The sequence below is a fragment of the Pseudocitrobacter sp. RIT415 genome, from assembly GCF_003057695.2.
GTDB lineage: Bacteria > Pseudomonadota > Gammaproteobacteria > Enterobacterales > Enterobacteriaceae > Pseudocitrobacter > Pseudocitrobacter faecalis.
In genome coordinates, this window is the sequence record NZ_QBJC02000012.1 from 57,353 (window position 1) to 114,361 (window position 57,009).

The following is a 57,009-nucleotide window of genomic DNA, read 5'->3' on the forward strand; positions in this document are numbered from 1 at the left end:
ATTTGCCGACGACCTGCAGCAACTGCTGCACTGTGGCAAAAGTTTCCGCGTTTACAGCAACCCTGATTTTATCGGTGTGCAGCTGGGCGGGGCGGTGAAAAACGTCATCGCTATTGGCGCGGGGATCTCGGACGGCATCGGTTTTGGCGCGAATGCCCGTACGGCGCTGATCACACGTGGCCTGACGGAAATGTCACGTCTGGGCGCGGCGCTGGGCGCTGATCCGGTCACCTTTATGGGAATGGCCGGGTTAGGCGATCTGGTGCTGACCTGTACCGACAACCAGTCGCGTAACCGTCGTTTCGGCATGGCGCTGGGGCAAGGTGCAGACGTTCAGGATGCGCAGGATAAAATCGGCCAGGTGGTCGAAGGTTACCGTAATACTAAGGAAGTTCGCGAATTGGCCCACCGTGTGGGTGTCGAAATGCCAATAACCGAGGAAATTTATCAGGTATTGTATTGCGGAAAAAGCGCGCGCGAGGCAGCATTGACGTTATTGGGTCGTGCTCGCAAGGACGAACGCAGCGGCAAGTAAATACAGGAAACCTTTGTCACCTCAAATGACCCGGCTGGCACAGAACTGGCCGGTCATTCATTATCGTCTGGAGTAAGCAATGTCGTGTGAAGAACTGGAGATTGTCTGGAACAACATTAAAGCCGAAGCCCGGGCACTGGCCGATTGTGAGCCGATGCTGGCCAGCTTTTATCACGCGACGCTACTCAAGCATGAAAATCTCGGCAGCGCTCTTAGCTACATGTTAGCTAACAAGCTGGCATCACCGATTATGCCTGCCATCGCCATTCGCGAAGTGGTGGAAGAAGCCTACGCGGCTGACCCGGAAATGATCGCGTCTGCAGCCTGTGACATTCAGGCGGTGCGCACGCGTGACCCGGCGGTAGATAAATACTCTACGCCGCTGCTTTACCTGAAAGGCTTTCACGCATTGCAGGCTTACCGTATCGGCCACTGGCTGTGGTTGCAGGGGCGACGTGCGCTGGCAATCTTCCTGCAAAATCAGGTCTCTGTGACGTTCCAGGTTGACATCCACCCGGCCGCGAAAATTGGCCGTGGCATCATGCTCGACCACGCCACCGGCATCGTGGTGGGTGAAACGGCGGTGATTGAGAACGACGTCTCGATTCTGCAATCGGTCACCCTGGGGGGTACCGGTAAAACCAGCGGCGATCGTCACCCGAAAATCCGCGAAGGCGTGATGATTGGCGCGGGCGCGAAAATCCTCGGTAATATTGAAGTCGGACGCGGCGCGAAAATTGGCGCAGGCTCTGTGGTTCTGCAACCCGTGCCGCCGCACACGACCGCTGCTGGCGTACCGGCACGTATTGTCGGCAAGCCAGACAGCGATAAGCCGTCGATGGATATGGATCAACACTTCAACGGCATTCACCATACGTTTGAGTATGGCGACGGGATTTAATTTAACTTCGTAAAATGGCGCCCGGATATCCCAGCTGGCGCCACGCTTCATACACCACCACCGACACCGCATTTGACAGGTTCATGCTGCGGCTGTCCGGCATCATCGGAATACGAATTTTTTGTTCCGGCGGCAGGGCATCCAGAATAGACGCTGGCAGGCCGCGCGTTTCCGGGCCAAACATCAGATAGTCGCCATCCTGGTAGCTCACCGCACTGTGCGCGGGCGTGCCTTTGGTAGTCAGAGCAAACAGTCGCTGGGGTTTCTCTGCCTCAAAAAACGCGTCGTAGTTTTGATAACGCGTGACGGCAGTAAATTCGTGATAATCCAGTCCCGCGCGGCGCAGACGCTTATCGTCCCAGGTAAACCCCATCGGTTCGATGATGTGCAGACGAAAGCCCGTGTTGGCGCAAAGGCGGATGATATTGCCAGTATTTGGCGGGATTTCTGGTTCGAATAAAACGATGTTAAGCATGCTGCCCCCTTAAATGCGGTGGGCAGGATAGCAGAAAATAACGTCACCCTCACCCTAACCCTCTCCCTGAGGGAGAGGGGACAGGTCGTGCATGGTGAGGGTTTTCTCCCTGAGGGAGAGGGGACAAATCGTGCACGGTGTGGGTTTTCTCCCTCTCCCTGTGGGAGAGGGCCGGGGTGAGGGGTAAGCCTCCTACGCCGCATTCCCCTTCGCCAGCGGGGCCAGTGCTGCTGGCAAGGTTTTACCCAGCTCCTGCACCAGTGAATCGCGGCTGATTTCACCAATCGTTTTCGCGCCGGTCAGCGTCATCGCCACCTTCATCTCTTTTTCAATCAGGCTCAGCAGATTCGCCACGCCCGCCTGACCCGCCGTTGCCAGCGCATAAAGATACGCACGTCCCAGCAGTACGGTATCTGCACCCAGCGCAATCATACGCACCACGTCCAGCCCGTTGCGAATGCCGCTATCCGCCAGAATCGCGATATCGCCTTTCACCGCATCGGCAATTGCCGGCAGCGCACGGGCAGAAGAAAGCACGCCATCCAGCTGTCGACCACCGTGGTTGGAGACCACAATGCCGTCCGCGCCAAAGCGCACCGCATCGCGCGCATCTTCCGGATCGAGGATCCCTTTGATCACCATCGGGCCATCCCAGAATTCACGGATCCACTCCAGGTCTTTCCACGAAATCGACGGATCGAAGTTGTTCGCCAGCCAGCCGATGTAATCTTCCAGTCCGGTTGGTTTGCCGAGGTAGGCGGAGATATTACCCAGATCGTGCGGACGACCGTTCAGCCCGACATCCCACGCCCATTGCGGATGCGTGACCGCCTGCCAGTAGCGACGCATCGCGGCATTCGGGCCGCTCATGCCAGAATGGGCATCACGGTAACGCGCGCCCGGTGTCGGCATATCAACCGTAAAGACCAGCGTGGAGCAACCCGCCGCTTTTGCGCGTTCCAGCGCATTACGCATAAAACCCCGGTCGCGCAGCACGTACAGCTGGAACCACATTGGGCGCTTGATGGTTGGCGCGACCTCTTCTATGGGGCAGACGGAGACGGTCGAGAGCGTAAAGGGGATACCGTGAGCATCGGCCGCCGCCGCGGCCTGCACTTCGCCGCGACGGGCATACATACCGCACAGGCCAACCGGCGCAAGGGCGACCGGCATGGAGAGCTTTTCCTTAAACAGCGTGGTTTCCAGGCTGAGGTCGGCCATGTTCTTCAGCACGCGCTGGCGCAGTGCCACCTGAGATAAATCTTCCACGTTGCGGCGCAGGGTGTATTCCGCATACGCGCCGCCATCGATGTAGTGGAACAGGAACGGCGGCAGAATGCGCTCGGCGGCGGCACGGTAGTCACTCGCGGCTGAAATAATCATGCTTTTTTCTCCCTGGAATTTTCAGCGTGGTCGTCGGGCAGGCGGGTGATGCGTGCCTGGCGAGCCAGATCTTCATCAAAACGTTTAATGGTGGTGTGGACGAAACCTAAATGGGCCATCATCGCCTGGCGCGCACCTTCGGCGTCACCGGCCACAATGGCATCGAGAATGGCCTGATGTTGTTCGGTCAGGCGGGCAAAGACCGGTGGCACCAGATACATGCGCTGGCGGCTTTGCTTCACTGAGGATTGCAGCAAATCGAAGAAACCTCGCATGGTTTGCAGCAGCACGACGTTATGTGAGGCTTCGGCAATGGCCAGATGAAAACGGACATCGGCCTGCGAGGCGAGATCCGGGTCTTCACTGAGTGTTGCTTCAAAGCAGAGGGTGATTTTCTCTTTGTCGGCCTCCGTTGCGCGCATGGCGGCGTGCCAGGCGGTGCTGCCTTCAATGGCGTGGCGCGCTTCCAGAATGTCGAAGCTGTAATCCGGGTCATCGGCCAGCAGCGTTTTCAGCGGCTGAACGATGTTTTGCTCTGACCACGCTTCATGTGGCCAGCGCACAAACGTGCCGCCGCCGCGACGGCTGAGCAGCACGCCTTCACTGACCAGCGTCGCCAGCGCTTCGCGCAGGGAATTGCGCGACACGCCAAGCTGAGCGGCTAACTGGCGTTCGGCGGGCAACTTCATGCCCGCTTCCAGCTGTTGTTCTTCAATCAGCGCCCGTACGCGAGAGGCAATCTCGTCGGACAGGCGTCTGGGCATCACTATCATGGGATCATCCAGGTTAAGACATAGGCCTGAAGCGTGGTAATTACGCCCACCATGCAGGTGAATATCAGGCTGTGTTTCACGGTAAAGCGGAACAGATCCGACTCTTTGCCCACCAGACCCACCGCCGCACAGGCGATGGCGATAGACTGCGGCGAAATCATCTTGCCGGTCACGCCGCCGGTGGTGTTGGCGGCAACCAGCAACACGTCAGAGACGCCAATCTGCTGCGCGGCGGTGGCTTGCAATGCGGCAAACAGCGCGTTTGATGAGGTGTCTGAACCGGTCAGGAATACGCCCAGCCAGCCGAGGAACGGTGAGAAGAAGGTAAACGCATGACCGGTATGCGCTAATGCCAGCGCCAGCGTCGACGACAGGCCGGAGTAGTTCGAGATAAACGCGAACGCCAGCACCATCCCGATGGAGTAAATCGGCAGCGCCAGTTCTTTCAGCGTGGTACCGAAAGTGCTGATAGCGTCCTTCGGCTTCATGCGTAGCCAGACAATAGACAGCAGCGCCGCAAACAGAATGGCGGTACCTGTGGCCGACAGCCAGTCGAACTTATAGACCGCCGCGTAGGCCGTGGCTTCGCTTACCACCGGTGGCATACGGGCAACCAGCTTGTCGAGGTACGGAACCGGAATATTAATCACGAATTCATACATTGCACCGCCCGGCGCGAAAAGCGCTTTAAACGGCGGAATACTCCACAGCGTAACGGTGGCAGTCAGGAACAGGAACGGCGACCAGGCGCGAACAATCTGCCCGGCGGTATAGTTGGTGCGCGCCAGCGTCTGGTCAACCTGGGACGCGCCCATATCGCCAAAACGGAAAATACGTACCGGCTGCCAGCGTTTCAGGAACAGCGTCAGGCAGACCAGAGAAACCAGCGAAGAGATAATGTCCGGCAGTTCCGGGCCAATAAAGTTAGAGCTGAGGTACTGAGCAATCGCAAACGAACCGCCAGCAACCATTACCGCAGGCCAGGTCTCTTTAATCCCACGCCAGCCGTCCATAATCGCCATGATCCAGAACAGCACGATAATGGTCAGGAACGGAAGCTGACGGCCTACCATCTGGCCGATTTCAAAGCTATCCAGGCCGGTGACCTGTCCGGCGACCAGAATTGGAATGCCCATCGCGCCAAAGGCTACTGGCGCCGTGTTAACGATCAGGCACAGACCCGCGGCATACAGCGGGTTAAAGCCTAAGCCAACCAGCAGCGCGGCGGTAATCGCCACCGGTGCGCCAAACCCAGCCGCGCCTTCCAGGAAGGCACCGAAGGAGAAACCGACGATCAGCATCTGCAAACGTTGGTCGGGTGTAATGGACAGTATTGATGATCGGATGATGTCGAACTGCCCGGTTTTCACCGAAATTTTGTAGACGAAAACGGCGGCGATAATAATCCATGCAATCGGCCACAGGCCATAGAAGAAGCCGTAGACCACCGACGCCAGCGCGTTATCCACCGGCATTTTGTAGAACAGCAGGGCTACGGCGAGCGCGATGGCGACGGTCCAACTGGCGGCGATATAGCCTTTCAGCTTGAGCTTAATCAGCGCGAAGAAGAAAAAGAGGATCGGTAGCGATGCTATCAGGCTCGACAACCAGATGTTATTGGCCGGGTCATAGTTTTGTTGCCAGAGGCTCATTGTGCAGGTCTCCTGGGGGCCAATACCCTGCTTTGCGGTGAGTCTGCGCTCATCTCGGCATCACAGTTTATGTAAAAGTGGCCCTTCCAATATGATGGTGTAGGGATAATGACAATGAATGGTTAACTAATTGTTATGTTCTGGCAACGATATTGTATGAATAAATAGCGAGATTGTGAACCACTGGAAGGAAATAACAGAATTGGTTGGGCCAATTGGGTGAGGAGAAAAGAATTGCCGGATGGCGCTACGCTTATCCGGCCAACGGTAATGACCTGTCAGCCAGGCACGGTAAGCGAAGCACCACCGGATATCATCTGTATCGATCAGAACGCAGTTTTGGCGTAACCGGTCATCACTTCGAGACCCATCTCGCGACCCAACGCGGTCATGGGGTGAACCACGACCAGCCCACGCACGCTTTTCTTCAGCTTGCCCATGTCGGCCTGCTCTTTTTTGGTGATGGCACGCTGGAAAGGCATCTTCATCAGTTTCTGCGCTTCTTTGCTCAGTTTCTGGCTGTGCACTTCGCGCAGACGCGCGATTTCAACTTCCAGCTTCTCTTTTTCGGTTTCCAGCTCGGCGTATTTCTCGGCGCCTTCAACCAGCGACAGTTCAGCCTGTTGATGACGGATCGCGTCCAGACGGTCGCTCAGGCGTTTGATTTCGTTTTTTTCGATTTCTTTCATTTGCGGATATCTGATAAAAAAATGACGTAATAGCGCATAGTATGCGCGACAGCGATCATAACCGATAGCGAATTATATAAAATAGTCTTATTACATCTGTACTTATTTACCAGCGTATTATTAGTAATCCCATGAATTTATTGTAATTTAAGAGAAATGGTTATGCAGATCTCTTTTTTAGCATGCCGTCACGAGAATCCGCACATTTTCCTCAAACGGATCGCCCTTAATTGTCCATTCTGAAGAGAGGAATCATGAGGAGGACGACGTTATGGGCAAACTTGGCGAAAACGTACCACTAGTCATCGACAAAGCCGTCGATTTTATGGCGTCCAGTCAGGCATTTATGGAGTATCTGAAGAAATCACCTCGCCTGAGTCACGTACCGGAAGAGATCCCGGAAGAGAAAGCGGCGATGTTTCTGGAGCGATTAGAACACTACCGCAAACTTTATCAGCCGGTCGAAAACCAGGCGAAAGAAGTTTGACGGTGTTATTTCTGAAAGGCTTTTTTCAAGCTGATTCGGGAAATCAGCTCGGTCAGAGAAAGTACCATCGTTGAGCGAACGACCTGTTGATAGCGCTGTTTTTGCATTGCCAGCAGGTCGGCATCGCTATCGTCAAAGAGCGGCGCGGGCGGCAGGGCAGAGACGCAGTGCAGCTCACCCAGCGGCCCAAGAATTTCATCATCCGTGAAGGCATATTCGCTGCCGTCATGGTTCAGCTCTTCACGCAGTGCCATCAGCAGCTCCGCATCTTCATACTCATGACGGCTAATCACGCCCAGCCCATAGATAAGCTTGAGCCGGACCGAAAGATCGCCCAGCGGGCCGCTACCGTCCAGCAGCGGTTCGACGGCGTATTTCACCGCATAATCGTCTTTGCGGAACACCTGAAGCACCAGAATATTGACCGCCTCGGTCAGTAACTCGACGGCGGCAATCAAGAAGCTTCTGACGGTTTTGCCAGCATTCAGACGCTCAAGCACACGGTTTTCAAAAGCCTGTGTTTCTTCCATTATTGCCTGCATATCTGACAATCTAGTATTCAGGCGCAGGATAGCCTGCGCCGGGTCTTGCATCATTTGCTGGCGTTATAGAGGGCGACGGCGGCTTTCACCACGTCGCTGTTTGCGTCCAGACCAGAGATCTGCGCCAGCGCGGCCTGCGGGCCTTTTTCATCAATCAGCGCGGCCAGTTCCTGCGCCTGCGGATCGTCTTCACTGCGGAAATGCATCGCTGCGGCGATACCTTTCACCAGGTTAACGTGCGGCAAACCGTACTCCAGCGTGCCCAGCAGCGGTTTAATCAGACGGTCGCCCGCGCTCAGTTTACGCAGCGGCTGACGGCCTACACGCTCAACGTCATCTTTCAGATACGGGTTTTCAAAACGACCGAGGATTTTCTGAATGTATGCGGCATGTTTTTGCGCATCAAAACCGTAGCGTTTGATCAGCACCGCGCCGCTCTCTTCCATCGCGCCTTTTACTACCGCGCGGATTTTCTCATCGAGAATCGCGTCGCGGATAGTTTGATGCCCGGTCATTTTGCCGAGGTAGGCGGTTATAGCATGACCTGTGTTCAGCGTGAAGAGTTTACGTTCGACAAATGCCATCAGGTTATCGGTTAATTCCATGCCCGGAATGTTCGGCAGCGTGCCTTTGAACTGGGTTTTATCGACGATCCACTCGCTGAAGGTTTCAACGGTCACTTCCAGCGGGTCATTGGTTGCAGAGGCAGACGGCGGCACGATACGGTCAACGGCGGAATCCACGAAACCGACGTTCGCTTCCACCCAGGCTTTTTCGTCTTCGGCAACGGCGGCCATTACGTGGCCTTTCAACTGGCTGGTGCCGCGCACCATGTTTTCACAAGCAATAATGTTCAGCGGGGTATTGACGCCCTGTGCTTTGCGTTTCGCGAGACCTTTGGCGATAGCCGGTGCAATCCGTTCAAGTACAACCGGGCCCACGGCGGTGGTCACCAGGTCCACCTGGGCAATCAGGTCGATAACGTCGTCACCAATGCTGCTGACCGCGTTAACGCCAGAAACGGTATCAACCTGCTCATTTTCACCCACAACGTGAACCTGATAGCTATGACGGGCATTCAGGGCATCCAGAACGACCTGGTTTACATCGGCGAACGTCAATGTAATGCCCGCGTCGGCCAACAGTTTGCCGATAAAGCCACGTCCAATATTACCTGCGCCAAAATGTAATGCTTTCATAGTGTTAACCTTCATTAATGTTTTTGACCCGAGAGGGCTGGGGTGAGGCTTTTCCCTCACCCTAACCCTCTCCCAATGGGAGAGGGAATAGAGCCTTACTTCTGCAACAGCGCCAGAACTTCTTCTACGCTGGTGGTGCTGGCCAGACGTTCGATGACGGATTCGTCATCCAGCGCGTTGGTCAGGCCGGTAATCACCTGGATGTGCTCGTTGTTGCGAGCGGCGATACCAATCACCAGACGGGCAATGTCATCCTCGTCTTCGCCGAAGCGCACGCCTTCCGGATACTGACAGAACACGATGCCGGTTTTCAGCACACGATCTTTGGCTTCAATAGTGCCGTGCGGTACCGCGATGGACTCGCCCAGGTAAGTTGGCGTCAGTTTTTCGCGGTCCAGCATCGCCTGCACATACTCTGGCTCAACATAGCCGCCTTTCACCAGTTGCTCACCAGCGAAGCGAATCGCGTCTTCTTTTGTGGCCGCCTTGCAGCCCAGGAAGATGTTTTCCGCGCCGAGTTTAAACAGGTTGGCGCTGGTGTCGTCAAAGCTGTCTTTCAGGCTGTCCTTCACCTTCACTTCGTTGTCAGTGTGACGCTGTGCCGCAACCAGACGTTCGGTCAGATTGGTATACAGGCCGCTGTCGAGGAAGTTAGTCAGCGAAATATGCTGCGCCTGCGGTACCTGACGCATTGCGCGTTCGGTCAGGTCGCGGTGAGTGATGACCAGGTCAACATCCGGCGGCAGGTTGTTAATCGCGCAGTTGGTCACAGAGATGTTGCTCAGGCCCGCATCCTGCACTTTCTTACGCAGCACGCCCGCCCCCATTGCGCTGGAACCCATACCGGCATCACAGGCAACGATGATTTTACGCACGTGGCTCAGGTCGTTGGTGACGTCGCCCGCCGCCAGCGGAGTACCGCCTTTGGATTCAGCTTTCATGTCATTCATACGACGGGTTGCCGCTTCGATGTCATCTTCTTCTTTCACTTTGCTGGTTTTCAGCAGGATGGCAGAAACGATGAAGGAGACCGCCATTGCCGCAACGATAGCCGCGATGTTGGCGAAGTATGCGCCTTTTGGCGTCATCGCCAGTACGGCCAGGATGGAGCCAGGGGAAGCCGGAGAAACCAGACCGCCGTTCAGGATGGTCAGGGTGAACACGCCAGTCATACCGCCCAGAATAACGGCAATAATCAGACGTGGGTTCATCAGCACATACGGGAAGTAGATTTCGTGAATACCGCCCAGGAAGTGGATGATTGCCGCGCCGCCCGCAGACTGTTTAGCACTGCCGCGACCGAAGAACATGTACGCCAGCAGAACACCCATCCCCGGGCCCGGGTTGGCTTCAATCAGGAAGAAGATCGATTTGCCGAGATCATGAGACTGCTGAATACCCAGCGGCGAGAAGATACCGTGGTTAATGGCGTTGTTCAGGAACAGGATTTTAGCCGGTTCTACAAAAACAGATGCCAGCGGCAGCATGTCGTGTACAACCATGAAGTTAACGCCAGCCGCCAGCAGCTTGGACAGCACTTCAACCGCCGGGCCGATGCCCATAAAGGCCAGAATAGCGAGGATCATACCGATGATGCCAGCGGAGAAGTTATTCACCAGCATCTCAAAACCGGATTTGATTTTACCATCTACCCAGGCGTCGAATTTCTTGATGCAGTAGCCGCCCAACGGGCCTGCAATCATGGAGCCCAGGAACATCGGCATATCTGCACCGACGATAACACCCATGGTGGTAATCGCACCGACCACGCCGCCACGTTCGCCGCCAATCAGCTTACCACCGGTATAACCGATGAGCAGCGGCAGCAGGTAGGTGATCATCGGGCCAACCAGCTTCGCCAGCGTTTCGTTCGGCAACCACCCTGTTGGAATAAATAACGCGGTGATAATACCCCACGCGATAAACGCGCCGATATTTGGCATCACCATGTTGCTGAGGAAGCGACCAAAGCTTTGCACCTTGATCTTGATATCGGATGACATAAAACACCCCTTGTTTCTGTTTGCCCGCAGGTTGAACACCTGAAGTTTATTGTTAATTGGCGGCAGAGGTAGTAGCCGAACCCTGGTTGATGATGCGAAATCTGGCACTGAATCGTTAAGCTGTCCAGATAGCGGGTCTTCATGTGACTTAGATCACACAAATATAGGATGTACCTGATGATTTTGAGTGATCACCATCACAAAACCACTGTGTAAAAAAACAACACAGCAGGAAAAAGCACCGCAGAACACATGTAAATGTGATGTTAATCACATTTTGCTCTTGATGGTTTGTTTGTTTTTTGTGATTGAGTTCACAAGATATTTTCAGGTCGCCAAAATAAGATGTGATCCGTGGCAAGTTCTGCTGCTGTGATGAGCACCCTCTGTAACTGAGTAACATCACACAAAAAAGAATAATGAATGAGGATTATGGCAGAACGATTAATTGCCGATTATGTTCAAAGTAGACACCGTCTACGCTTTAAATTGTATAGCGTGCTCACTATCGACAGCGTGAATTTGAGGTTACGGCTATGTTCCTGAATTACTTTGCGCTTGGCATTCTGATCTTTGTTTTCCTGGTTATCTTTTACGGCATTATTATTATTCACGATATTCCCTACATGATTGCGAAGGCACGCAATCATCCCCACGCCGATGCGATTCATGTCGCGGGCTGGGTGAGTCTTTTTACCTTACACGTTCTCTGGCCGTTTCTGTGGATCTGGGCGACGCTTTATCGCCCCGATCGCGGCTGGGGAATGCAACACCCTCCCGCGCATGAAGGTGAAGATGCGCTGCGACAACGCGTTGAAGAGCTTGAAAAACAACTGAAAAAAATGCAAACGCCTTCAGGGGAATAGCCATCATGGATCTGCTAATTATATTGACCTACGTCGCGCTGGCATGGGCGATTTTTAAGATATTCAGGATCCCGGTAAATAAATGGACGGTGCCTACCGCCGTATTAGGCGGGGTATTTATTGTCGGTGCGCTGATATTAGGGATGAACTATAACCACCCCTATACCTTTCAGGCGCAGAAGGCGGTTATCTCTATTCCGATTACCCCTCAGGTGACCGGCGTGGTGAGTGAGGTGACAAATAAACATAACCAGATAATTAAAAAAGGCGAGGTGCTGTTTAAAATAGACCCGACACGCTACCAGGCGCGCGTTGACCGACTTCAGGCTGATTTAGTCACGGCGGTGCACAATACGCAGGTCTTGAAAGGACAACTGGATGAAGCGCTGGCAAATACCACGCGCGTTTCGGCAGAACGCGATCGTCTGTATAAAGATTATCAGCGATATTTGCAGGGAAGTAAGGCGCGGGTAAATCCGTTTTCAGAAAGCGATATCGACAACGCCCGACAAAACTATCTGGCGCAGGATGCATTAGTTAAAGCGTCGATTGCCGATCAATCGCAAATTAAAAGTCAACTGGATAGCGTGGTGAACGGCGACCAGTCTCAGGTTGCCAGCCTGCGCGCGCAGCTTACGGAAGCCAAATTTAACCTCGATCAGACCATTATCCGCGCACCCAGCGACGGTTTTGCTACGCAGGTACTGATTCGCCCCGGCACCTATGCCGCCGCGCTACCGCTGCGCCCGGTCATGGTGTTCGTGCCGGAGCAAAAACGCCAGATTGTGGCTCAGTTCAGACAAAACTCCCTGTTGCGATTAAAACCCGGCGATGAAGCGGAAGTGGTCTTTAATGCGCTGCCGGGTCAGGTGTTTAGCGGAAAGTTGACCAGCATTCTGCCCGTTGTGCCCGGCGGTTCTTATCAGGCGCAGGGTACGCTGCAGTCGCTCAATATTGTCCCCGGCACCGATGGCGTAATGGCGCTGATCGAGCTCCAGCCTGATGGGGAGGTGGACGCGCTACCTGATGGCATTTACGCTCAGGTGGCGGTCTATTCCGATCACTTTGAGCACCTGTCGATAATGCGCAAAGTGCTGCTCAGAATGACAAGCTGGATGCACTATCTTTACCTCGATCATTGATGTTAAAAGCATCTTTTTGTCAGTGGCTGGGCCATACTTACCCTTTCGTTGGCAAAAAGGACATGGCATGAAACTCATCGGCAGCTATACCAGCCCTTTCGTACGCAAAATCTCTATCTTATTGCTGGAAAAGGGAATTTCTTTCGAATTTATCAATGAACTGCCCTATAACCTGGAAAATGGCGTGGCGCAGTACAATCCGCTGGGCAAGGTGCCGGCATTAATGACTGACGACGGTGAGTGTTGGTTTGACTCACCGATTATTGCCGAGTACATCGAACTGCTGAATGTTGAGCCGCAGATGCTGCCGTCTGACCCGCTTGCGCGCCTGAAAGTACGTCAATTAGAAGCACTCGCCGACGGCATTATGGATGCCGGGCTGGTGGCGGTGCGTGAACTGGCCCGCCCGCCAGCACAGCAGTCGGAAGCGGAGTGCCTGCGCCAGCGCGAGAAAATCAGCCGCAGCCTTGATACGCTTGAAGCCCATCTCAAAGAAGGGACGTTCAACACCGATACGTTAAATCTGGCGACGATCGCCATCGCCTGTGCGATTAGCTATCTCAACTTTCGTCGCATTGCGCCGGGCTGGTGTGTTGACCGGCCCAATCTGGTCAAACTGGTGGAAACGTTGTTCCAGCGCGAGAGTTTTGCCCGGACGGAACCGCCAAAGGCTTGATTACGCGCTATAACACTTCATGGTCGTACGCTGTACAATCCCTCCTCACTATGGACTCCCTCTCCCGTCGGGAGGGGGGAAAATCGTTAACCGTCAGGCCAACTCATGACTACCGATACTCGCTCACTTTACAGCCAGCTTCCTGCGACCGACCGCTTACTGCGCGATGCCGCCTTTGCTTCCCTTCTGGAAAACCACGGTCATTCGCAGGTGGTGGAACAACTCCGCCAGCTTCAGGATGAAGCGCGTCAGGCGATCCGCGATACCGGCGAGCTTCCGGGCTGGAGTGTCGACTGGGCCGGGGAAGTCGCGCGTCGTTTTGCCACGGATACGCAAAGCGCCATTCGCCCGGTCATTAACCTGACCGGTACGGTGCTGCACACTAACCTTGGGCGAGCCCAGCAGGCGGAAGCCGCCATTGCCGCGGTGACGCAGGTGATGCGCGACCCGGTGACGCTGGAATATGACCTCGACGGTGCCGGGCGCGGTCATCGCGATCGCGCACTGGCGGATTTGCTCTGCCGCCTGACTGGCGCAGAGGATGCCTGTATCGTTAACAATAACGCGGCTGCCGTATTGCTGATGTTGGCGGCCACGGCGAGCGGCAAAGAAGTCGTCGTCTCACGCGGCGAGCTGGTGGAAATTGGCGGCGCGTTCCGCATCCCGGACGTGATGCGTCAGGCGGGTTGCGAGCTGCATGAGGTCGGCACCACCAACCGCACGCATGCCAAAGATTATCGGCAGGCGGTGAATGAAAACACCGGATTGCTGATGAAAGTGCATACCAGCAACTACAGCATTGAAGGCTTCACTAAGACCGTAGAAGAAGCCGAGCTGGCTGAAATTGGCCGCGAGCTGGATATCCCGGTGGTGGCGGATTTAGGCAGTGGTTCGCTGGTCGATTTAAGCCAGTACGGCCTGCCGAAAGAACCGATGCCGCAGGAGATGATCGCCGCAGGCGTCAGCCTGGTGAGTTTCTCCGGCGATAAACTGCTGGGCGGCCCGCAGGCGGGGATTATCGTCGGTAAGAAAGCGATGATTGCTCAGCTACAGCAGCATCCGCTCAAGCGCGCGCTACGTGCCGATAAAATGACGCTGGCGGCGCTGGAAGCGACACTGCGCCTCTATCTGCATCCTGAACGCCTCGCCAGCGACCTGCCGACACTGCGTCTGCTTAACCGCCGCACGGATGAAATCCACGCGCAGGCCGAACGTCTGCGTGAACCGCTGACGCAGCGCTATGGCGACGAATTTTCTGTTACGGTGATGGAATGTGCCTCACAAATCGGCAGTGGCTCCTTGCCCGTCGATCGCCTGCCGAGTGCTGCCATCACCTTTACCCCTAAAGACGGGCGCGGTAGCCGCCTTGAAACACTGGCTAACCGCTGGCGCAGTCTGCCGGTGCCGGTTATCGGGCGCATTTACGACGGGCGATTATGGCTCGACCTGCGCTGTCTTGAGGATGAATCACGTTTTCTGGAGATGTTGCTGAAATGATTATTGCCACCGCCGGGCACGTTGACCACGGCAAAACCACGCTGCTGCAGGCGATTACCGGCGTTAACGCCGACCGCCTGCCGGAAGAGAAATCACGCGGGATGACCATCGACCTGGGGTACGCCTACTGGCCGCAGCCCGATGGGCGGGTGCTCGGGTTTATTGATGTGCCGGGGCACGAGAAATTTCTCTCTAACATGCTGGCGGGCGTGGGGGGTATCGATCATGCCCTGCTGGTGGTGGCTTGTGACGACGGTGTAATGGCGCAAACGCGCGAACATCTGGCGATCCTGCAACTGACCGGCAAGCCGACGCTGACGGTGGCGCTAACGAAAACCGATCGCGTCGATGCGGCGCGCGTGGTGGAAGTGCGTCACGAGATAGACTCGGTATTGCGTGAATACGGTTTTGACGATGCCACGCTGTTCGAAACCGCCGCCACCGCAGGGCTGGGCATTGATGAATTGCGCGCGCATCTGCTGCAACTACCGGAGCGTGTGAATCCGGAAAACCAGCGCTTCCGTCTGGCGATTGACCGCGCATTCACTGTGAAAGGGGCCGGACTGGTGGTCACCGGGACGGCGCTTTCCGGGGATGTAAATGTGGGTGATACGTTGTGGCTGACGGGCGTCGATAAACCGATGCGCGTGCGCGGTATCCACGCGCAAAACCAACCTACCGAACAGGCGCACGCCGGGCAGCGTATTGCGCTGAATATCGTCGGCGATGCGCAGAAAGAAGAATTGAATCGCGGCGACTGGCTGCTATCGCAGGAACCGCCCGCGCCCGTTGAGCGGGTTATTGTCGAGTTGCACAGCCATGTGCCGCTCACCCAATGGCAGCCGCTGCATATTCACCATGCCGCCAGCCATATCACCGGGCGCGTCTCGCTACTGGAGAACAATCTGGCGGAACTGGTACTGGATACGCCACTGTATCTGGCCGACAACGACCGTCTGGTGCTGCGCGATATTTCAGCGCGTCTTACCCTTGCAGGTGCGCGCGTGGTGACGCTCAATTCACCGCGTCGCGGGAAGCGTAAAGCCGAATATCTGGCGTGGATTGCTGAACTGGCGACGGCGGAAAACAGTGCTCAGGCGTTATCTGTTCATCTGCAACGCGATGCGGTGCAGCTTACTGATTTTGCCTGGGCACGGCAGTTGAGCGAACAGGGGCTACAGCAACTGATTAACCAGCCGGGCTATATTCTGGCCGGGAGCGCACTGCTGGATGCGCCGCTTGCCGCACGCTGGCAGCGTAAACTGCTGGATGCGCTGGCGACCTACCACGAACAACATAAAGATGAACCGGGGCCGGGCCGTGAGCGCCTGCGCCGCATCGCGCTGCCGATGGAAGATGAAGCGCTGGTGCTGACGCTGATTGAGCAGATGCGTGAAAGCGGCGTGGTAGCCAGCCATCACGGTTGGCTGCATCTACCGGATCACAAAGCCGGGTTTACCGATGAACAGGATGTGGTATGGCAAAAAGCAGCGCCACTGTTTGCTGATGAACCCTGGTGGGTGCGCGATTTGGCTCAGCAAACCGGAACCGATGAACAATTGATGCGCGCGGTGCTCCGGCAGGCAGCGCAGCAGGGGATGATTACGGCGATCGTCAAAGATCGTTATTACCGTAACGATCGTATCGTCACCTTCGCGAGTATGATCCGCGAACTGGATCAGGAAAAGGGTTCAACCTGCGCAGCAGATTTCCGCGATAAACTGAACGTGGGCCGTAAGTTAGCAATTCAAATACTGGAATATTTTAATCGTATCGGTTTTACCCGTCGCCGGGGAAATGACCATTTATTACGCGATGCGCTACTTTTTCCTGAAAATAAACGTAACGATTAATTTAAATATTAAATGAATTAATGCAAAAATCATATTGATTAATATCGGATGCGCAGAAAAAGCACATCCGATATTTTTTCCATTTCAAAAATAGAATATGGATCATATTTTTTGTTTAACCCTTACCTTACCCTAGCCGCCAATTTCCCATTAATTAAGGAACGATCATGGCAGCATCCACTTTTTATATTCCTTCAGTGAATGTTATTGGCGCTAATTCATTAAATGGCGCAATGGATACCATGCGCGACTACGGTTATCGCCGCGCATTAATTGTGACGGATGCCATTCTGAATAAATTGGGCATGGCGGGTGACGTGCAGAAAGGCCTGGCTGAACGTGATATTTTCAGCGTAATTTATGATGGCGTGCAGCCAAACCCGACCACAGCGAACGTTAACGCAGGCCTGGCAATCCTCAAAGAAAATAACTGCGACTGCGTCATTTCCCTGGGCGGTGGTTCTCCACACGACTGCGCAAAAGGTATTGCGCTGGTGGCGTCGAACGGCGGGCAAATTAGCGATTACGAAGGCGTTGACCGCTCGGCTAAACCGCAGTTGCCGATGATTGCGATTAATACCACCGCAGGCACCGCGTCTGAAATGACCCGTTTCTGCATCATTACCGACGAAGCGCGTCATATTAAAATGGCGATCGTCGATAAACACGTAACGCCCATTCTGTCCGTGAATGACTCTTCCCTGATGACCGGCATGCCAAAATCGCTGACCGCCGCCACCGGGATGGATGCGTTGACTCACGCTATCGAAGCCTACGTATCTATCGCGGCTACTCCAATTACTGACGCCTGCGCGCTGAAAGCGATCACCATGATTGCCGAAAACCTGAGCGTTGCCGTCGCCGATGGCGCGAATGCACAAGCCCGTGAAGCAATGGCTTACGCGCAGTTCCTGGCCGGTATGGCATTTAACAACGCCTCGCTGGGCTATGTTCACGCGATGGCGCACCAGCTTGGCGGTTTCTACGACCTGCCGCACGGTGTCTGCAACGCGGTTCTGCTGCCGCACGTCCAGGCGTTCAACAGCAAAGTGGCGGCTGCACGTTTGCGTGACTGCGCACAGGCAATGAACATCGATGTTACGGGCCTGAACGATGAGCAGGGAGCAAAAGCCTGCATCGACGCCATCTGCAAATTGGCGCGTGACGTCAACATCCCGGCGGGCCTGCGTGACCTGAACGTGAAAGAAGAAGATATCCCGGTTCTGGCGACTAACGCCCTGAAAGATGCCTGTGGCTTCACTAACCCGATTCAGGCAACTCACGACGAAATTATGGCGATTTACCGCGCTGCAATGTAATTCGTGACCGTTGTCGTAAACCTATGTACGGCTGGCGAAAAAAACGCCAGCCGCGTCTACCCTTGAAGGACTGCAACAGCAAGGAGAGACGGCGATGACAAACAATCCCCCTTCAGCCCGCATTCAACCGGGCGAGTATGGTTTTCCTCTTAAGCTTAAACCTCGCTATGACAACTTTATCGGCGGCGACTGGGTTGCACCCGTCGACGGCGAGTATTACCAGAATTTGACGCCGGTAACCGGGCAACTGCTTTGTGAAGTCGCCTCATCCGGCAAACGTGATATCGACCTGGCATTAGATGCCGCGCATAAAGCCAAAGATAAATGGGCACAAATGTCCGTGCAGGATCGGGCGGGGATCTTGCTGAAAATTGCCGATCGCATGGAGCAAAACCTCGATCTGCTGGCAACGGCGGAAACCTGGGATAACGGTAAACCGATCCGCGAAACCAGCGCAGCCGATGTGCCGCTGGCGATTGACCATTTCCGCTACTTTGCGTCGTGTATTCGCGCGCAGGAGGGTGGCATCAGCGAAGTGGATAAAGATACCGTGGCGTATCACTTCCATGAACCGTTGGGCGTGGTCGCGCAAATCATCCCATGGAACTTCCCGCTGCTGATGGCGAGCTGGAAAATGGCCCCGGCGCTGGCCGCAGGTAACTGCATCGTCCTGAAACCGGCGCGTTTAACGCCGCTGTCGGTGCTGCTGCTGATGGAAATCATCGGTGACTTACTGCCGCCTGGTGTGATTAACGTGGTGAACGGCGCGGGCGGGGAAATCGGCGAATATCTGGCAACGTCTAAACGCATCGCCAAAGTTGCGTTCACCGGCTCCACCGAAGTCGGCCAGCAAATCATGCAGTACGCGACGCAGAACATCATTCCGGTCACGCTGGAGCTGGGCGGGAAATCACCGAACATCTTCTTTGCTGATGTGATGGATGAAGAGGACGCGTTCTTTGATAAAGCGCTGGAAGGTTTCGCGCTCTTTGCGTTTAACCAGGGGGAAGTGTGTACCTGCCCAAGCCGCGCGCTGGTACATGAATCTATCTACGATCGCTTTATGGAGCGGGCGATTCGCCGGGTGGAAAGCATCCGTAGCGGTAACCCACTGGACAGCGTAACGCAGATGGGCGCGCAGGTGTCGCATGGGCAGATGGAGACCATCCTCAACTACATCGACATCGGTAAGAAAGAGGGCGCGGACGTGCTGACCGGCGGGCGACGCAAACGCCTTGAGGGTGAGCTTCACGACGGCTATTACCTCGAGCCGACGATTCTGTTTGGCCAGAACAGCATGCGTGTTTTCCAGGAGGAGATCTTCGGCCCGGTGCTGGCGGTTACCACCTTTAAAACCACCGAAGAAGCGCTGGCGCTGGCTAACGATACTCAGTATGGTCTCGGCGCGGGCGTCTGGAGTCGCAATGGTAATCTGGCCTACAAAATGGGGCGCGGTATTCAGGCCGGGCGCGTCTGGACCAACTGCTATCACGCTTACCCGGCGCATGCGGCATTTGGTGGCTATAAACAGTCGGGCATTGGCCGTGAGACCCACAAGATGATGCTGGAGCATTATCAACAAACTAAATGCCTGCTGGTAAGCTACTCGGACAAACCGCTCGGTCTGTTCTGATTATCCTGTTTTAACGGCCCGGCGGTGTTTCCCCGCCGGGCTTGCTGTATATCGAAACCCATATGGCATTATATAAATTAGATGTTTGCCTGATATCTAAAAATTCCTCTACTATTTCCCATCCCCCGATTATTTATTTTAATCTCTGAGGATTTATGTTTCTTAATTATTTCGCGCTGGGCGTCCTAATATTTGTATTCCTGGTCATCTTCTATGGGATTATCATCTTACATGATATTCCTTATCTGATTGCGAAGAAACGCAATCACCCCCACGCTGACGCCATTCACGTTGCGGGCTGGGTGAGTCTTTTTACGCTGCATGTTATCTGGCCTTTCCTGTGGATTTGGGCAACGTTATATCGCCCTGAGCGTGGCTGGGGAATGCAAACCCCGGATGCGTCGCTTATCCAGCTTCAGGAGCGCGTGGCTGGGCTGGAGAAACAACTGGCTGAGGCGAAGGCTTCCTCAGCGGAGTAATATTTATGGATTTACTGATTATTCTGACCTACGTGGCTTTCGCGTGGGCACTGTTTAAGATATTCAAAATTCCCGTTAATAAATGGACTATTCCAACGGCGGCATTGGGCGGTATATTTATTGTCAGCGGTTTAATTCTGCTTATGAATTATAACCATCCTTATACCTTTAAAGCGCAAAAAGCGGTGGTGTCTATTCCGGTTGTTCCGCTGGTTACCGGGGTGGTCATGGAAGTTACCGACAAGAAAAATACCCTGATTAAAAAAGGCGAGGTGTTATTTAAGCTTGATCCTACCCGCTATCAGGCGCGTGTAGACCGCCTGAAGGCCGATATTGTGACGGCGGAGCATAAACAGCAGGCGCTGGTGGCACAGCTTGATGAGATGATGGCCAACACGCAGCAGGCGAAAGCGACGCGTGACAAGCTGGCGAAAGATTACCAGCGCTATCTTCAGGGCAGCCAGGCCAAAGTGAACCCGTTCTCTGAACGCGATATTGACGCGGCGCGGCAAAATTATCTGGCGCAGGAAGCTTCGGTGAAGTCATCGGCGGCAGAACAGAAACAGATCCAGAGCGAACTGGACAGCATGGTGCTGGGCGAACATTCGCAAATCGCCAGCCTGAAAGCACAGCTTGCGGAAGCGCAATTTAACCTGGATCAGACGGTCGTTCGCGCCCCCAGCGACGGCTACATCACGCAGGTTCTGATTCGACCGGGAACCTACGCCGCCGCGCTGCCGCTGCGCCCGGTGATGGTCTTTATTCCTGACCAGAAACGGCAGATTATTGCCCAGTTCCGTCAGAACTCTCTGCTGAGGCTGGCGCCTGGCGACGAAGCCGAAGTGGTGTTCAATGCGCTACCGGGCCAGGTATTCAGCGGCAAACTGGCGGCCATCAGCCCGGCGGTACCCGGCGGGACTTATCAGTCGGCGGGGACGCTCCAGTCGCTGAATACGACGCCGGGCTCGGAAGGGGTGATTGCGACAATTGAGCTGGACGAAAATGCTGACCTCAGCGCGCTACCCGACGGTATTTACGCGCAGGCGGCGGTCTATTCCGACCACTTCAGCCATGTGTCGGTGATGCGTAAAGTACTGCTGCGTATGACCAGCTGGGTACATTACCTTTATCTCGACCACTAATTATCGTTTGCAGGCAGTTGCTGTGACGGCAACAGGCGCGTCACAGCAAGCTGCTTGCGTATTTCACTGAGCATAGCATCCAGAATAAACTGCACCCGCCAGGGCTGATATTCGCGCTTGCGGAAGATAGCCACCAGATCTAACCACCACTCCTGCTGGTCAGGGAAACAGGCTACCAACGTACCCGCCTGAATATCGTTTCTGACGCTCTCTTTGGGCGCAAAAACGATACCGAGATCGTTACGCGCCAGCTCCAGCGCAGATTGCGTATTATCGCAAACGTAATTGCCTTTTACCCGATAGTCGACGGCGGATTTATTTTCTCCGGTGCTAAATCGCCAGATATTCGAATCACCCATCATCATCGAATCAATCAAAATACATGAATGCTGAGCCAGTTCTTCCGGGCCATGGATCGGATGTTTATTTAGATAGCTTGGGCTGGCAAACGCGGTGACCGAATATTTCGTAATAAAACTGGCGACTAATGACTCATCTTTGGGTTGCGCATAAGTAATTAACACATCGCAATCATCCGGGAACTCCACACCATCATAAAACGCTTTCGGTTCCAGATTGTATGTTTTTAGCGAAAAGGTAATCTCACCAATATCCATAATGTTGGCAATGACATTTTTTGCCAGATAAGCGACTATCCCGGTGGGGGCGTAGACGGTCACCCGTCCACGTTTCTCATGCTTATAGTCAGCAATGAAATTATTAAGCTGCTCGTGTCTATCGAGCATGTCATTGATGTAGGGAAGCAAGGCCGTACCGAAAGGCGTCAGGGTCAGTTTTCGGGGGGAACGGTCAAAAACTTTAAGCCCAACTTTTGATTCAAAATCAGCAAGATACTTACTGACATTTGCCTGTGCAATGCCAAGAATTGTGGCGGCATGGCTAATATTTTCACTGGCCGCGATGACCGAGATAATCTTCAGTTCCCGGGGCTTAAGGTGTAAATTATTCATCGCTAGACCTGATATATATATGATTTTATATATTACTATATAAATATGCGCGTTGCATTGATGAATTTGTAAACATTATTATTCTCGCGCTTTATTTTTCCTATTTTAAAATGGACAGCCGGGAATGTTAAATACGTGCAATGCTACGGCGCTGATTGCTTTGTCGTTTATGGCAACTGCAACAGCGTCTGAATTATCTATTGGTGCGGGGGCGGTATATAACGAATCACCGTACCGCGGTTATAATGAAAATACTCATGTCGTGCCGTTAATCAGTTATGAGGGCGAATCTTTATATATTCGCCAGACGACCTTAGGTTACATTCTTTCAAAAAGTGAAAAGAATGAAATCAGTATCACCGCGTCATGGATGCCGCTGGAGTTTTCTCCTTCGGATAACGACGATCATGCAATGAGTCGTCTGGATAAGCGCGACAGCACCGCGATGGCGGGGGCCGCGTGGTATCACCACGAAAAATGGGGCAGCCTGAAGGTCTCTGCCGCGACCGATATTCTGGATAACAGCGATGGCTGGGTGGCAGAGATGTCACTCTTCCGTGTGATGCCGCTTGGTAAGCTGACGCTCACGCCTTCTGCGGGCGTCCTCTATTACGATAAAAGCTTTAACGACTACTACTATGGTATCTCTGCCGGGGAATCGCACCGTAGCGGGCTCTCGTCATATTCTCCTGACGACAGCTGGACGCCATACCTGGGCGTCGGCGCAAAATACCCGTTAACGAAGAACATCATTTTACAGGCGAGCGCGATGTACAGCGTGCTGCCGGATGACATCAAAAACAGCCCGATGGTCGATCGTGAAGACAGTTTTACCTTCCTGACCGGCGCGAGCTGGCATTTCTGATAAGTGTTTTAACCCGGCGAGTGTTGCCGGGTTAATACTGTGTTTTGCGAAGAGATTCGCATTCTAAGCTGCCTATTACACGCTTCCCTGTTTTTCTTTTCGAGCCACTTTCCTGAAGCAAAATCTCCTGGCTGCATCACGTTTAGCGCGGCGATATTGTGATGGAGGACGTAGGTGTGGTGTGTATTGTGTGTATAATTAAAAAAGGCAAGGATGTGAAGAGCGCGGAGGTTATTGCAATCCTGAAACAGCACGGCTGGGTACATGTTCGTACCCGGGGAAGCCATCAGCAGTTTCATCATCCCAGCCGAGCGGGACTGGTCACTGTACCGCATCCTCGCAAAGATATTAAACCAGGAACCCTGGCCCAGATTTGCCGCCAGGCCGGGATTAAAATGTAAATCACCAGGAGTTTTTATGTTCTATCCGGCTTATATACACACCGACCCCGATGGCAGCAGCAGTGGTTTTTTCCCTGATGTACCGGGTTGTTATTTCGCGGGGGATTCTCTTGATGACACTTTTCAGGATGCGCGAGGGGCGTTGGTTGCGCATTTTGAAGCGCTTTGTGAGCTCAATAAAGAATTGCCCTTACCGGGTTCTGTGGAGACGCATTTGGCTTGTGATCCACAAAACTATACCGGCGGGCAATGGTTGCTCGTCGACATCAATATGAATCAGTTTGAGGGCAGAGCCGAGCGGATTAACATCACTATGCCGAAACGGCTTCTGCAAAAGATTGACTCGTTTGTTCGTAACAATCCTGACTATGCCAACAGAAGCGCGTTTCTGGCTGAAGCTGCACGGCGAGTGTTGCCGGGTTAATCCAGCGTTTTCACCTCAAGCGGGCGGAAACGGCTGTAGATCCACAGTCCCAGGCAAGTGACGGAACCCAGGAATGCGGTAAAGAGAACGGTAACGAACAGGGCGCTGAATATCGCGGCAGGAAGCGCGAGAATGCCATGTACCGGCTGATCGTTCCATTTCACCATATCGGCGCCAAAGATCCCCATCACACCGCATACCACTGCAAAAATCTGCAATGGAATACCCAAGCCTATCAGCATCAGCCGATAGATGGATGACGGTTTGATGCGCTTCAGGGTGACATCGGTGCTGCTGTCCTTGCTCATTTTTATTTTCTCATGGGAAGGTAAAGTGGTGTGATTATATCATGAGGAAATGAGGCTGACCCGGCAAGCATCTGTTGTGCTGCCGGGTGAATGGCATCGTTTATTTCTCTTCGTTTACCCAGATACGCATCTCTCCTTCACCACGATTTGCCCAGCAAAACCAGGGTATAAAGGTGAGTGTTTGCGCCTGTCGGGTTGCGGGCGAAGCATCATAATGCCATAACGGCTGCTGCTGCGGGTCGACACTCGACTGTTTAAAGCCAGGTGCCTGAATGAGCACTTTATGGCTGAACAGCCCCTTACCTTCAAACGCGGTAAATTCAGCCTCTTTTGGTAGCCACACATTATGCAGCTCCTCGCCGTTATCGGCCTGTTCAAGGCAATAGACCAGCGGCCCACGTTGTACGGCCACTTTACCCGCCACGTGCCGCAGCAGTGGGTTACCATAGACGCGACGGATGGACATTGGGAGCGTGAGTTCGAGGGTATCACCTTCTTGCCAGCGTCGAGAAAGATGCCAATACCCCTTCATCACGGTTCCCTCAGCGGCAGCGCCATTAAGCGTCACCTGCGGGTTTACGCACCAGTCCGGCAGGCGTAGCGCCAGAGTATGCTGAACCGGCGTTGGCGAATCGATGACGATTTTCACCTGCTCCTGCCACGGATAGTTGCCGCTAATGGTTAAGCGAAGTGTTTCATTGCCAACAGGGATCTCCACGCTATTACCAATGTAGAGATTGATGTACAACGCTTCGTCGCGTGGCGTATAGATATAGTGACCAATGGAGGTCAGCACGCGGGCGATATTGGGCGGGCAGCAGGCACAGCCAAACCAGCGCTGACGAACAGGTTTGACGTGGTCGTAAATATGGTTAAAGTTCAATGACTTTGGATGCACTTCCAATGGGTTAACGTAGAAGAAATGCTTGCCATCCAGCGCCATTCCGCCGAGTACGGTATTGTAAAGTGCGCGCTCCATGACATCGGCATATTGGCTGTCGGCTTCCATTTCCAGCATGCGGCGGGCGAACATCATCAACCCAATCGAGGCGCAGCTTTCGGCGTAGACCGTGTCATTCGGCAGGTCATAGTCACTGCTAAAGGCTTCTCCGCTGCTTTGCGAACCAATGCCGCCCGTGATGTACAACTGTCGCTGGGCCATATTGTCCCACAGACGCAGGCAATCCTGGCGTTTGCCTTCATCGCGGCTTAAACGCGCGAGGTGTGCGACGCCCGTCATCAGGTACACAAAACGCACCGCATGACCGATTGCCTTCGGCTGTTCAGCAATGGGCTGATGCGCCTGGCTATAGGCTTTATCCTTCACCATCCATGCCGGGCCGTAAGTATGCCAGTAGGATGTTTTGCCACGTTTTTCGTACTCAATATCGTAAAAATGCGGTTGTTTTCCCCGCTCTTCAACGAAGTAGCGCACCAGTTCCAGATAGCGAGGTTCCTCGGTAACGTCATAAAGCCGCATCAGCGCCAGTTCAATTTCCGGGTGGCCTGGATAACCCTGTAGCTGGTTCTCACCTGGCCCAAAGACCGCATCGATATGATCGGCCAGCCGACAAACCACCTCAAGCAGACGCCGTTTACCTGTTGCCTGGAAAAAGGCGACGCCCGCTTCAATCATGTGTCCGGCGCAGTAGAGTTCATGGCATTCCGCCAGATTCGTCCAGCGCTCGCCCGGTGCTTTCACCGTAAAATAGGTGTTCAGATAGCCATCTTCGCACTGCGCTGCAGCCACTAACTCAATGACTTCATCCGCCGTTTTCTCAAGCGCTGCGTCCGGCTTCTGGCACAGCGACCAGGCGACGGCTTCCAGCCATTTCGCCACATCGCTATCCTGGAATACCATGCCGTAAAACTCCCCTGATTGTTGGCCTGCCGCGATGCGGAAGTTCTCTATGGCGTGGCTGGGTTCCGCTTCATCGATGCGGTCATTGAGGGCATCCCATTGATAAGGGATAACCACATCGCGCACCAGCTGCTGATACTGACCCAGAAACGGATCGTTCACTTTCAGATGGTGCAGGTCGACTTCCTTCACGGACATAACAGACTCCTTAAGACTGAACATGGCGGACGCGCAGGTCGGTGGAGATGCGCGCCATCATCGGATTGTTGAGCTTGCACACGCGAACCGTGAGCGCCAGAAGCAAGTGGAAGAGCGCGGGTAGCAGCGTCTCCATTGCAGTAATTCCCTGTAACGATGTAGCCGTTTGGTTTCCTGCCCCCGGCTGGTAGGCGACAAAGATAAAGACCAGGCTGATAATTCCGGCGCTGGATGCCCAGGCCAGTTTGATAAAGAAGAGATTGAACGCGAAGTTCATCCCGGAGGAGCGCACGCCGGTTTTCCATTCACCATAGTCATCGGAGAAGGCCATCAGCGAGAAATGCAGTGGCAGCGTGAAGCCGAGGATGATGCCATTCCCCAGGATCACCGCCAGCCATAGTGACTGATGAGACGGGCCTGCGGGTAAGAACCACATGCCAACCGCCAACGCCGCCAGCACCAGATTGGTGTAGTAGTAGAGTTTTACCGTATCAATACGACGCGAGAGAGGATTTACAACGATGGAGCCCAGAATGGAGGCAAACGTCACCATCGTGAAAAACAGCGAGGTATAGGCCGTGCTTCCCTGCAACACATAGGTGATGAAATACATATAACCGCCGCCACGTATGTTGAATACGTTGATCAGCAGGAAAGACATCAGCAGCATCAGCAGTAACTGGTCATTTTTACGCAGCCCGGCAATATGCTGACGTAGGGTAAATTTCCCCATCATGTCCAGCGAAACGCGTTCACGAACCCAGAAGAAACAGCACAGGAACATCACTACCGCGATGGCGCACAGTACACCTACGCCCAACTGCCAGCCCTGTGCCGCATTCCCCTGACCAAATTCGGCTACCATCCACGGCAGGCCAACCGAGACCAGAAAACCCGCCACGCCGCAAAGCACAAAGCGCCAGGACTGACATGAAATGACTTCACTGTGGCGCGTGGTCATGGTGTTGATCAGCGCGCAATAGGGCACGTTGATGGCGGTGTAGCTTACGGAAAGCAGCAGATAGGTGCCGAAAGCCCAGGCGATTTTGACGCCCATACTGGCATCGGGAACGGTAAAGGTCAGGATGCCAATTATCCCGATAGGCAGCGCTATCCATAGCTGCCAGGGGCGAAAGCGTCCCCAGCGGCTCTGCGTGCGGTCAGCCAGCACACCCATGATGGGATCGGAAATCGCGTCGAAAATACGTAACGCAATAAATAGTGTACCGACCAGCGCCGGTGTCAGACCAAAAATATCGGTATAGAAGAAGGTTAAAAAGTTCATGATCAGGCAGGTAATAATCGTTCCGCCAGCATCGCCAAGGCCGTAGCCTATTTTTTCGCGAATCGATAATTTATCGTCCAGCGCACGTTGCGCAACGTCACTGGTTGTTATAGGGGTAGAGGTCATCGGTAACTCCTCGCAATGTGGAGATATTGTTTTGTTTTATGACCTTTTTACTTTTGCCTGGAATAGAAAGGGCAACAAGGCAACAAAGAAGTATAAAAAGATGACGATTCCGACTTTAACGTAAAAGTGTGAAGCGGATCGAGCGAGACAATTATTTTTTATTAATAATCAATAATGAAGGGCGATTATTTGCTGAGATTTAGCGAGATATTTAATATTTATGCTCAATTTATCCATGACGCTTCCGATTAAAGTACAAAATGGCGGGTTATTTATCTCCCGCGGCGTTGGCCGTCATCCCGCGCGTAGGCTAAATTCCTGGGAGATTATTTTTGTTGAAAAAGGGACATTAACGATTCAGGAAGACAATTGTATCTTTAACGTTGTGGCGGGTGACAGTTTATTGTTATGGCCGGGGCGCAGGCACGTTGGTGTTGAGGACTTTCCGGCGGATTTAAAATTTTACTGGCTGCATTTTGAAGTTAACGCCTCTGATCAACTGCCTGCAAGTGATTCCACGTTAAACATTCCTCAACAAGTAACGTCACGAGACCCACAATATATTATTTCTCTGTTTCGCCAGTTCCTGCATGAGCAGGAGCGTATTGAGCGTAGCGGATCGCTGGAGTTGATTGCGCTGCTGATTTTGCAGCATATTGCATTTAGCAGTCAGGAAGGGGAAACGCAGGATGAAGAAAGTACGTCGCTGGCGTGGAAAGCGCAGCAACTGATTCGCACACGCTTTCACCTTATGCTCTCAACCTCGGTGCTGGCGAGGGAATTACACTGTAATGCGGATTATCTCGGGCGAATTTATCGGCGCGTTTTCCATCTGACGCTGACCGAGGCCATTCATCGTCAGCGAGTACGCGCGGCGGAGAAACTCCTGAGCAACAATGCCCGCTCGCTTAAAGAAGTTGCCGAGCAGTGTGGCTTCAACGACCCTGGCTATTTTCGCCAGATATTTCGTAAACATACCGGCCTGACACCCGCCGCGTGGAAGCGGCGGTATTGTAAGGAGCATATTAACTCTGGCTAAAGAGCTTACTGCCCGTAATAGGCCTTCGCCCCATGCTTACGCAGATAATGCTTATCAAGCAGCGTATTTTGCATTTCCGGCAACTGGGGGGCGAGCTGACGAGAGAACAGCCCCATATAGGCGCACTCTTCCAGAACCACGGCATTGTGAACGGCATCGGCGGCGTTTTTTCCCCAGGCGAACGGGCCGTGAGAATGCACCAGTACAGCAGGAACCTGCATTGGATTCAGCTCGCGCTCCTCGAAGGTTTTGATAATGACTTCACCGGTCTGATATTCGTATTCGCCGTTGATTTCATCGTCAGTCATCAGCCGCGTGCAGGGGATGGCACCGTAAAAATAGTCGGCGTGCGTCGTGCCCCACGCGGGGAGATCCAGCCCGGCCTGCGACCAGATCGTGGCATGGCGCGAGTGGGTATGTACAATGCCGCCGATTTCCGGGTAACGGCGATAGAGCGCCAGATGCGTTGGTGTGTCGGAAGAGGGTTTTTTACTCCCGTCAACGACCTGACCGGTGGCGATATCCACCACCACCATATCCTGCGCACTCATCACATCGTATTCAACGCCGGAAGGCTTAATCACCATCCGTTTACGGCTTTCATCAACGGCGCTGACGTTGCCCCATGTGAAGGTCACCAGGTGATGCGCAGGCAGCGCCAGATTTGCTGCCAGCACTTCTGCTTTCAATTGCTCTAACATGTGAATCCTCCTTCCTGCATGCGCGCTTCAATCCAGCGGCGCGCCTGAATAATTTCCAGCACCGGTTCTTTGGCTTTTTCCGTCCACATCTCAATCAGGAAGGCGCCGCGATAGTTGAGTTTTTGTAAGGTGTTAAAGACGCCGACAAAATCCACGCACCCTTCGCCAAACGGCACGTCGCGGAACTGGCCTGGGCTTTGCTCGGTAACTGGCTGCGTGTCTTTCAGGTGGATTGCGGCGATGCGGTCAATGCCTAACGCCAGCTCGGCGGGCACGTCGTTGCCCCAGGCGCTCAGGTTACCGACGTCCGGATAGACGCTGAACCACGGTGAAGAGAGCATCTCATCCCATTTCTTCCACTTGCTGATGGAGTTCATAAATGCGGTGTCCATGATCTCCACCGCCAGCATGACCTGTGCGGCAGCGGCTTGTTCAACCGCCCACGCCAGCCCTTCAGCGAAACGTTGCTGCGTACCTTCGTCATGCTCTTCGTAATAAACGTCATAACCGGCGAGCTGGATGGTACGAATGCCGAGGTCGCGCGCCAGTTTGATGGCTTTGCTCATGATCTCGCGTGCACGTTCGCGCACGTTTTCATCGCGGCTGCCAAACGGAAAACGGCGGTGTGCAGACAGACACATCGACGGGATCGCGACACCGGTTTCCAGCATCGCTTCGACCAGCGAGGCGCGTTGTGCGGTGCTCCAGTCGAGTCGGGACAGGCGTTCATCGGTTTCATCGACGGACATCTCGACGAAATCAAAGCCGCAGCTTTTAGCCAGCACCAGGCGTTCAGGCCAGCTGAGATCTTTCGCCAGCGCTTTCTCATAAATACCTAACGGGTGACGACGCATTATTTCTCTCCCCAGATGGCGTGGATCTGCGCGTGAAACTCCGCCGCGACCTGTGCGGGGTTCGCCGCGCCAGCCAGCGCTCGCCCGGCAATAAAGGCTTTGGCGTTGATCTCTTTAAATAGCGGCAGGTCAGCAGGCGTTACGCCGCCGGTGATGGAGAGTTCCAGCCCGATATCGGAGAGTGCTTTCATGCGCGACAGATCAGCTTCTCCCCACTGTTGCCCGCTGGCCTGCGCATCGCGCCCGCGATGATAGATAGCCTGACGGATACCGGCGGCGTACCAGGCGCGGGCGTCATCGAGCGTCCAGTTGCCGAACAGCTCAATCTGAATGTCGGCGTTGTGTTGTTGCGCCACCTCATGACCTTTAATCACGGTTGCCAGCGGGGCGGCACAGATAATGGTCATCCAGTTCGCCCCGGCGTTGAATGCCTGCTGTGCCAGCGTTTCACCGGCATCCGCGACCTTCCAGTCGGCAACAATAATTTTATCGGGGCATTGCTCGCGCAGCGCGCGAATGGCATTCAGGCCTTCGGTCAGGCAGAGTATGGTTCCGGCTTCGACGATATCCACATGGTCGCGCAGCAGCGCGACATCGCGCTGGGCGGCCTGAAGGCTGGTGTGGTCGAGCGCCAGTTGTAACAGAGGGATGCTCATGCGTTGTACTCCTTGATGCGGGCATGGAAGCCCTGAAGGGCTTCAATAAGAAATTGATAGTGCTGATATTTTTTTTGATAGGCTGCGTGTGCGGCGGCGTCGGGCTTCAGCGTGCGGAGGGTGAGCTGACGGGCGTGTTGCGCGGCGTGGAAATCGACGAAAAGGCCTGTTCCCACCTGCGCGGCCAGCGCAGCGCCATAACAGCCGGTCTCTTCCACCTGCGGCAGTTCGACCGTCAGGCCGCTGACGTCGGCAAGCATTTGCATCCAGACATCGGAGTGGGCCGGGCCGCCGGTGACGCGCAGGGCGTGAACGTCTGAGAAGCGTTCGCGCATCCGGTTGAGATGGGTCATGTGGCAGAACACCACACCTTCGTAAACGGCCTGAAGTAAGTGCGCGCGAGTATGTAGTGACTGCATGCCGTAAAAGCCGCTGGTCATCTCCAGCCCGGCGTTACTGCCGTAGAGAAAAGGCAGGAAAAAAAGGTCACTTCCCGCTTTTGGCAGGCTGGCAACGGACTGGTTTATCTCATCAAAGGAGATATCGCCCCATTGTGCGGTGAGCCATTCCAGATTGCCGGATGACGTGGGGCTGGCTTCGTGAACGATGTATTCGCCGTCATTCACATAGCGGCCATAAACATAAGGATGCGCTTCATGGTTGCGTAACCCTTGAGTGACACCGCTGGTCACCGCCCAGGTGCCCATCACGGCGTTAAGCGTGTGCTCATCTTCAAGGCCCGCGCAGAGTGCGGTGGAAACCACGTCAAACAATCCGCCGACAACGGGGGTTCCCGCCGCCAGACCGGTAATAGCGGCCGCCTGAGGGGTGATTTCCCCGCATATTTCTGCCGAGCCGACGACAGGAGGAAGCGCGTCGTCAATTTCGCTGATACCCAGCCAGCGCGTGAGTTGTGGATCGTAGCGCCCGCTGTCCATGTTGTAGAGATTGGATTCAGAGATATTGCTCTCTTCCGCGCCTTTCACACCGGTGAGGCACCAGCGCAGAAAATCGTGGCCCATCATCACGCAGCCGATTTGCGCATAACGCTGCGGCTCGTTCTCCTTTAGCCAGCGCAGCAGCGAAACGGGGTGACCGGTCCATAAGGTCTGGCGGGTGTGCGGGTAGAGTTTTTCCGGGATGCCATCCTGCTGCCACTGACGGACAATCTCCAATGCCCGGCGATCGGACGACAGAATTGCATTACCGAGCGGTTCATCGTTTTTATCGAGAGGAAACAGCCCTTTACCCTGAGCGGAAATGCCCACGCCTTGCACCTGATGGGGGCTGATGCCGCTGTTTTGTATTAGCCGACGAAGGGTGTCGGCGCAGGCCTGCCAGAGCGACGGCATTTCCCGCTCGGCATAACCCGGTTTTGGGCTGAGCGTCTGCAGCGACTGGCGCTCCACGCGGAACTCCTCTCCCTGGCGGTTATACAACCCGGCTTTCAGATAAGTACCGCCACAATCGATACCCAGCCAGAAGGTTTCTTTATCACTCATCATTCTTTCCCGTGTGCTGACGCGCCCGGCAAGCAGAGCCTACCGGGCGAATTTCTTATGCTGCGTGTTTGTGTGGTGTGACGGCTTTTGTTGGTGCTGCGCCGGCATCACATTTCGCTGGCAGCAGCAGGGCCATAATGGCCGCCAGTGCCAGAGATACCGCCAGGCAGTACACGCCAGCGTCTTTGCTGTAGAGGGTAATCAGCACGCCGACTGCATAGGGGCCGCAGAAGCCGCCGAGGTTGCCAAGGGCGTTAATCACGCCGCGCGCGCCACCGGCCATTTCCGCGCTGAACAGGCGTGCCGGAATGGTCCAGAACACACCCGCTGCGGATTGCAGGAAGAAACCACAGCCCACCAGAGCGGCATAGGCCAGCCAGACGTTCTCTTTCAGGGCGACAGAAAGGAACATGCAGAGCGCGAAACCGATCAGCGGCAAAGAGACGAACAGCTTGCGTTTGCCGGTTTTGTCCGACAGCGAGGAGAAAAGGAACATCCCGGCAATCGCGCCGACATAAGGCAGAATCGCCAGCATCCCCACCTGACCCATACTGGAGTGGGTTAACTCTTTGAGAATGGTTGGCAGCCACAGGGTGTAGCCATAAATACCGGTCTGATAGAAGAAGTTGAGCGCGATAAGCTGCCACATGGTTTTATCGGAAAGCACCGCGCTCAGTGATGCATTGCGGACTTCTTTACCGGCAATCGCCTGCTGCTCTGCGGCCAGCGTTTTCACCAGCCAGTTTTTCTCGGCTTCGCTAATCCAGCGCGCTTCCTGCGGACGGTCATAGATGGTCAGCGACCACAATACCAACACGGCGATAGAGAGCAGACCTTCAATGATAAACAGCCAGCGCCAGTCGAGAGCCGTGATGATCCAGCCCGAAAGCGGGGCCGTAACAATCCCGGCAATGGGAACGAACATAATAACAATCGCGTTCGCACGCCCCCGCTCGGCATCCGGGAACCAGTTACTGATCATGGTGAGCACCACCGGCAACATGCCGCCTTCTGCCACACCGAGTAAGAAACGCAGAACCAGTAATTGATACTGGTTGGTGATCACGCCCGTGAGGACGGAAATCACTGCCCAGGCGACCAGCGACCAGCCGATAAATTTCTTACCGCTACCGTGAACGGCAATTTTGCCGCCGGGAACCTGCAAAAAGAGATAACCAATAAAGAATATACCGCCCGCCAGCCCCGCCATGGTGGCGGAAATACCGAGCTCTTCATCCATGCCGCCTGGCATAGCAAAGGCGATATTGACGCGGTCCATATAGGAAATAATACAGGCGATCAGAATCGGTGGAATAATTCTGAGCCAGCGCTGGTGTGGTATTACTGTAGGTACAGATGATGAATTATTCATAATAAGGTTCTCATAAAGAGGATAAATGTTTTTATTATTAGATTTTCTGTAACTGGCTTATGCCGTCGCGCAGTATTTCTACGCGGTGGTTAACGGAGGCATTAGCATTAATTTCCAGTAATTTGATACCGGAAAATTGTAAGGTTGCAGGCCCCGCCGCATTAAAGAGTGATTTGGCGTGTTCCGCAGTCATTAAACTGTCCGGGCAGAAGGGCGCAAACGGCGCATGCAGATCCTGCCATTCTCCATATTCACCTTGTAATGTGGTGCCGGAGAACATCAGCGCGCGCAGTTTCCCGGCCTGTTTGGCCTTTAGCGTATGCTCAAGCGGTAATGTGGTGTTGCGGCCCTCAATGGCGGAACGCGCCCAGTTGATACAAACGCCCACGTCGCGATCGGCGAGGACATCCAGCACGTTTTCCAGCGGCAGAAAGCCTTTACGCGGTGCAGCGGAAGTCATCGCATCGCAATGTTCCAGCACCAGTTCGCACGGCCAGTCCCAGGCTGTAATCTCGTTGATTGAGCGGGCAAAAGCGTCTGTAGCCTGTTGGACGTTCCCGTTTCCTGCCTGCGGTGCAGCCTGCATTTCCAGCGCGATAACTTTGCCGGGGTGTACATTATTGACCGCCGTAATTTTATTGAGCAGATGGCGATAATATGCCACGCACTGCTGGCGCTGCTCTTCATCGGCAGAGGCCAGGCCAAAGGCACCGTTTCCTCCTCGGCGGCGCATGGTTTCCATGACGGCGGTGACCACGATTTGCCACTCACCAGGCGTGTGTTTTAACAACCATTCATCGCCAAAAGGATGGAGATTTTCCAGGCACGGTTGTTCCAGCCCGCGAATATGCGGCGTGTCGGCAAGCAGCTTCCAGAATTCAGCTTCCTGCTCTTCACTTTGCTGGTGGAATGACGGCGCGCAGGGATACGCGCCGATAATATAACCGGCGTTATGAGTCTTCATTTTTCGCTCCTGAAAATTGAGTTCGTTAATTCAGTGCCGACACCGCGACTTTAACCACGATTTTCCTTATTGGCGTTGCCCGGTTTTTATTACATGCCGGGCGATGAACATCTTGCGGGAAAAATATGGCGTAGCTTCCAGGAACCATTTCAATAAACGATTCGTTTTCGCTATGGTGATAGAAAATAATATCGCGCTGTTCAAGAAGTTCTTCGCTCACTTCATTATTGCCGGTGTCGATAGCAATACCGATTTTCTCTTCTCCCCATGCCAGAAACTGAATATCCAGATAGCGGCGATGTACTTCAGGGCGATTTTCATGGTGTTCGCGCGTGGTTAAATCGATTACCTGCGCAAAAATCGTTTTGCCGTCGATTTCCACAACGCCTGGTGAAAGCTGGCTGAAATCGGTCGTGCGCAGAAAATCGAGTGCGGTTTCAATCGCTGCCGGAAGCCGGCAGGGATTAGGCTGAGAAATATGACCAAAAATCATGGTGCATCTCCTTACAGGGCTTTAATTTTCGCCCACACGCTGTCGTCAACGGTAATGCCGTTGCGGCGGTTTTCTTCCAGCAGTCGGGTAAATTCATGGCCCGGCAGGCGAATGGCGACGTTTTCATCCGCGCGTTCGGCGTGGGTGACGTAATCCATGATGCGTTGCAGCTTGGCGTCGCGGGTTTCGCCGTCGATCAGTTTGTCGACTTCAATAGCGATGAAAATCTGCGAGATACCGTATTCGTCGCTGTTGTCTTCGGTGACTTCGGCAACGGACGCGCCGTTAGAGAGCAGGGTGGCTATCATATCCAGCACGATAGAGAGGCCGGAACCTTTCCAGTAACCCATCGGCAGAATGCGGCGATTTTTCTCAATCACGCCCGGTTCTTTGGTGAGATTGCCTTCGTCGTCAAAGCCGCCATCCACCGGTAGCTGGCGACCCGCCAGGCGGTTCACTTCCAGCATGCCGTAAGAGAACATCGACATCGACATATCCACCATGGTGATCGGCGTGGAAGGAATCGCGACAATCAGCGGGTTGGTGCCGATGTTGCACGCTTTCGCGCCCCAGGAGGGCATGACCGCGATGGAGTTTGTCCAGCAAATACCAATGTAGCCTTTCTCCGCCGCCTGCCAGCCGTAGCTGCCGCCGCGCATCCAGTGGTTGGCGTTACGCACCGCAACCAACCCAATACCGTGATCGGAAGCCAGTTCAATGGCGCGATCCATCATCTTTTTCGCCGTCAGGTTGCCGATAGAACGCTGTGCGTCCCACTGCTCAATCGCGCCAAGGCTGGTAATGCGCTCGGGTAAGGCGTCGGGAATGATGTCGCCGTTTTCCAGTTGTTGGATAAAGCGCGGGAAGCGGTTTACGCCGTGTGAATAGACGCCTGACTCGGTGGTGCGGGCGAACATGTCGGCACAGGCTTCTGCCGTATCTGCCGCGACGCCACGCGCCAGCAGGACGCGGGTGAACTCGTTTTTCAGGTCTGCAAAGCTAACTAACATACGTCATCTCCAGTACATCTTACTCGATTTTTCATCAGCGCAAGCATCCGTTTGGAAGCTGTTTCTGTGTGCTTGTTGATCTGTATATTTCACATTGCGAAATCTGATTTCAAATATAGCGATCGTTTTTTAACAAAGCAATCTGTTCCATATTTTTCAAAACACCGTAAAATCAAATGATTACAAATTTTCTGTCCAGATCGTGAACTGAGCCACACTTTGCGCTACCATCAGAGCGCGATAAAAACGGGAGCAGCGGCATGAGCGATAAAGAGAGTGAGATGACGTCGGAAAAAGAGCGGCCAGCAGGAAGCCAGAGCCTGTTTCGTGGGTTGATGTTGATTGAAATTCTGAGTAACTATCCCAACGGTTGCCCGCTGGCGCACTTGTCTGAGCTGGCTGGGTTAAACAAGAGTACCGTTCACCGCCTGCTGCAAGGTTTGCAGTCCTGCGGTTATGTGACGCCCGCGCCTGCCGCCGGAAGCTATCGGCTGACCACTAAATTTATCGCCGTCGGGCAAAAGGCGCTCTCGTCGCTCAATATCATTCACGTTGCCGCGCCGCATCTTGAGGCGCTGAACCTTGCGACGGGTGAAACGGTGAACTTCTCCAGCCGTGAAGACGATCATGCGATTTTGATTTATAAGCTGGAACCGACCACCGGCATGCTGCGTACGCGTGCCTATATCGGCCAGCACATGCCGCTCTACTGCTCCGCAATGGGCAAAATTTACATGGCGTTTGGCCATGCGGATTACGTCGAAAGCTACTGGGAAAGCCACAAGGAACAAATTCAGCCGCTGACCCGCAATACCATTACCGGCCTGCCGGCGATGTACGATGAGCTGGCGCAAATTCGCGAAAGCAGCATGGCGATGGACCGGGAAGAGAATGAGTTAGGCGTGTCCTGTATCGCGGTGCCGGTGTTTGATATTCATGGCCGCGTGCCTTATGCCATCTCGATTTCGCTCTCGACGTCGCGCCTTAAACAGGTCGGCGAGAAAAACCTGCTCAAGCCGCTGCGTGAGACGGCGCTGGCTATTTCTAACGAACTCGGTTTTAGCGTTCGCAGCTAGCGTTTCAGGCATACCGCCAGATCCTCTCTGGCGTCTGACAAAAAACACGCCTTTCCCGCGTGGGATCAAAGTGCTCCTGTCATCCGCTCTGGCACTCTTAAGGCTGGAGCCCCGGATGGAGTGGAGAATGAACCCGTTTATTGTTGCGGATGCGCAGAAGTGCATCGGTTGCCGTACCTGTGAAGTGGCCTGCGTGGTGTCGCATCAGGCGGAACAGGATTGCGCAGCCGTGTCGCGTGAGGCTTTCCTTCCCCGCATTCAGGTGGTGAAGGGCGATACGTTCTCGTCTGCCGTGGCGTGCCATCAATGTGAAGATGCGCCATGCATGAACGTGTGCCCAACGGGGGCGATTCGCCGTGAAAAAGAGTACATTTCCGTTGAACAGCAGCGCTGCATTGGCTGTAAAAGCTGCATGGTGGCGTGCCCGTTTGGCGCGATGCGTGTGGTGGTGCAGAATGCGCGGCCCCAGGCGATTAAGTGCGATTTATGTCAGCATCGCGCGCAGGGGCCTGCGTGTGTTGAGGCGTGTCCGACATCGGCATTGCGCTGTGTGGACACAAGCCGAATAAAGGTGAATTCGGCATTTGTCTGATGGTTAACGGGGCCTGCACTGGAGCAGGCCCGTTACGGGTCAGATGCAGTTACTTTCCTGCCACGCGCGTTCCACTTCTTCCGCCAGAATTTTCACACCAGCTTCAATTTTATCCGGCTCCGGCACGTAGTTCATGCGCATGCACTGATGCGTATGCGGCCACGGTTTTTCCAGCCCCGGGAAGAAGTAGTCGCCAGGCACCATCAACACGCCGCGTTTTTTCAGGCGCTGATAGAGCAGTTCGGTGGTAATCGGTAAATCTTTAAACCACAGCCAGAGGAAGATTGCGCCTTCTGGTTTGTGGATCAGGCAGCGTTCTTCCGGCAAATAGCGGCGAATAATGGCGATCGTTTCCTGAACGCGCTGATAGTAGAACGGTTTGATGACCGTTTCTGACAGCTTGAGGAGATCGCGACGTTTAATCATTTCACACATCATCGCCGGGCCCATTCCGCCTGGCGCAAGGCTGATAATGCCGTTCATGTTGCTGATGGCGGTGATGATTTCTTCGTTGGCGATGATGATCCCGCAGCGACTTCCCGGCAGGCCCAGTTTGGAGAGGCTCATGCACAGCACAATGTTCGGGTTCCACAGTGGGCGTGCTTCGCTGAAAATAATGCCCGGGAACGGCAGGCCGTAGGCGTTATCAATCACCAGCGGAATGCCATGTTGATTCGCCAGCGCGTCCAGACGCAGCACTTCTTCATCGGTGATGACGTTGCCGGTTGGGTTGGTAGGGCGCGAGACGCAAATCATCCCCGTCTCTTCATTAATCGGCAGGCGGTCAAAATCGACGTGATATTTAAACTGGCCGTCTGGCAGCAGCTCGATATTCGGGCGCGTAGAGACGAACAGCTCATCTTCCAGGCCGGAATCGGCATAGCCGATATACTCCGGCGTCAACGGGAACAGCACCTTGCGGGTGGTGCCGTCAGCGCGGCGACCGGCGAAGAGATTGAACAAGTAGAAAAACGCGCTCTGGCTGCCGTTTGTCAGTGCAATATTCTGCGGTTCAATATCCCAACCTAATTCTTCGCGCAGCATTTCGGCCAGCGCCGAGAGTAGTTCACTTTTCCCCTGAGGACCGTCGTAATTACATAGCGCATCCGTGGCTTTACCGCTTTCAAGCATATCCGCCAACAGGTTGTTGAAGTACGCATTCATCTGGGGGATTTGCGCGGGGTTACCGCCGCCGAGCATGATTGCGCCTGGTGTGCGCAGGCCATCGTTCAGGTCTTCCATCAGGCGCGTAATGCCTGAATGGCGGGCGAATTTATCGCCGAAAAGTGAAAATTTCATCGCGGATCATCAACTGCCATTGCTGTAAAGAGGCTCACCATAACGCCACCGTCCACGCGGTGCAAATGGCTTAACGTCAGGCGTGTCGGAATAACCGGCTACGAATATCTACGTATATGGAGCTTTATGTTGTGGTGGCCCGCTCTGGGGAGAACGGGCCGAATAGCGGATTTTTAGCGATTCCCGGCCCAGATAATCATCACTTTATCGTCACCGTTTTGCCGCACGAATCCATAGCCCTGCGGGAGCGTCAGCGTCGTTTGTGTACCCGCACCCACCGCCGGATGGCGCGCGCGGAACTGGCCTAAACGCTGCCAGTGCGCGACGCTTACGGCAGATTTCCCGCTGATATCCTGCCAGTTCATCTCTGAGCGCGTACCCTGAAGCGGGTCAGAGCCGGTTGGGCCAAACGGACGATTCGACTCGTCGCCATAGAAGATTTGCACCGCACCGGGGGCCAGCAGCAAAAGCTCGGCGGCGTTATTACCTTTCTCGCGGAACAGGCGGGTGTCATGCGATGAAAGATAGCTCAGCACATTAAACGACTGTAATTTGTCGGCCATCTGTTGCCAGGTGAGGTCGATATTCGCCAGGCAATCTGCCGCCTTCGCCGCCTGATCCTGATAATCGAAGTTAATCATCGCGTCGAAGCCGTGGCGGTAATAGTCGCTCTCCATCACGCCGTGGCCCCAGGCTTCGCCGGTCATCCAAAAGGGGGCGTTATCCAGCGCTTTGTCCGGGTTCGCTTTTTTCCACTCTGCCAGCGCCTGGCTGGATTGCGTCTTCAGTTGCTGCCAGCCCGCCATTTCTATATGTTTGGCGGTGTCCACGCGGAAACCGTCGATGCCGTAATCGCGTACCCATTGGCTCAGCCAGTGGGTGAGGTAATCGCGCGGCGTGAAGCCGTCTAGCGCTTTGGCCTGCGTATCGGGCTTATGGACATAGAAATTGGGCAGACCCACGGCGGCGGTGGATTCGGTTTTTAAATCTGGCAGGAAAGCCAGCGACATGGTGAGATCGTCAAAACCGGGGCTGTCGTAGTCGCCGATATCGGTGCGGATCCAGCCTTTACCCCACCATTTTTCCCATGCGGCTTTATCGCTGAAGTTGATGTAATCGTTAAAACTATGCCAGGTTTGACCTGGGCCCGGCGTCCAGTCTGTCCAGTTCTTGCCGAGCGTTTTTTCGATATCGTTACCTTCCAGATACAGCGCGCCAAACTGGAACTGCTGCATATCGGCGAGCGTGGCATAGCCCGTGTGGTTCATCACCACGTCAAACAGAATGCGCATGCCGCGCTGGTGTGCACCGTCAACCAGATTTCGTAGATCGTTTTCGTCACCCATATTGGCGTCGAGTTTTGTCCAGTCCTGGGTGTAGTAGCCATGATACGCGTAGTGGGGGAAATCACCTTTCGTGCCACCACCCACCCAGCCGTGAATTTGCTCCAGTGGGGAGCTAATCCACAGCGCGTTTACGCCCAACTGTTGCAGGTAATCGAGCTTGCTGGTGAGCCCTTTCAGATCACCGCCGTGGAAAGTGCCTATCTCCTGCATGCCATCTTTGCGACGACCATAGCTGTTGTCGTTACTCGGGTCACCGTTAACAAAACGGTCGGTCAGTACGAAATAGACCGTGGCGTTATGCCAGCTAAAGGGGGCAGGTTTGGTGGTGTCTGCGCTTTCCAGAAGCAACAGGCCATTGCTTTCTGGTGCTGGCTGCAGAGTGATTTTTCCCTGTTTTACCTGCACCGTTTGGCCGCTGTAGAAATCCCGCACGTTACTGCCTTCGGCGAAGGTGTGGCTGACGTCAAGGGTTAACGGTTTGCCATCCCAGCGCGGACACTGGCGAATCGCGGCCTGTGTGCTACTGCCCTGAGCTGCACTTTGAACTGAAATCGACAGCGTCGGCGTGCCGGAGCGGGTGTCTATCTCCAGTTGATAATTGCCGTCACGGAAGATGCGCCACTGGGGCGCATCGCCCTTGCAGGGCACCAGTGAGAGCATCTGATTAAGCTTAATGCCTGCGGCAGGCTGCCAGCACTGTTGGTCAAAATTTAATGTCAGAGGGCGAGTACCCTTCGCGAGTGTTTTTTGGCTGACGAATTTGCCGGTGCCTTCAGGGGTAAATGCCGGGAAGTCATTCACTGTCCAGGCGGCGAAGGCGTAGGTCGGAAGCAGTAGCGGTACAAGCACAGCGAGTTTCATGTCGGGTCCTGTCGCGGTTTTTTTCAACAGTGTGGCAGCAATTCGCGGTGCAGGCCTCATCCCCTCAGGGGGAGGATAAAAAGGGGTGAGTGACGGGCGTCAAAATTCAGTAAAAAGTGCGATAACCGTATCATTTCTAATGATTACTATTAGGACTATGGTTTTTGCCCATGGCAAAGTTGTGCCATTGTTTAGGACTAAGACTATTCAGCAAGGTGCGCAGGCGGGCTATTTTTGGTATGATTTGAGATTCAACTCTCAATTTCGAGACAAAAATAAGGTGTTGGAATGCATAAATCCGACCAGGAGACCTAATGATATCGACTCCCATTCGACGATATGGGGCAGCGATACTTATGTTACTCACCATGATTTTTTCTGGTGGGGTGTTAGCGAAGACTCACACAGTAACAGAGCATCATAAAGCCTCAGTTAAAAAGGTTAGTAGTACTAAGGTTAGCAGTAAACAAGAGTATTCTCGCAATAGTGTAAAGAGCAGTTCACTTCCTGATTTGCGAAAATACCCTTCCGGAACCCCAAGGAAAAGAGCGTTTCTCCGGACGGTAATGCCTTATATTACAAGCCAAAATGCAGCAATCACTGCCGATCGTAACTGGTTGATTTCAAAACAGTACGAAGGCCGCTGGTCGCCGTCTGAGCGTGCGCGTTTGAAAGATATCACTACGCGCTACAAGGTGAAGTGGAACGGTAATACCCGCAAGGTGCCGTGGAATTCACTGCTTGAACGCGTCGACATCATTCCAGGCAGCATGGTTGCCACCATGGCTGCGGCAGAAAGTGGTTGGGGGACGTCAAAACTGGCGCGCGCCAACAACAATCTGTTCGGGATGAAGTGTGGTTCCGGCAAGTGTAAAAATGGTTCCGGTAAAGTGAATGGCTACTCGCACTTTGATTCTGTCAAAGCGTCTGTCCAGGCCTACGCGATGAACCTGAATACCCATCCGGCATACTCGTCATTCCGTAAGTCTCGCGCGCAGTTGCGTAAGATGGACCAGGAAGTGACCGCCAGCGCAATGATTCATAAGCTGAAGGGTTACTCCACCAAAGGTTCGAGCTACAACAACTATCTGTTCGCGATGTACCAGGATAACCAGCGTCTGATTGCGGCGCATATGTAATCCTCGACAGGAATGCTAAAGGGAGCGAAAGCTCCCTCAGATTGCTGACAAAGTGCGCTTTGTTCTTGCCGGATGCGGCGGAAACGCCTTATCCGGCCTACAAAATAGTGCAAATTCAATATATTGCAGAACCCTTGTAGGCCTGATAAGCGCAGCGCATCAGGCAATGTTGCGTTTGTCATCAGTCTCGGGGAGCGAAAGCTCCCTTTTTTACGCCTCTAACAATGCATTCTCCAGCATATCCAGAAACGGCCTTAATCCTCCAGGCTGATACTCCCGCGACAAATACATACCATAAATTCCCAGCTTGGCCGGTTCATACTCCGCCAGCAGCGGTACCACACTTCCTTTCGCCAGGGCGTCTCTGGCTTCCATTTCCGGCACCATCGCAATGCCACACCCAGCTACGGCGGCATCCAGTAACACTGTTGAAATCGTGGCGCTGAAATTGCCGCTGATGTCGACCGACACCGCTGTTCCTTCGGAAGTCGTAAAGTGCCAACTCTGCCCGGCGAAACGGCTGTAGTGCAGACAGTTATGATGGGCGAGATCGGCAGGCGTTAGCGGCGTGCCATGGTGGGCCAGATAACCCGGAGAAGCGCAAAGTACTGAACGACACTCGCCCAGGCGGCGGGCAATGGTGCCTGGTTCCGGGTTATTGGTAATACGCACGGCCACGTCAATGCGCTCGCTCACCAGGTTCACCGGATGGTTGTTCACATCCAGCTCCAGACGTAGTGCCGGATAACGCGTCAGAAATTCGCTGACAATCGGCCCAATGATGCAGGTGGCGGTCAGGTGCGCACAGGCAACGCGCAGCACGCCAGAGGGTTCATTCTGCTGGTTACGCAGCTCAATTTCCTGCGCCAGCTGAATCAGATGGCGGGTCTTAAGCAAGATTTCTTCGCCCGCAGGCGTCAGTGTCAGACGGCGCGAAGTGCGATGAATCAGGCGCGCGCCCGCCCACTGTTCCATCTGTTCCAGATAGCGGCTGACCATGGGGCGCGAAATTCCCAGCGCGCGTGATGCGGCGCTCAGGCTGCCCAGTTCGCAGATGCGATTAAATACGCGTGCGGCGGTGACTCTGTCCATGAACGGCTCCAGCTGATCGTTTTATGAAACCAAGCATATCGGTTTTCGGGAATTCTGACAGGTGGTGAAATCCGTAAAATGGACGGTCTCACACATAACAACATCAGGTTCATCATGAAACGTGCATTCACCGCCATCGCCGCCCTTGTCATCAGCAGCACGGCTTTTGCCGCCCCGCTGACGATGAAGACCTACAACCCTCAGGAAAATGCCGTTTTCCCGGTCTCGTCAACGCTGGTCTATGGCCCCTCGGAAGCTGTATTGTTTGATGCCCAGTTCAGCGTGAAAGACGGTGAAAAGCTGGTCGCCATGATTCGTGAAAGCGGTAAAAAACTCTCGCGCATTGTGATTACCTCGGGTGATCCTGATTTCTATTTTGGCCTTGAGCCGATAGTGAAAGCCTTCCCGAATGTAGAGATCGTTGCGACGCCAGCGGTGGTCTCTCACATTGAGGCTACGCGTGATGCGAAGCTGGCCTACTGGGGGCCACAACTGAAAGCGGATGCGCCGCATCAGCTGTATACGCCAAAACCGCTCCACGACATGCGTTTCACCATTGATGGCGAAGCGGTCGAAATCAAACATCCGGAAAGCTATGCCGCCTACGTTTGGATCCCGGCGAATAAGGCGATTCTTGGCGGCACCGGCGTGGCGTCCGGCATTCATATCTGGAGCGCCGATACACAGACCGTGACGCGCCGTAATGAATGGCGCAGCGTGCTGAAAGCGATGCAGGCCGAGCAGCCGCAAACGGTGATCCCCGGCCATTACCTCGGCAAGCTGCCATCCGGGGCGAAAGCCATCACCTTTACCCTTGATTATCTGCAGAAATTTGAGCTGGCGCTGAACAGCCAGAAAGATTCTGCAGGTGTTATCAAGGTGATGAAAAAGGCGTATCCGGATCTCGCTGATGAGAGTTCGCTGGAACTGAGCGCAAAGGTCAATACCGGCGAGATGGCATGGAAGTAAGCCGGACGCGCGTTGCGCCATCCGGCATTAAAGCGGCTACAACCGCGCTTCGCTGTGTTGTTCGCGGTACTCTTTCGGCGTGGTGTCGTACTCTTTTTTAAACACCGAATAGAAATATTGCAGGGAAGGGTAGCCGCACATTTGCGAAATTTCGTTAATCGACAGCGAGGTGGAGATTAGCAGACTTCGTGCTTTCTCCAGTTTCTCGCTGTGGATCACCGCATGAATGGTTTCGCCCACTTCTTCTTTAAAGCGTTTCTCAAGGTTCGATCGTGAAATGCCGACAGAATCGAGCACCTGCTCCACTTTAATGCCCTTACAGGCATTGTTGCGGATGTAATGCATCGCCTGGATCACTGCCGGGTCGTTCAGCGAGCGGTAGTCGGTGGAGCGCCGTTCAATGACGCGCATCGGGGGCACCAGCAGGCGCTGTAGCGGTAATTCCTCGTTGTCCAGCAGGCGGTGCAGCAGTTTGGCGGCCTGATACCCCATCTGTCGCGCGCCCTGCGCCACAGATGACAGCGCCACTCGAGAAAGATAGCGGGTCAGCTCTTCATTATCGATACCAATGACGCACAGCTTCTCCGGCACCGGAATATGCAGGTGTTCGCAGGCTTGCAGAATATGGCGCGCGCGGGCGTCGGTTACGGCGATAATGCCGGTTTGCGGCGGCAGGGTTTGCAGCCAGTCTGCCAGACGGTTCTGCGCGTGTTGCCAGTTCTCTGGTGCGGTCTCTTGCCCCTGATAAATCACGCCGCGATATTTCTCTTTAGCCACAATCTGGCTGAAGGCATATTCGCGCTCAACCGCCCAGCGTTTGCCGCTGGAGCCTGGTAAGCCGTAGAACGCAAAGCGGTGCACGCCTTTTTCTTTTAGGTGCAGGAAAGCAGTTTCGACCAGCGCATAGTTATCGGTGGCGATGTAATGGACGGGCGGATACTGCTCCGGGCGATGATAGGAGCCGCCAACGCCGACAATGGGCACTTTCACGTCGGCCAGTAACGCTTCGATGTGGGGGTCGTCATAATCGGCAATCACGCCGTCACCGAGCCACTCTTTGATGTTTTCGATACGCGCGCGGAAATCTTCCTCAATGAAAATATCCCACTCCGACTGCGACGCCTGTAAATACTCGCCAACCCCTTCGACCACCTGCCGGTCATAGGCCTTATTCGCGTTGAATAACAGGGTAATACGGTGACGCTTTTCAAACATGGTTCAATTTCCCTGGTGAATCATGAATGACAATACCGGCCTAATGGCCGGTATTGTCATTATTACATCGTATCAAGCGCGGCGTTTGGTGGCTGAATCCATCCAGACTGCCAGCAGCAAAATGGCGCCCTTAACGATATATTGCCAGAAAGTGGGCACGTCCATCATGCTCATTCCATTATCCAGCGACGCCATGATAAACGCGCCCATAACCGCCCCGGCAACGCTACCCACGCCCCCCGCCAGGCTGGTGCCGCCAATCACGCAGGCGGCGATCGCGTCCAGCTCGGCGATGTTGCCTGCAGACGGTGAACCCGCGCCAAGACGCGAGCTGAGGATTAACCCGGCAATGGCCACCATCAGGCCGTTGATGGCGAAGACAGCAAGCTTGGTGCGCTCGACGTTAATCCCCGACAGGCGCGCGGCTTCGATGTTACCGCCGATGGCGTAAATGCGACGTCCAAACGCCGTACGCGTGGCCATAAACATTCCGCCCAACAGCAGCAGCGTCAGCAGCAGAACCGGCGTTGGCACGCCGCGATAGTCATTCAACAGCCAGATAGCACCCAGTACAATTATCGCCGTCAGCGCCTGACGCCCGACCACGCCGGTAGAGGCCGGTGTGGCGAGCCCAAGATTCTGACGACGCATGCGCCCGCGCCACTGCCAGACAATAAACGCCATCAGGCCAATCGCCCCGAAGGAGAAGCCAATGCCATCAGGCAGGTAGCTTTGGCCAATTTGCGACATCGCAGCGCTGGTAGGCGACACGGTGGTACCGTTAGTGATGCCAATCAGAATACCGCGGAACGCCAGCATCCCGGCGAGGGTGACGATAAACGACGGTACTTTCCGATAGGCAACCCACCAACCGTTCCATGCGCCGAGTACCAGCCCCATCGCCAGCTTCACGATGATGGTCAGCGGTAACGGCCAACCGAGCCAGACGTCGAAAATCGCCGCGACACCACCGAGCAGCCCCATCATCGAACCGACAGAGAGGTCGATTTCTGCGGAGATAATCACGAACACCATCCCCACCGCCAGAATGCCGGTGATGGCTGTCTGGCGCAGCAGGTTAGAGACGTTACGGGCGCTGAGGTACGCACCTTCGGTCGTCCAGGTGAAGAACAGCATGATCACCACAATCGCTGCGATCATCACGAAAACCTGTAAGTTCAGCGACTTCAGGCTAAATGTGGGGGCCGACGTCGGCACCGCCAGCTTGATTTCAGACGGGTTGTTTTTCGACATGACGTTCGCTCCTTAATGCGGCTTCCATCACTTTTTCCTGCGTCAGGTTGTGGTTCACCAGGTCTGCTTTCAGTTTCCCTTCGTGCATGACCAGCACCCGGTCGCTCAGACCCAGTACTTCCGGCAGTTCGGAAGAGATAACAATGACGGCGATCCCCTGTTGCACCAGTTGGTTGATCAGCTTGTAGATTTCATATTTCGCGCCAATGTCGATACCGCGCGTCGGTTCGTCGAGGATCAGAATGCGCGGATTCAGCAACAGGCAGCGTGCCAGGATTGCTTTCTGTTGATTACCGCCGCTGAGACGGCCAATCGCCAGTTCCGGGGAAGAAGTTTTGACTTTAAGTCGTTGCAGCGACTGTAAAATACATTGCTGCTCGCGGGCGTCATCAAGGTTGCTTAGCGCACCGCTGAACTGATCGAGCGCCGCCAGCGTCATATTTTTACCAACCGCCATTACCGGCACGATGCCGTCTTTTTTGCGATCTTCTGGCACCATCGCAATACCGTGGGCAATCGCCTGCTGGCAGGTGTTAATGGTTACGGGTTTGCCATCCAGAAAGATTTTCCCCTCCCAGCGCCCGCGCCAGACGCCAAACAGGCACTGAACCGCTTCGGTACGTCCGGCACCGACCAGACCGGCAATCCCGAGAATTTCACCGCGCCGGAGGCTGAAAGAGATATCGTTTACCCGCTTGATGTGGCGGTTAACCGGATGCCACGCCGTGAGGTGCTCCACGCGTAGGATCTCGTCACCGGTAGTGTGCGGTTCGTTGGGATAGAGCGCCGTCAGTTCGCGGCCCACCATCATGGTGATGATGTCGTCCTCGCTCATGCTGCTGGCGTCGCGCGTGCCGATGTGCTGACCATCGCGGATCACGCAAATGGTGTCGGAGATAGCCTTCACTTCATTGAGCTTGTGTGAAATATAGATGCAGGCAATGCCGTGGTGCTGAAGGTCGCGGATGATATCCAGCAGCACGGCAGTTTCCTGCTCAGTGAGCGAGGCGGTCGGCTCGTCGAGGATCAGCAGGCGAACCTGTTTATTCAGCGCCTTGGCAATTTCGACCAGTTGCTGTTGCCCCAGCCCTAAATCGCCCACGCGGGTGTCGGGTGAAATTGCCAGACTGACCTGGGCGAGTAATTTTTCGCAGCGCAGGGTCATGGCGTCGTAGTCGAGAATGCCGTGACGGCTGATTTCTGCCCCAAGGAAAATATTCTCCAGTACCGTAAGGTGTTTCACCAGCGCCAGCTCCTGGTGAATAATGGCGATGCCTTTGCGTTCGGTATCGCGAATATGCGTCGGGGTAAGCTTTTCCCCGGCAAAAATAATCTCGCCGTCGTAGCTGCCGTGTGGGTATATACCGCACAGAACTTTCATGAGCGTCGATTTTCCGGAGCCATTTTCACCGCACAGCGATACCACCTCGCCAGGGTTTAAACGCAGGCTGACGTTATCCACCGCTTTCACCGCGCCAAAGGCTTTGGTGATATTTTTCATTTCAAGTAAATAAGACATAGCTGCTCCACGTGAGCCGATCATTCAGGCCGAACGAGAACGACTGCCCCGTTGCCGGGGCAGGGGAATTAAAGTTCGCTCTTCTTATGGAACCCGTCTTTAATGACGGTCTGATCAATATTGGTCTTATTCACTTCAATTGGCGTCAGCAGGCGAGATGGCACATCTTTCAGGCCATTATTCAGCGTGGCGTCAGATTTCGGTTGTTGATCGTTGCCGAGTTCAACGGCGATTTCAGCGGCGGTAGTCGCGAGCGTGGTGATCGGTTTATACACCGTCATGGTTTGCGTACCAGCCATAATGCGCTTCACGCCCGCAAGGTCAGCATCCTGCCCGGAGATAGCGACTTTGCCCGCCAGCCCCTGTGCACTCAGTGCCTGAATCGCACCGCCGGCGGTCGCATCGTTTGAGGCCACTACAGCATCAATTTTGTTATTATTGGCAGTGAGGGCGTTTTCCATAATTTTCAGCGCATTTTCCGGTAACCAGCCGTCAGCCCACTGATCGCCCACGACTTTAATTTTGCCGCTGTCGATATACGGTTTTAGGACTTTCATCTGGCCCGCGCGGAACAGTTTGGCGTTATTATCCACCGGTGAGCCGCCCATCAGGAAATAGTTACCTTGTGGCACCTGATTGACCAGACTCTGGGCCTGCATTTCGCCCACTTTTTCATTATCGAAAGAAATATAGAAATCGATATCAGCGTTATTGATCATGCGATCGTAAGCCAGAACTTTAATCCCTTCCTGTTTGGCTTCTTTAATAACGTTACTGAGTACCTGACCGTTGTATGGAATAATCACCAGAACATCGACGCCACGGTTGATCATATTCTCAATCTGCGACATCTGGGTTTCTTCGTTACCATTGGCCGATTGTACAAATACTTTGGCGCCTAACGATTCTGCTTTATTAACAAAAATATCGCGGTCTTTCTGCCAGCGCTCAAGACGCAGATCGTCGATGGCCATACCGATTTTGACTTCTTTTGCGCTGCTCGCCATGCTGGTAAGCAGAAGGGATGCGCAGAACGTGAGGCAAAGGTTCTTGATTTTCATAGTCGTAATGCCTTTTGTAGGGTAGGTAATGAGATTGGCGATAAAAGAAACAAGCACGACTTAACACGCAGCAAATTTTTAACATAGAACGCGGTGCTGGCAATTACAGATTTTTATCTTCCCATTACGATATTTGGTTTAATTGTCAATTTATGAGCTTGATCGAGTTTTATATATTGCCTAAGAGAAATTTACATAAATTTTGCGAGCGGTTTTATTTTGAGAGCCAGCGCACGTTTGTGGATTCTCTTAATCGCAGTGTGAAATAACGTAATTGAGGAACAGAAAATCTGAACTCAGTATTAGATAACGAATTATTCCTCGCCGCGTATCTGATTATGGAGTTCATTATGCAAGCTTATTTCGACCAACTGGATCGTGTTCGTTTCGAAGGCCCGAAAACGGAAAACCCGCTGGCTTTCCGCCACTACAACCCTGATGAACTGGTGCTGGGTAAACGGATGGAAGATCACCTGCGCTTCGCCGCCTGCTACTGGCACACCTTCTGCTGGAATGGCGCAGATATGTTCGGCGTGGGCGCATTCGACCGCCCGTGGCAGCAACCGGGCGAAGCCATTGCACTGGCGAAACGCAAAGCGGATGTCGCATTTGAATTCTTCCATAAGCTGAACGTACCTTATTACTGCTTCCACGACGTGGATGTGTCACCGGAAGGCGCGTCGCTAAAAGAGTACCTGAACAACTTCGCGCAGATGGTAGACGTGCTGGCCGAAAAACAGCAGCAGAGCGGTGTGAAGTTGCTGTGGGGTACGGCGAACTGCTTTACTAACCCACGCTACGGCGCAGGTGCCGCAACGAACCCAGATCCGGAAGTCTTTAGCTGGGCGGCGACTCAGGTCTTCACCGCCATGAACGCGACCCACAAACTGGGCGGCGAGAACTACGTGCTGTGGGGAGGCCGTGAAGGCTACGAATCCCTGCTGAACACCGACCTGCGTCAGGAACGCGAGCAGATTGGCCGCTTCATGCAGATGGTGGTTGAGCACAAACATAAAATTGGCTTCCAGGGCACTCTGCTTATCGAACCGAAACCGCAGGAACCGACCAAGCATCAGTATGATTACGATGCATCGACCGTTTATGGCTTCCTCAAACAGTTCGGCCTGGAAAAAGAGATTAAACTGAACATCGAAGCGAACCACGCGACGCTGGCAGGTCACTCTTTCCACCATGAAATCGCTACCGCAATTGCGTTGGGTCTGTTTGGTTCCGTTGACGCCAACCGCGGCGATGCGCAGCTGGGCTGGGATACCGACCAGTTCCCGAACAGTGTGGAAGAGAATGCGCTGGTGATGTACGAAATTCTCAAGGCGGGCGGTTTCACCACCGGCGGCCTGAACTTTGACGCGAAAGTTCGCCGCCAGAGCACTGACAAATATGACCTGTTCTACGGCCATATTGGCGCGATGGACACCATGGCGCTGTCGCTGAAAGTGGCGGCGCGTATGATTGAAGGCGGCGAGCTGGATAAACGTGTGGCCAAACGTTACGCGGGCTGGAACGGTGAACTGGGTCAGCAAATCCTGAAAGGGCAGATGTCGCTGCAGGAACTGGCAAAATATGCCGAGCAGCATCAACTGGCGCCGCAGCATCAGAGCGGTCATCAGGAACTGCTGGAAAACCTGGTGAATCATTACCTGTTCGACAAATAATGGAAGCCGCCGGGCGATTTTTCGTCCGGCCTGATTATGCAGGCCCGGTAAGCGTGAGCGAAACCGGGCTTTTTGTAAGGAACGATCGCTATGTATATTGGGATTGATCTGGGTACTTCCGGCGTCAAAGCTATCCTGCTCAATGAGGCAGGAGACGTTGTCGCCTCGCAAACGGAAAAACTCACCGTTTCGCGCCCGCATCCGCTGTGGTCTGAACAGGATCCGGAGCAGTGGTGGCTGGCGACCGATCGCGCGATTAAAGCGCTCGCGCAACAGCACAGCCTACAGGATGTTAAAGCGTTAGGCATTGCCGGGCAGATGCACGGCGCAACCCTTCTCGACAAGCAGCAGCGCGTACTTCGACCGGCAATTCTGTGGAACGATGGCCGCTGCGCGCAAGAGTGCCAGTTGCTGGAAGAGGCCGTGGAAAATTCCCGCCAGATTACCGGCAACCTGATGATGCCCGGCTTTACCGCGCCGAAACTGTTGTGGGTGAAGCGCCACGAGCCGGAGATTTTTGCTCAGGTCGATAAAGTCCTGCTGCCTAAAGATTATTTGCGCCTGCGTATCACCGGTGAATTCGCCAGCGACATGTCTGACGCGGCGGGCACGATGTGGATGGACGTGGCAAAACGCGACTGGAGCGACACGATGCTCGCGGCCTGTGGGCTGAGCCGTGACAACATGCCTGCGCTGTTTGAAGGCTGTGATATTACCGGCACGCTGCTGCCATCTGTCGCGCAGGCGTGGAATATGCCAGCGGTGCCGGTGGTTGCGGGCGGTGGTGACAACGCGGCGGGCGCGGTCGGCGTAGGCATGGCGGATGCCGGGCAGGCGATGCTCTCGCTCGGTACGTCAGGCGTTTACTTTGCGGTAAGCGAAGGTTTCCTCAGCAAGCCAGAAAGCGCGGTGCACAGCTTCTGTCATGCACTGCCAGGGCGCTGGCATTTAATGTCGGTGATGCTGAGTGCCGCGTCGTGCCTCGACTGGGCGGCAAAACTCACCGGTCTGGAGAGTGTACCGGCGCTGATTAGCGCAGCGCAATCCGCCGATGAGAATGCCAGGCCGGTGTGGTTTCTGCCGTATCTTTCCGGTGAGCGTACGCCGCACAATAATCCGCAGGCTAAGGGCGTTTTCTTTGGTCTGACGCATCAGCACGGCCCGGCGGAACTGGCGCGTGCGGTGCTGGAAGGCGTGGGTTTTGCGCTGGCCGACGGTATGGATGTGGTTCACGCCTGCGGCGTCACACCGAAAAGTGTGACCCTGATTGGCGGTGGCGCGCGTAGCGCTTACTGGCGCCAGATGCTGGCGGATATCAGCGGTCAGCAACTGGATTACCGCACTGGCGGTGATGTTGGCCCGGCGCTGGGCGCGGCGCGTCTGGCGCAACTGGCGATTCGCCACGATAAACCATTCGCTGACCTGCTGCCGCAGTTACCGCTTGAGCAGGCGCACTACCCGGACGCACAGCGCCATGCGCACTATGTGCCGCGCCGCGAAACCTTCCGTCAACTCTATCAGCAACTTCTGCCGCTGATGTCCTGATGTTCTCCGCCCCGTGACGGGGCGGATCTCCTGCCAGAATTGATGAATTCCGAATTTGCTGGAAATTTCGTGTTGCTCTAATGTTGCGCTGCGGTTTCCGTTCATAATGCGTTTGCTATGGATAAGGAGATCGCCATGAAGTTAGCACTCAATGCCCCGCAGGGTCTGTTATGTGCGGGAGTTATTCTCTATGTGGTCTGTTTGTGGGGGGACTGCCCGCAGTTGACAGATAAAGGCTATTTTCTGGCTGTGTTGGTTCTTGGTGTATTCACCGTACTAACGTACCAGCGGTTAACCGGAAAAGAGAAGGACGAAGGGCGTTTCGCCGGGCTGTGTCGATTTGTGTTGCTGCTGGCAACGGGGTTAATGCTGGTAGGTGTCTGGAATTTGCCCCTTAGCCTCACGGAAAAGGGGCTTTGCATTATCGCCTGGTTTGCCGCGACATACGGTGCGGCGCGCTGGCGCTAGCTGACAAACCGTTTACTATCCACACGCTGTACCAGCATTGACAGTAACAGACTCCCCGCAATCGTGGCGCAGAAAACCCACACGATATCGAGCAGTGGCCAGCTTTTCATGTCTGCGCCGCTACTGCGCAGGGCGTGAATAATCAGCGCGTGGAAACCGTAAATGCCGAGTGAATGGCGTGAAATTAGCGCTAATCCCGGCAATACGCGGTCGTTGAGACCGTTTTTTACCACCACAAACAGCGTCGCCGCGCAGATAAACACCATCGGCCCACAATAGAGATACCAGGTGTCGGCAAAGTTGCCGCGCCAGCTCAGTTCGTGCAGCGTGCCGCGCGAAATCACCACTACTGCCAGTACAAAACCGATGCCACACAGCCAGCTTAATCCGCGTTTTTGCGTCTCCATCATGCCGATGGCGCGCCCCAGCAGGCCGTAAATCAGGTAGTAGAAGGTGTCACCGTTGATATAGAGATTCACCGGCAGCCATTCAATACCGTCGGTTTTCAGCGTCACCGTGTTGGGGTTAGCGATAATGCCAATCACCACCATCAACGCCAACAGCATTTTGCCGCTAATTGCTTTCACCTCAATCAGCGGTGAGACCAGGTAAATCACGATAATGGCGAAGAAAAACCACAGGTGATAGAAAACAGGCTTCTGCAGGATATTCTTAAGCGACCCTTCGATATTGATATGTGTGAAAGCCGCGATATAGATAAGCGCCACCGCGCTGTAAAACAGCAGGCACAACGCAATCCGCAGAAAATGGCGCGGCTGAGCGCTGCGCGGGCCGAAAAAGAGATAGCCGGAAATCATGAAGAACAGCGGCACGCTTACGCGTGAAGCCGAGTTGAGAACATTCGCAATATCCCAGTTCACCGGGCTGATACTGTGCGCGTTGGTAATGTACCAGGTTGTCGTATGGATCATCACTACCATCAGGCAGGCTATTCCGCGTAGATTATCAATCCAGTTTATTTTGGGCTGCATTGGGGCCGGTTTCTCCTTTCAAACAAAGTGTGACTCGATTTTTATTAGGCTATTTGACTGGATTATTCTGAGTTTTTCACCCCATGCTTGTATACCCTTCCTGTTTCGCGTTGCCTATGCGTTGGCTGCACTCACTCACCCCAGTCACGTACTGAGGTACGCTCCTGGGATGAATGAGAGACATCCATGTCTCTCACCGAAGGCCGCCTGCGGCTGTTCAAATTCGTTCCTGACGAATTTGTCACTCGTTTGCCGCCTTCAGGAAACTCAAACTATTTTGGGTATAAGATTGTGGTGTGATTCGCAAAATGCGGGTGCATCAGAGACCACCAACTAAAATAACAGCCCGATCGTAAGGCGGTAATGAAAAATGATGATGAAGCGACTTCTTCCCCTGCTAATGGGGATATTACTGGCGGGATGCGCCGCGTCTGAACCCGTGGCGCCGATGAAAGCGCAAAATGCGAAAGCGAACCCTGCGCGCTCGCTGGGAATGGAAAATTTATGCAAAGAACGGGCGGCGGAGCGCTATAACACCGCGGCGCAGAAAATTGACGTCACGGGCTTTGAGCGTTTTCAGGGCAGCTATGAATTACGCGGCTATACTGCCCGCAATGAAGGTTTTGTCTGCTCTTTTGATGTAAATGGTGATTTTTTGCACTTATCGATGCGTTAAGCGCAGCAATATGGCACCAAAAGTCGGCCTGTTTCCTCTATTTTCCCTAAACAGGCCGCTTTCATACTGTATATCTTCCATCCAGCGGGTATACTGATCCCTTCCTTTAAATCCACACGTATCCAGCACGAAATAATATGCAAAAGTTTGATACCAGGACCTTCCAGGGCTTGATCCTGACCTTACAGGATTACTGGGCTCGCCAGGGCTGCACCATTGTTCAACCATTGGACATGGAAGTTGGCGCGGGAACCTCTCACCCAATGACCTGCCTGCGCGCGCTGGGGCCAGAGCCGATGGCAACTGCTTATGTGCAGCCTTCCCGTCGTCCGACCGATGGCCGTTACGGCGAAAACCCGAACCGTTTACAGCACTATTATCAGTTCCAGGTGGTCATCAAGCCATCGCCGGACAACATTCAGGAGCTGTACCTCGGTTCCCTGAAAGAGCTGGGAATGGATCCGACCATCCACGACATCCGTTTCGTGGAAGATAACTGGGAAAACCCGACGCTGGGCGCCTGGGGGCTGGGCTGGGAAGTGTGGTTGAACGGCATGGAAGTGACGCAGTTCACTTACTTCCAGCAGGTTGGCGGCCTGGAATGTAAACCGGTTACCGGCGAGATCACCTACGGTCTGGAACGTCTGGCGATGTACATTCAGGGCGTAGACAGCGTTTACGACCTGGTTTGGAGCGACGGCCCGCTGGGTAAAACCACCTACGGGGACGTCTTCCATCAGAACGAAGTGGAGCAGTCCACTTACAACTTCGAATACGCGGATGTGGACTTCCTGTTCACCTGCTTCGAGCAGTACGAGAAAGAAGCGCAGCAGCTGCTGGCGCTGGAAAATCCGCTGCCGCTGCCAGCCTACGAGCGTATTCTGAAAGCCGCCCACAGCTTCAACCTGCTGGATGCGCGTAAAGCCATCTCCGTCACCGAGCGTCAGCGCTACATTCTGCGCATTCGTACCCTGACCAAAGCAGTGGCAGAAGCTTATTATGCTTCCCGTGAAGCCCTCGGCTTCCCGATGTGCAACAAAGACAAGTAAGAGGCGGCCATGTCTGAAAAAACTTTTCTGGTGGAAATCGGCACTGAAGAGCTGCCACCAAAAGCACTGCGCAGCCTGGCTGAGTCCTTTGCTGCGAACTTCACTGCGGAGCTGGATAACGCCGGCCTCGCACACGGCAACGTTGAATGGTTTGCTGCCCCGCGTCGTCTGGCGCTGAAGGTTGCTAACCTGGCGGAAGCTCAGGCCGATCGCGAAGTTGAAAAACGCGGCCCGGCGATAGCTCAGGCTTTCGACGCCGAAGGCAAACCGAGCAAAGCGGCAGAAGGTTGGGCGCGTGGCTGCGGGATCACCGTAGACCAGGCTGAACGTCTGACTACCGACAAAGGCGAATGGCTGCTCTATCGCGCTCACGTGAAAGGTGAAAGCACTGAAGCGCTGGTGCCGAATATGGTCGCGACGTCGCTTTCGAAACTGCCGATCCCGAAACTGATGCGCTGGGGCGCGTCCGACGTGCACTTTGTGCGTCCGGTTCACACCGTGACCCTGCTGCTGGGCGACAAAGTCATTCCGGCAACCATTCTGGGTATTCAGTCCGATCGCGTGATTCGCGGCCACCGCTTTATGGGCGAGCCGGAATTCACTATCGACAATGCCGATCAGTATCCGGAAATTCTGCGTGAGCGTGGGAAAGTCATCGCCGATTACGCTGAGCGTAAAGCGAAGATTAAAGCGGATGCCGAAGAAGCGGCACGTAAAATTGGCGGTAAGGCTGATCTTAGCGACAGTCTGGTTGAGGAAGTGACCTCGCTGGTGGAGTGGCCGGTTGTGCTGACCGCGAAATTCGAAGAGAAATTCCTCGCCGTTCCATCCGAAGCGCTGGTTTACACCATGAAAGGTGACCAGAAGTACTTCCCGGTGTATGCGAACGACGGCAAACTGCTGCCGA

General features: G+C 54.4%; 54 protein-coding genes (2 of these 54 only partly in view). 26 read left to right on the plus strand and 28 right to left on the minus strand.

The window, feature by feature from the left end; genetic code table 11:
• Window positions 1–535 carry the 3' portion of an NAD(P)H-dependent glycerol-3-phosphate dehydrogenase gene (gene gpsA / locus DBY68_RS13415; protein ID WP_108476511.1) on the plus strand. The gene continues 485 nt to the left of window position 1, outside the view, so the window shows 535 of its 1,020 coding nt (coding positions 486–1,020); its start codon lies off the left edge, out of view; its stop codon occupies window positions 533–535.
• A 79-nt stretch (window positions 536–614) separates the two neighbouring features.
• Window positions 615–1,436, plus strand: a complete 822-nt coding sequence (gene cysE, locus DBY68_RS13420) for a serine O-acetyltransferase (protein WP_015962494.1) — start codon at window positions 615–617, stop codon at window positions 1,434–1,436.
• 1 nt (window position 1,437) lies between these two features.
• On the opposite strand, the gene trmL is transcribed toward cysE, so the two are convergent.
• The 5 genes from trmL to DBY68_RS13445 form a co-directional block, all read right to left on the minus strand.
• A complete protein-coding gene (gene trmL / locus DBY68_RS13425; RefSeq protein ID WP_108476510.1) occupies window positions 1,438–1,911 on the minus strand; it encodes a tRNA (uridine(34)/cytosine(34)/5-carboxymethylaminomethyluridine(34)-2'-O)-methyltransferase TrmL in 474 nt (157 codons plus the stop codon).
• Between the two features lie 192 nt (window positions 1,912–2,103).
• A complete protein-coding gene (lldD, locus tag DBY68_RS13430) occupies window positions 2,104–3,294 on the minus strand; it encodes a quinone-dependent L-lactate dehydrogenase (protein WP_108476509.1) in 1,191 nt (396 codons plus the stop codon).
• On the minus strand, window positions 3,291–4,067 hold the full coding sequence (lldR, locus tag DBY68_RS13435; RefSeq protein WP_108476508.1) for a transcriptional regulator LldR: 777 nt from the start codon (window positions 4,065–4,067) through the stop codon (window positions 3,291–3,293). Before lldR ends, lldD begins: the two co-directional genes overlap by 4 nt.
• Window positions 4,064–5,719, minus strand: coding sequence for an L-lactate permease (gene lldP, locus DBY68_RS13440; RefSeq protein ID WP_108476507.1), 1,656 nt, complete (start codon window positions 5,717–5,719; stop codon window positions 4,064–4,066). Before lldP ends, lldR begins: the two co-directional genes overlap by 4 nt.
• A 326-nt stretch (window positions 5,720–6,045) precedes the next feature.
• On the minus strand, window positions 6,046–6,408 hold the full coding sequence (locus DBY68_RS13445) for a YibL family ribosome-associated protein (protein ID WP_108476506.1): 363 nt from the start codon (window positions 6,406–6,408) through the stop codon (window positions 6,046–6,048).
• A gap of 271 nt (window positions 6,409–6,679) precedes the next feature.
• Here DBY68_RS13445 and DBY68_RS13450 point away from each other — a divergent pair, with 271 nt between their 5' ends.
• A complete protein-coding gene (locus DBY68_RS13450; protein ID WP_094311752.1) occupies window positions 6,680–6,895 on the plus strand; it encodes a hypothetical protein in 216 nt (71 codons plus the stop codon).
• 5 nt (window positions 6,896–6,900) lie between these two features.
• On the opposite strand, the gene mtlR is transcribed toward DBY68_RS13450, so the two are convergent.
• The 3 genes from mtlR to mtlA all read right to left on the minus strand — a co-directional run bounded on the left by mtlR (window position 6,901) and on the right by mtlA (window position 10,639).
• On the minus strand, window positions 6,901–7,491 hold the full coding sequence (gene mtlR / locus DBY68_RS13455; protein ID WP_108476505.1) for a mannitol operon repressor MtlR: 591 nt from the start codon (window positions 7,489–7,491) through the stop codon (window positions 6,901–6,903).
• On the minus strand, window positions 7,488–8,636 hold the full coding sequence (gene mtlD, locus DBY68_RS13460) for a mannitol-1-phosphate 5-dehydrogenase (protein ID WP_108476504.1): 1,149 nt from the start codon (window positions 8,634–8,636) through the stop codon (window positions 7,488–7,490). The genes mtlR and mtlD overlap by 4 nt, the downstream gene beginning before the upstream one ends.
• Window positions 8,637–8,731: 95 nt before the next feature.
• A complete protein-coding gene (gene mtlA / locus DBY68_RS13465) occupies window positions 8,732–10,639 on the minus strand; it encodes a PTS mannitol transporter subunit IICBA (protein ID WP_108476503.1) in 1,908 nt (635 codons plus the stop codon).
• 536 nt (window positions 10,640–11,175) lie between these two features.
• Here mtlA and DBY68_RS13470 point away from each other — a divergent pair.
• From DBY68_RS13470 to DBY68_RS13510, 9 genes are all read left to right on the plus strand, one after another.
• Entirely contained in the window at window positions 11,176–11,505 is a 330-nt protein-coding gene (locus tag DBY68_RS13470; protein ID WP_108476502.1) for a DUF3302 domain-containing protein, read from the plus strand.
• A 5-nt stretch (window positions 11,506–11,510) separates the two neighbouring features.
• Window positions 11,511–12,647 carry an HlyD family secretion protein gene (locus tag DBY68_RS13475; protein WP_108476501.1) on the plus strand — a complete coding sequence of 379 codons (1,137 nt, stop codon included), beginning with the start codon at window positions 11,511–11,513 and terminating at the stop codon, window positions 12,645–12,647.
• Between the two features lie 67 nt (window positions 12,648–12,714).
• Entirely contained in the window at window positions 12,715–13,323 is a 609-nt protein-coding gene (locus DBY68_RS13480) for a glutathione S-transferase (protein ID WP_108476500.1), read from the plus strand.
• A 105-nt stretch (window positions 13,324–13,428) separates the two neighbouring features.
• Window positions 13,429–14,820 (plus strand): L-seryl-tRNA(Sec) selenium transferase, encoded by a 1,392-nt coding sequence (gene selA / locus DBY68_RS13485; RefSeq protein WP_108476499.1) that lies wholly within the window; start codon window positions 13,429–13,431, stop codon window positions 14,818–14,820.
• Window positions 14,817–16,673 carry a selenocysteine-specific translation elongation factor gene (selB, locus tag DBY68_RS13490; RefSeq protein WP_108476498.1) on the plus strand — a complete coding sequence of 619 codons (1,857 nt, stop codon included), beginning with the start codon at window positions 14,817–14,819 and terminating at the stop codon, window positions 16,671–16,673. Before selA ends, selB begins: the two co-directional genes overlap by 4 nt.
• Window positions 16,674–16,840: 167 nt before the next feature.
• Entirely contained in the window at window positions 16,841–17,992 is a 1,152-nt protein-coding gene (gene yiaY, locus DBY68_RS13495) for an L-threonine dehydrogenase (protein ID WP_108476497.1), read from the plus strand.
• A 94-nt stretch (window positions 17,993–18,086) separates the two neighbouring features.
• The gene (gene aldB, locus DBY68_RS13500) at window positions 18,087–19,625 is read left to right on the plus strand and encodes an aldehyde dehydrogenase AldB (protein ID WP_108476496.1); all 1,539 of its coding nucleotides are present in this window, start codon (window positions 18,087–18,089) and stop codon (window positions 19,623–19,625) included.
• 155 nt (window positions 19,626–19,780) lie between these two features.
• Window positions 19,781–20,104 (plus strand): DUF3302 domain-containing protein, encoded by a 324-nt coding sequence (locus DBY68_RS13505; RefSeq protein ID WP_108476495.1) that lies wholly within the window; start codon window positions 19,781–19,783, stop codon window positions 20,102–20,104.
• A 5-nt stretch (window positions 20,105–20,109) separates the two neighbouring features.
• A complete protein-coding gene (locus DBY68_RS13510; protein WP_108476494.1) occupies window positions 20,110–21,246 on the plus strand; it encodes an HlyD family secretion protein in 1,137 nt (378 codons plus the stop codon).
• Here the strand turns inward: DBY68_RS13510 and DBY68_RS13515 are convergent.
• The gene (locus DBY68_RS13515; protein WP_108476493.1) at window positions 21,243–22,217 is read right to left on the minus strand and encodes a LysR family transcriptional regulator; all 975 of its coding nucleotides are present in this window, start codon (window positions 22,215–22,217) and stop codon (window positions 21,243–21,245) included. The two genes, DBY68_RS13510 and DBY68_RS13515, sit on opposite strands and share 4 nt — an antisense overlap.
• Window positions 22,218–22,341: 124 nt before the next feature.
• Between DBY68_RS13515 and DBY68_RS13520 the strand changes: the two genes are divergently transcribed.
• From DBY68_RS13520 to DBY68_RS13530, 3 genes are all read left to right on the plus strand, one after another.
• A complete protein-coding gene (locus tag DBY68_RS13520; RefSeq protein ID WP_108476492.1) occupies window positions 22,342–23,082 on the plus strand; it encodes a MipA/OmpV family protein in 741 nt (246 codons plus the stop codon).
• Between the two features lie 215 nt (window positions 23,083–23,297).
• A complete protein-coding gene (locus DBY68_RS13525; RefSeq protein ID WP_015962514.1) occupies window positions 23,298–23,483 on the plus strand; it encodes a type II toxin-antitoxin system HicA family toxin in 186 nt (61 codons plus the stop codon).
• A gap of 16 nt (window positions 23,484–23,499) precedes the next feature.
• Window positions 23,500–23,907, plus strand: a complete 408-nt coding sequence (locus tag DBY68_RS13530; RefSeq protein ID WP_108476491.1) for a type II toxin-antitoxin system HicB family antitoxin — start codon at window positions 23,500–23,502, stop codon at window positions 23,905–23,907.
• Here the strand turns inward: DBY68_RS13530 and DBY68_RS13535 are convergent.
• The 3 genes from DBY68_RS13535 to DBY68_RS13545 form a co-directional block, all read right to left on the minus strand.
• Complete coding sequence (locus DBY68_RS13535; RefSeq protein WP_108476490.1) at window positions 23,904–24,215, minus strand: hypothetical protein; 312 nt, start codon at window positions 24,213–24,215, stop codon at window positions 23,904–23,906. The genes DBY68_RS13530 and DBY68_RS13535 overlap by 4 nt on opposite strands.
• A 100-nt stretch (window positions 24,216–24,315) precedes the next feature.
• A complete protein-coding gene (locus DBY68_RS13540; RefSeq protein ID WP_108476489.1) occupies window positions 24,316–26,274 on the minus strand; it encodes a glycoside hydrolase family 127 protein in 1,959 nt (652 codons plus the stop codon).
• A 10-nt stretch (window positions 26,275–26,284) separates the two neighbouring features.
• Window positions 26,285–27,685 (minus strand): MFS transporter, encoded by a 1,401-nt coding sequence (locus tag DBY68_RS13545; protein WP_108476488.1) that lies wholly within the window; start codon window positions 27,683–27,685, stop codon window positions 26,285–26,287.
• A 220-nt stretch (window positions 27,686–27,905) separates the two neighbouring features.
• Here DBY68_RS13545 and DBY68_RS13550 point away from each other — a divergent pair, with 220 nt between their 5' ends.
• The gene (locus DBY68_RS13550; RefSeq protein ID WP_108476487.1) at window positions 27,906–28,724 is read left to right on the plus strand and encodes a helix-turn-helix domain-containing protein; all 819 of its coding nucleotides are present in this window, start codon (window positions 27,906–27,908) and stop codon (window positions 28,722–28,724) included.
• 5 nt (window positions 28,725–28,729) lie between these two features.
• On the opposite strand, the gene araD is transcribed toward DBY68_RS13550, so the two are convergent.
• From araD to yiaK, 8 genes are read right to left on the minus strand one after another with little or no spacing between them, the layout of a single operon-like run.
• Window positions 28,730–29,425 carry an L-ribulose-5-phosphate 4-epimerase gene (araD, locus tag DBY68_RS13555; RefSeq protein ID WP_108476486.1) on the minus strand — a complete coding sequence of 232 codons (696 nt, stop codon included), beginning with the start codon at window positions 29,423–29,425 and terminating at the stop codon, window positions 28,730–28,732.
• Window positions 29,419–30,279 carry an L-ribulose-5-phosphate 3-epimerase gene (locus DBY68_RS13560; protein WP_108476485.1) on the minus strand — a complete coding sequence of 287 codons (861 nt, stop codon included), beginning with the start codon at window positions 30,277–30,279 and terminating at the stop codon, window positions 29,419–29,421. The genes araD and DBY68_RS13560 overlap by 7 nt, the downstream gene beginning before the upstream one ends.
• Window positions 30,279–30,935, minus strand: a complete 657-nt coding sequence (gene ulaD / locus DBY68_RS13565; protein ID WP_108476484.1) for a 3-keto-L-gulonate-6-phosphate decarboxylase UlaD — start codon at window positions 30,933–30,935, stop codon at window positions 30,279–30,281. Before ulaD ends, DBY68_RS13560 begins: the two co-directional genes overlap by 1 nt.
• Window positions 30,932–32,437 (minus strand): FGGY-family carbohydrate kinase, encoded by a 1,506-nt coding sequence (locus DBY68_RS13570; protein ID WP_108476483.1) that lies wholly within the window; start codon window positions 32,435–32,437, stop codon window positions 30,932–30,934. Before DBY68_RS13570 ends, ulaD begins: the two co-directional genes overlap by 4 nt.
• A gap of 55 nt (window positions 32,438–32,492) precedes the next feature.
• Entirely contained in the window at window positions 32,493–33,809 is a 1,317-nt protein-coding gene (locus tag DBY68_RS13575; protein WP_108476482.1) for an MFS transporter, read from the minus strand.
• A gap of 37 nt (window positions 33,810–33,846) precedes the next feature.
• Window positions 33,847–34,773, minus strand: coding sequence for a DUF4862 family protein (locus DBY68_RS13580; protein WP_108476481.1), 927 nt, complete (start codon window positions 34,771–34,773; stop codon window positions 33,847–33,849).
• A gap of 25 nt (window positions 34,774–34,798) precedes the next feature.
• Window positions 34,799–35,266 (minus strand): YhcH/YjgK/YiaL family protein, encoded by a 468-nt coding sequence (locus DBY68_RS13585; RefSeq protein WP_108476480.1) that lies wholly within the window; start codon window positions 35,264–35,266, stop codon window positions 34,799–34,801.
• An 11-nt stretch (window positions 35,267–35,277) separates the two neighbouring features.
• A complete protein-coding gene (gene yiaK / locus DBY68_RS13590) occupies window positions 35,278–36,276 on the minus strand; it encodes a 3-dehydro-L-gulonate 2-dehydrogenase (RefSeq protein ID WP_108476479.1) in 999 nt (332 codons plus the stop codon).
• Between the two features lie 260 nt (window positions 36,277–36,536).
• Between yiaK and yiaJ the strand changes: the two genes are divergently transcribed.
• Window positions 36,537–37,352: an IclR family transcriptional regulator YiaJ gene (yiaJ, locus tag DBY68_RS13595; protein WP_108476478.1), complete on the plus strand. Its 816-nt coding sequence runs from the start codon at window positions 36,537–36,539 to the stop codon at window positions 37,350–37,352.
• Window positions 37,353–37,479: 127 nt separating this feature from the next.
• On the plus strand, window positions 37,480–37,944 hold the full coding sequence (locus DBY68_RS13600; RefSeq protein WP_108476477.1) for a 4Fe-4S binding protein: 465 nt from the start codon (window positions 37,480–37,482) through the stop codon (window positions 37,942–37,944).
• 39 nt (window positions 37,945–37,983) lie between these two features.
• On the opposite strand, the gene avtA is transcribed toward DBY68_RS13600, so the two are convergent.
• Window positions 37,984–39,243 carry a valine--pyruvate transaminase gene (avtA, locus tag DBY68_RS13605; protein WP_108476476.1) on the minus strand — a complete coding sequence of 420 codons (1,260 nt, stop codon included), beginning with the start codon at window positions 39,241–39,243 and terminating at the stop codon, window positions 37,984–37,986.
• 173 nt (window positions 39,244–39,416) lie between these two features.
• Window positions 39,417–41,450 (minus strand): alpha-amylase, encoded by a 2,034-nt coding sequence (locus DBY68_RS13610; protein ID WP_108476475.1) that lies wholly within the window; start codon window positions 41,448–41,450, stop codon window positions 39,417–39,419.
• 314 nt (window positions 41,451–41,764) lie between these two features.
• Between DBY68_RS13610 and DBY68_RS13620 the strand changes: the two genes are divergently transcribed.
• Window positions 41,765–42,589 (plus strand): protein bax, encoded by an 825-nt coding sequence (locus DBY68_RS13620; protein WP_108476474.1) that lies wholly within the window; start codon window positions 41,765–41,767, stop codon window positions 42,587–42,589.
• A gap of 210 nt (window positions 42,590–42,799) precedes the next feature.
• Here the strand turns inward: DBY68_RS13620 and DBY68_RS13625 are convergent, their stop codons facing one another.
• Window positions 42,800–43,681 (minus strand): LysR family transcriptional regulator, encoded by an 882-nt coding sequence (locus DBY68_RS13625; protein WP_108476473.1) that lies wholly within the window; start codon window positions 43,679–43,681, stop codon window positions 42,800–42,802.
• Window positions 43,682–43,795: 114 nt separating this feature from the next.
• Here DBY68_RS13625 and DBY68_RS13630 point away from each other — a divergent pair, with 114 nt between their 5' ends.
• The gene (locus DBY68_RS13630; protein ID WP_108476472.1) at window positions 43,796–44,650 is read left to right on the plus strand and encodes a Vmh family MBL fold metallo-hydrolase; all 855 of its coding nucleotides are present in this window, start codon (window positions 43,796–43,798) and stop codon (window positions 44,648–44,650) included.
• Window positions 44,651–44,686: 36 nt separating this feature from the next.
• On the opposite strand, the gene xylR is transcribed toward DBY68_RS13630, so the two are convergent.
• From xylR to xylF, 4 genes are all read right to left on the minus strand, one after another.
• Window positions 44,687–45,865, minus strand: a complete 1,179-nt coding sequence (gene xylR, locus DBY68_RS13635) for a D-xylose utilization transcriptional activator XylR (protein WP_108476471.1) — start codon at window positions 45,863–45,865, stop codon at window positions 44,687–44,689.
• A gap of 72 nt (window positions 45,866–45,937) precedes the next feature.
• Window positions 45,938–47,119, minus strand: coding sequence for a xylose ABC transporter permease XylH (gene xylH / locus DBY68_RS13640; protein WP_108476470.1), 1,182 nt, complete (start codon window positions 47,117–47,119; stop codon window positions 45,938–45,940).
• Window positions 47,097–48,638 (minus strand): xylose ABC transporter ATP-binding protein, encoded by a 1,542-nt coding sequence (locus DBY68_RS13645; protein WP_108476469.1) that lies wholly within the window; start codon window positions 48,636–48,638, stop codon window positions 47,097–47,099. The genes xylH and DBY68_RS13645 overlap by 23 nt, the downstream gene beginning before the upstream one ends.
• Window positions 48,639–48,706: 68 nt before the next feature.
• Entirely contained in the window at window positions 48,707–49,699 is a 993-nt protein-coding gene (xylF, locus tag DBY68_RS13650; RefSeq protein WP_108476468.1) for a D-xylose ABC transporter substrate-binding protein, read from the minus strand.
• Window positions 49,700–50,049: 350 nt separating this feature from the next.
• On the opposite strand from xylF, the gene xylA reads away from it, so the two are divergent.
• The 3 genes from xylA (at window position 50,050) to DBY68_RS13670 (ending at window position 53,385) form a co-directional block, all read left to right on the plus strand.
• Entirely contained in the window at window positions 50,050–51,372 is a 1,323-nt protein-coding gene (gene xylA, locus DBY68_RS13660) for a xylose isomerase (protein WP_108476466.1), read from the plus strand.
• A gap of 90 nt (window positions 51,373–51,462) precedes the next feature.
• Entirely contained in the window at window positions 51,463–52,917 is a 1,455-nt protein-coding gene (gene xylB / locus DBY68_RS13665; RefSeq protein ID WP_108476465.1) for a xylulokinase, read from the plus strand.
• A gap of 135 nt (window positions 52,918–53,052) precedes the next feature.
• Complete coding sequence (locus DBY68_RS13670) at window positions 53,053–53,385, plus strand: YiaA/YiaB family inner membrane protein (protein ID WP_158529116.1); 333 nt, start codon at window positions 53,053–53,055, stop codon at window positions 53,383–53,385.
• On the opposite strand, the gene DBY68_RS13675 is transcribed toward DBY68_RS13670, so the two are convergent.
• On the minus strand, window positions 53,382–54,377 hold the full coding sequence (locus DBY68_RS13675; RefSeq protein ID WP_108476463.1) for an acyltransferase: 996 nt from the start codon (window positions 54,375–54,377) through the stop codon (window positions 53,382–53,384). The genes DBY68_RS13670 and DBY68_RS13675 overlap by 4 nt on opposite strands.
• A gap of 370 nt (window positions 54,378–54,747) precedes the next feature.
• Here DBY68_RS13675 and DBY68_RS13685 point away from each other — a divergent pair, with 370 nt between their 5' ends.
• The 3 genes from DBY68_RS13685 to glyS form a co-directional block, all read left to right on the plus strand.
• Window positions 54,748–55,053, plus strand: a complete 306-nt coding sequence (locus DBY68_RS13685) for a YsaB family lipoprotein (RefSeq protein WP_108476462.1) — start codon at window positions 54,748–54,750, stop codon at window positions 55,051–55,053.
• Between the two features lie 137 nt (window positions 55,054–55,190).
• On the plus strand, window positions 55,191–56,102 hold the full coding sequence (gene glyQ / locus DBY68_RS13690; protein WP_001168551.1) for a glycine--tRNA ligase subunit alpha: 912 nt from the start codon (window positions 55,191–55,193) through the stop codon (window positions 56,100–56,102).
• A 9-nt stretch (window positions 56,103–56,111) separates the two neighbouring features.
• Window positions 56,112–57,009 carry the 5' end (the start) of a glycine--tRNA ligase subunit beta gene (gene glyS / locus DBY68_RS13695; RefSeq protein ID WP_108476461.1) on the plus strand. The gene runs 1,172 nt beyond the window's last position, so 898 of the gene's 2,070 nt are visible here — the first part of the coding sequence; the start codon lies at window positions 56,112–56,114; the stop codon falls past the right edge of the window.

What these genes read in the sequence shown, in the direction of transcription:
- cysE (WP_015962494.1), top strand. Translation starts at nt 615, where the DNA reads ATGTCGTGTGAAGAACTGGAGATTGTCTGGAACAACATTAAAGCCGAA.
- trmL (WP_108476510.1), bottom strand. Translation starts at nt 1,911, where the DNA reads ATGCTTAACATCGTTTTATTCGAACCAGAAATCCCGCCAAATACTGGC.
- lldD (WP_108476509.1), bottom strand. Translation starts at nt 3,294, where the DNA reads ATGATTATTTCAGCCGCGAGTGACTACCGTGCCGCCGCCGAGCGCATT.
- lldR (WP_108476508.1), bottom strand. Translation starts at nt 4,067, where the DNA reads ATGATAGTGATGCCCAGACGCCTGTCCGACGAGATTGCCTCTCGCGTA.
- lldP (WP_108476507.1), bottom strand. Translation starts at nt 5,719, where the DNA reads ATGAGCCTCTGGCAACAAAACTATGACCCGGCCAATAACATCTGGTTG.
- DBY68_RS13445 (WP_108476506.1), bottom strand. Translation starts at nt 6,408, where the DNA reads ATGAAAGAAATCGAAAAAAACGAAATCAAACGCCTGAGCGACCGTCTG.
- DBY68_RS13450 (WP_094311752.1), top strand. Translation starts at nt 6,680, where the DNA reads ATGGGCAAACTTGGCGAAAACGTACCACTAGTCATCGACAAAGCCGTC.
- mtlR (WP_108476505.1), bottom strand. Translation starts at nt 7,491, where the DNA reads ATGATGCAAGACCCGGCGCAGGCTATCCTGCGCCTGAATACTAGATTG.
- mtlD (WP_108476504.1), bottom strand. Translation starts at nt 8,636, where the DNA reads ATGAAAGCATTACATTTTGGCGCAGGTAATATTGGACGTGGCTTTATC.
- mtlA (WP_108476503.1), bottom strand. Translation starts at nt 10,639, where the DNA reads ATGTCATCCGATATCAAGATCAAGGTGCAAAGCTTTGGTCGCTTCCTC.
- DBY68_RS13470 (WP_108476502.1), top strand. Translation starts at nt 11,176, where the DNA reads ATGTTCCTGAATTACTTTGCGCTTGGCATTCTGATCTTTGTTTTCCTG.
- DBY68_RS13475 (WP_108476501.1), top strand. Translation starts at nt 11,511, where the DNA reads ATGGATCTGCTAATTATATTGACCTACGTCGCGCTGGCATGGGCGATT.
- DBY68_RS13480 (WP_108476500.1), top strand. Translation starts at nt 12,715, where the DNA reads ATGAAACTCATCGGCAGCTATACCAGCCCTTTCGTACGCAAAATCTCT.
- selA (WP_108476499.1), top strand. Translation starts at nt 13,429, where the DNA reads ATGACTACCGATACTCGCTCACTTTACAGCCAGCTTCCTGCGACCGAC.
- selB (WP_108476498.1), top strand. Translation starts at nt 14,817, where the DNA reads ATGATTATTGCCACCGCCGGGCACGTTGACCACGGCAAAACCACGCTG.
- yiaY (WP_108476497.1), top strand. Translation starts at nt 16,841, where the DNA reads ATGGCAGCATCCACTTTTTATATTCCTTCAGTGAATGTTATTGGCGCT.
- aldB (WP_108476496.1), top strand. Translation starts at nt 18,087, where the DNA reads ATGACAAACAATCCCCCTTCAGCCCGCATTCAACCGGGCGAGTATGGT.
- DBY68_RS13505 (WP_108476495.1), top strand. Translation starts at nt 19,781, where the DNA reads ATGTTTCTTAATTATTTCGCGCTGGGCGTCCTAATATTTGTATTCCTG.
- DBY68_RS13510 (WP_108476494.1), top strand. Translation starts at nt 20,110, where the DNA reads ATGGATTTACTGATTATTCTGACCTACGTGGCTTTCGCGTGGGCACTG.
- DBY68_RS13515 (WP_108476493.1), bottom strand. Translation starts at nt 22,217, where the DNA reads ATGAATAATTTACACCTTAAGCCCCGGGAACTGAAGATTATCTCGGTC.
- DBY68_RS13520 (WP_108476492.1), top strand. Translation starts at nt 22,342, where the DNA reads ATGTTAAATACGTGCAATGCTACGGCGCTGATTGCTTTGTCGTTTATG.
- DBY68_RS13530 (WP_108476491.1), top strand. Translation starts at nt 23,500, where the DNA reads ATGTTCTATCCGGCTTATATACACACCGACCCCGATGGCAGCAGCAGT.
- DBY68_RS13535 (WP_108476490.1), bottom strand. Translation starts at nt 24,215, where the DNA reads ATGAGCAAGGACAGCAGCACCGATGTCACCCTGAAGCGCATCAAACCG.
- DBY68_RS13540 (WP_108476489.1), bottom strand. Translation starts at nt 26,274, where the DNA reads ATGTCCGTGAAGGAAGTCGACCTGCACCATCTGAAAGTGAACGATCCG.
- DBY68_RS13545 (WP_108476488.1), bottom strand. Translation starts at nt 27,685, where the DNA reads ATGACCTCTACCCCTATAACAACCAGTGACGTTGCGCAACGTGCGCTG.
- DBY68_RS13550 (WP_108476487.1), top strand. Translation starts at nt 27,906, where the DNA reads ATGCTCAATTTATCCATGACGCTTCCGATTAAAGTACAAAATGGCGGG.
- araD (WP_108476486.1), bottom strand. Translation starts at nt 29,425, where the DNA reads ATGTTAGAGCAATTGAAAGCAGAAGTGCTGGCAGCAAATCTGGCGCTG.
- DBY68_RS13560 (WP_108476485.1), bottom strand. Translation starts at nt 30,279, where the DNA reads ATGCGTCGTCACCCGTTAGGTATTTATGAGAAAGCGCTGGCGAAAGAT.
- ulaD (WP_108476484.1), bottom strand. Translation starts at nt 30,935, where the DNA reads ATGAGCATCCCTCTGTTACAACTGGCGCTCGACCACACCAGCCTTCAG.
- DBY68_RS13570 (WP_108476483.1), bottom strand. Translation starts at nt 32,437, where the DNA reads ATGAGTGATAAAGAAACCTTCTGGCTGGGTATCGATTGTGGCGGTACT.
- DBY68_RS13575 (WP_108476482.1), bottom strand. Translation starts at nt 33,809, where the DNA reads ATGAATAATTCATCATCTGTACCTACAGTAATACCACACCAGCGCTGG.
- DBY68_RS13580 (WP_108476481.1), bottom strand. Translation starts at nt 34,773, where the DNA reads ATGAAGACTCATAACGCCGGTTATATTATCGGCGCGTATCCCTGCGCG.
- DBY68_RS13585 (WP_108476480.1), bottom strand. Translation starts at nt 35,266, where the DNA reads ATGATTTTTGGTCATATTTCTCAGCCTAATCCCTGCCGGCTTCCGGCA.
- yiaK (WP_108476479.1), bottom strand. Translation starts at nt 36,276, where the DNA reads ATGTTAGTTAGCTTTGCAGACCTGAAAAACGAGTTCACCCGCGTCCTG.
- yiaJ (WP_108476478.1), top strand. Translation starts at nt 36,537, where the DNA reads ATGAGCGATAAAGAGAGTGAGATGACGTCGGAAAAAGAGCGGCCAGCA.
- DBY68_RS13600 (WP_108476477.1), top strand. Translation starts at nt 37,480, where the DNA reads ATGAACCCGTTTATTGTTGCGGATGCGCAGAAGTGCATCGGTTGCCGT.
- avtA (WP_108476476.1), bottom strand. Translation starts at nt 39,243, where the DNA reads ATGAAATTTTCACTTTTCGGCGATAAATTCGCCCGCCATTCAGGCATT.
- DBY68_RS13610 (WP_108476475.1), bottom strand. Translation starts at nt 41,450, where the DNA reads ATGAAACTCGCTGTGCTTGTACCGCTACTGCTTCCGACCTACGCCTTC.
- DBY68_RS13620 (WP_108476474.1), top strand. Translation starts at nt 41,765, where the DNA reads ATGATATCGACTCCCATTCGACGATATGGGGCAGCGATACTTATGTTA.
- DBY68_RS13625 (WP_108476473.1), bottom strand. Translation starts at nt 43,681, where the DNA reads ATGGACAGAGTCACCGCCGCACGCGTATTTAATCGCATCTGCGAACTG.
- DBY68_RS13630 (WP_108476472.1), top strand. Translation starts at nt 43,796, where the DNA reads ATGAAACGTGCATTCACCGCCATCGCCGCCCTTGTCATCAGCAGCACG.
- xylR (WP_108476471.1), bottom strand. Translation starts at nt 45,865, where the DNA reads ATGTTTGAAAAGCGTCACCGTATTACCCTGTTATTCAACGCGAATAAG.
- xylH (WP_108476470.1), bottom strand. Translation starts at nt 47,119, where the DNA reads ATGTCGAAAAACAACCCGTCTGAAATCAAGCTGGCGGTGCCGACGTCG.
- DBY68_RS13645 (WP_108476469.1), bottom strand. Translation starts at nt 48,638, where the DNA reads ATGTCTTATTTACTTGAAATGAAAAATATCACCAAAGCCTTTGGCGCG.
- xylF (WP_108476468.1), bottom strand. Translation starts at nt 49,699, where the DNA reads ATGAAAATCAAGAACCTTTGCCTCACGTTCTGCGCATCCCTTCTGCTT.
- xylA (WP_108476466.1), top strand. Translation starts at nt 50,050, where the DNA reads ATGCAAGCTTATTTCGACCAACTGGATCGTGTTCGTTTCGAAGGCCCG.
- xylB (WP_108476465.1), top strand. Translation starts at nt 51,463, where the DNA reads ATGTATATTGGGATTGATCTGGGTACTTCCGGCGTCAAAGCTATCCTG.
- DBY68_RS13670 (WP_158529116.1), top strand. Translation starts at nt 53,053, where the DNA reads ATGAAGTTAGCACTCAATGCCCCGCAGGGTCTGTTATGTGCGGGAGTT.
- DBY68_RS13675 (WP_108476463.1), bottom strand. Translation starts at nt 54,377, where the DNA reads ATGCAGCCCAAAATAAACTGGATTGATAATCTACGCGGAATAGCCTGC.
- DBY68_RS13685 (WP_108476462.1), top strand. Translation starts at nt 54,748, where the DNA reads ATGATGATGAAGCGACTTCTTCCCCTGCTAATGGGGATATTACTGGCG.
- glyQ (WP_001168551.1), top strand. Translation starts at nt 55,191, where the DNA reads ATGCAAAAGTTTGATACCAGGACCTTCCAGGGCTTGATCCTGACCTTA.